The sequence below is a fragment of the Companilactobacillus paralimentarius genome (assembly GCF_963227125.1).
Lineage (GTDB): Bacteria > Bacillota > Bacilli > Lactobacillales > Lactobacillaceae > Companilactobacillus > Companilactobacillus paralimentarius.
The window spans coordinates 2,018,503-2,076,173 of sequence record NZ_OY724131.1; the positions used below are offsets into that span (position 1 = coordinate 2,018,503).

62 protein-coding genes, 1 other RNA gene, 1 riboswitch and 1 other annotated feature (2 of these 65 only partly in view) are annotated in these 57,671 nt (G+C 35.6%); of the genes, 12 read left to right on the forward strand and 51 right to left on the reverse strand.

Annotated elements, in window-relative coordinates; translation table 11 throughout:
• Nucleotides 1–345 carry the 3' portion of a lysostaphin resistance A-like protein gene (locus ACI6PB_RS09870; RefSeq protein ID WP_404278132.1) on the forward strand. Its footprint begins 282 nt before the window's first position, so only the last 345 of its 627 coding nucleotides appear in the window; its start codon lies off the left edge, out of view; its stop codon occupies nucleotides 343–345.
• Nucleotides 346–431: 86 nt separating this feature from the next.
• Here ACI6PB_RS09870 and ACI6PB_RS09875 read toward each other — a convergent pair whose 3' ends face one another.
• From ACI6PB_RS09875 to ACI6PB_RS09885, 3 genes are all read right to left on the reverse strand, one after another.
• The gene (locus ACI6PB_RS09875; RefSeq protein ID WP_404278134.1) at nucleotides 432–1,712 is read right to left on the reverse strand and encodes a cation:dicarboxylate symporter family transporter; all 1,281 of its coding nucleotides are present in this window, start codon (nucleotides 1,710–1,712) and stop codon (nucleotides 432–434) included.
• A gap of 234 nt (nucleotides 1,713–1,946) precedes the next feature.
• Nucleotides 1,947–2,915, reverse strand: a complete 969-nt coding sequence (gene manA, locus ACI6PB_RS09880; protein WP_404327372.1) for a mannose-6-phosphate isomerase, class I — start codon at nucleotides 2,913–2,915, stop codon at nucleotides 1,947–1,949.
• Between the two features lie 19 nt (nucleotides 2,916–2,934).
• Nucleotides 2,935–3,585, reverse strand: coding sequence for a redox-sensing transcriptional repressor Rex (locus tag ACI6PB_RS09885; protein ID WP_025085101.1), 651 nt, complete (start codon nucleotides 3,583–3,585; stop codon nucleotides 2,935–2,937).
• A gap of 136 nt (nucleotides 3,586–3,721) precedes the next feature.
• Here ACI6PB_RS09885 and ACI6PB_RS09890 point away from each other — a divergent pair, with 136 nt between their 5' ends.
• Nucleotides 3,722–5,632 (forward strand): ABC-F family ATP-binding cassette domain-containing protein, encoded by a 1,911-nt coding sequence (locus tag ACI6PB_RS09890; protein ID WP_404327373.1) that lies wholly within the window; start codon nucleotides 3,722–3,724, stop codon nucleotides 5,630–5,632.
• A gap of 53 nt (nucleotides 5,633–5,685) precedes the next feature.
• The gene (locus ACI6PB_RS09895; protein ID WP_082603694.1) at nucleotides 5,686–6,645 is read left to right on the forward strand and encodes a DUF368 domain-containing protein; all 960 of its coding nucleotides are present in this window, start codon (nucleotides 5,686–5,688) and stop codon (nucleotides 6,643–6,645) included.
• A gap of 53 nt (nucleotides 6,646–6,698) precedes the next feature.
• Here ACI6PB_RS09895 and ACI6PB_RS09900 read toward each other — a convergent pair whose 3' ends face one another.
• From ACI6PB_RS09900 to ACI6PB_RS10075, 36 genes are all read right to left on the reverse strand, one after another.
• A complete protein-coding gene (locus ACI6PB_RS09900; protein WP_404327374.1) occupies nucleotides 6,699–9,143 on the reverse strand; it encodes a hypothetical protein in 2,445 nt (814 codons plus the stop codon).
• 192 nt (nucleotides 9,144–9,335) lie between these two features.
• The gene (locus ACI6PB_RS09905) at nucleotides 9,336–10,028 is read right to left on the reverse strand and encodes a hypothetical protein (RefSeq protein ID WP_025085103.1); all 693 of its coding nucleotides are present in this window, start codon (nucleotides 10,026–10,028) and stop codon (nucleotides 9,336–9,338) included.
• 96 nt (nucleotides 10,029–10,124) lie between these two features.
• Complete coding sequence (locus tag ACI6PB_RS09910; RefSeq protein WP_056955655.1) at nucleotides 10,125–11,123, reverse strand: IS30 family transposase; 999 nt, start codon at nucleotides 11,121–11,123, stop codon at nucleotides 10,125–10,127.
• Nucleotides 11,124–11,282: 159 nt separating this feature from the next.
• Complete coding sequence (gene tsaD / locus ACI6PB_RS09915; RefSeq protein ID WP_056955753.1) at nucleotides 11,283–12,305, reverse strand: tRNA (adenosine(37)-N6)-threonylcarbamoyltransferase complex transferase subunit TsaD; 1,023 nt, start codon at nucleotides 12,303–12,305, stop codon at nucleotides 11,283–11,285.
• Nucleotides 12,306–12,316: 11 nt separating this feature from the next.
• Nucleotides 12,317–12,859, reverse strand: coding sequence for a ribosomal protein S18-alanine N-acetyltransferase (rimI, locus tag ACI6PB_RS09920; protein ID WP_025085104.1), 543 nt, complete (start codon nucleotides 12,857–12,859; stop codon nucleotides 12,317–12,319).
• Complete coding sequence (tsaB, locus tag ACI6PB_RS09925) at nucleotides 12,834–13,559, reverse strand: tRNA (adenosine(37)-N6)-threonylcarbamoyltransferase complex dimerization subunit type 1 TsaB (RefSeq protein ID WP_025085105.1); 726 nt, start codon at nucleotides 13,557–13,559, stop codon at nucleotides 12,834–12,836. Before tsaB ends, rimI begins: the two co-directional genes overlap by 26 nt.
• Nucleotides 13,560–13,621: 62 nt before the next feature.
• Nucleotides 13,622–14,146 (reverse strand): folate family ECF transporter S component, encoded by a 525-nt coding sequence (locus ACI6PB_RS09930; RefSeq protein ID WP_056955754.1) that lies wholly within the window; start codon nucleotides 14,144–14,146, stop codon nucleotides 13,622–13,624.
• 52 nt (nucleotides 14,147–14,198) lie between these two features.
• Nucleotides 14,199–14,295: riboswitch (THF riboswitch) on the reverse strand.
• A 479-nt stretch (nucleotides 14,296–14,774) separates the two neighbouring features.
• Nucleotides 14,775–15,518: an acyl-[acyl-carrier-protein] thioesterase gene (locus tag ACI6PB_RS09935; protein WP_025085106.1), complete on the reverse strand. Its 744-nt coding sequence runs from the start codon at nucleotides 15,516–15,518 to the stop codon at nucleotides 14,775–14,777.
• Nucleotides 15,518–16,390 (reverse strand): 16S rRNA (cytidine(1402)-2'-O)-methyltransferase, encoded by an 873-nt coding sequence (rsmI, locus tag ACI6PB_RS09940; protein ID WP_404278149.1) that lies wholly within the window; start codon nucleotides 16,388–16,390, stop codon nucleotides 15,518–15,520. Before rsmI ends, ACI6PB_RS09935 begins: the two co-directional genes overlap by 1 nt.
• An 18-nt stretch (nucleotides 16,391–16,408) precedes the next feature.
• On the reverse strand, nucleotides 16,409–16,771 hold the full coding sequence (locus tag ACI6PB_RS09945) for a DNA replication initiation control protein YabA (RefSeq protein ID WP_025085108.1): 363 nt from the start codon (nucleotides 16,769–16,771) through the stop codon (nucleotides 16,409–16,411).
• Between the two features lie 11 nt (nucleotides 16,772–16,782).
• The gene (locus ACI6PB_RS09950; RefSeq protein WP_025085109.1) at nucleotides 16,783–17,736 is read right to left on the reverse strand and encodes a DNA polymerase III subunit delta'; all 954 of its coding nucleotides are present in this window, start codon (nucleotides 17,734–17,736) and stop codon (nucleotides 16,783–16,785) included.
• Nucleotides 17,737–17,738: 2 nt separating this feature from the next.
• Nucleotides 17,739–18,065 carry a cyclic-di-AMP receptor gene (locus tag ACI6PB_RS09955; RefSeq protein ID WP_404327375.1) on the reverse strand — a complete coding sequence of 109 codons (327 nt, stop codon included), beginning with the start codon at nucleotides 18,063–18,065 and terminating at the stop codon, nucleotides 17,739–17,741.
• A gap of 2 nt (nucleotides 18,066–18,067) precedes the next feature.
• Nucleotides 18,068–18,718, reverse strand: coding sequence for a dTMP kinase (gene tmk, locus ACI6PB_RS09960; RefSeq protein ID WP_054642524.1), 651 nt, complete (start codon nucleotides 18,716–18,718; stop codon nucleotides 18,068–18,070).
• Nucleotides 18,719–19,028: 310 nt separating this feature from the next.
• The gene (locus tag ACI6PB_RS09965; RefSeq protein ID WP_025085112.1) at nucleotides 19,029–19,316 is read right to left on the reverse strand and encodes a YaaL family protein; all 288 of its coding nucleotides are present in this window, start codon (nucleotides 19,314–19,316) and stop codon (nucleotides 19,029–19,031) included.
• A 1-nt stretch (nucleotide 19,317) separates the two neighbouring features.
• Nucleotides 19,318–19,917 carry a recombination mediator RecR gene (gene recR, locus ACI6PB_RS09970; RefSeq protein WP_404327376.1) on the reverse strand — a complete coding sequence of 200 codons (600 nt, stop codon included), beginning with the start codon at nucleotides 19,915–19,917 and terminating at the stop codon, nucleotides 19,318–19,320.
• On the reverse strand, nucleotides 19,917–20,225 hold the full coding sequence (locus ACI6PB_RS09975; RefSeq protein WP_025085114.1) for a YbaB/EbfC family nucleoid-associated protein: 309 nt from the start codon (nucleotides 20,223–20,225) through the stop codon (nucleotides 19,917–19,919). The genes recR and ACI6PB_RS09975 overlap by 1 nt, the downstream gene beginning before the upstream one ends.
• A 33-nt stretch (nucleotides 20,226–20,258) precedes the next feature.
• Entirely contained in the window at nucleotides 20,259–21,983 is a 1,725-nt protein-coding gene (gene dnaX, locus ACI6PB_RS09980) for a DNA polymerase III subunit gamma/tau (protein ID WP_025085115.1), read from the reverse strand.
• A gap of 128 nt (nucleotides 21,984–22,111) precedes the next feature.
• Nucleotides 22,112–22,208: signal recognition particle sRNA small type (ffs, locus tag ACI6PB_RS09985), an RNA gene on the reverse strand.
• 38 nt (nucleotides 22,209–22,246) lie between these two features.
• The gene (locus ACI6PB_RS09990; protein ID WP_025085243.1) at nucleotides 22,247–22,723 is read right to left on the reverse strand and encodes a nucleoside deaminase; all 477 of its coding nucleotides are present in this window, start codon (nucleotides 22,721–22,723) and stop codon (nucleotides 22,247–22,249) included.
• Between the two features lies 1 nt (nucleotide 22,724).
• Nucleotides 22,725–23,039 carry a hypothetical protein gene (locus tag ACI6PB_RS09995; RefSeq protein ID WP_025085244.1) on the reverse strand — a complete coding sequence of 105 codons (315 nt, stop codon included), beginning with the start codon at nucleotides 23,037–23,039 and terminating at the stop codon, nucleotides 22,725–22,727.
• A gap of 44 nt (nucleotides 23,040–23,083) precedes the next feature.
• A complete protein-coding gene (locus ACI6PB_RS10000; RefSeq protein ID WP_025085245.1) occupies nucleotides 23,084–23,686 on the reverse strand; it encodes a class I SAM-dependent methyltransferase in 603 nt (200 codons plus the stop codon).
• Nucleotides 23,687–23,758: 72 nt separating this feature from the next.
• On the reverse strand, nucleotides 23,759–24,127 hold the full coding sequence (gene rplL, locus ACI6PB_RS10005; protein ID WP_025085246.1) for a 50S ribosomal protein L7/L12: 369 nt from the start codon (nucleotides 24,125–24,127) through the stop codon (nucleotides 23,759–23,761).
• A gap of 38 nt (nucleotides 24,128–24,165) precedes the next feature.
• Nucleotides 24,166–24,672, reverse strand: coding sequence for a 50S ribosomal protein L10 (gene rplJ, locus ACI6PB_RS10010; protein ID WP_025085247.1), 507 nt, complete (start codon nucleotides 24,670–24,672; stop codon nucleotides 24,166–24,168).
• A 48-nt stretch (nucleotides 24,673–24,720) separates the two neighbouring features.
• Nucleotides 24,721–24,840: a sequence feature (ribosomal protein L10 leader region), on the reverse strand.
• 30 nt (nucleotides 24,841–24,870) lie between these two features.
• Nucleotides 24,871–25,551: a 50S ribosomal protein L1 gene (rplA, locus tag ACI6PB_RS10015; protein WP_025085248.1), complete on the reverse strand. Its 681-nt coding sequence runs from the start codon at nucleotides 25,549–25,551 to the stop codon at nucleotides 24,871–24,873.
• Nucleotides 25,552–25,654: 103 nt separating this feature from the next.
• Nucleotides 25,655–26,077, reverse strand: a complete 423-nt coding sequence (rplK, locus tag ACI6PB_RS10020) for a 50S ribosomal protein L11 (protein ID WP_025085249.1) — start codon at nucleotides 26,075–26,077, stop codon at nucleotides 25,655–25,657.
• Nucleotides 26,078–26,196: 119 nt separating this feature from the next.
• On the reverse strand, nucleotides 26,197–26,745 hold the full coding sequence (nusG, locus tag ACI6PB_RS10025; RefSeq protein WP_054642516.1) for a transcription termination/antitermination protein NusG: 549 nt from the start codon (nucleotides 26,743–26,745) through the stop codon (nucleotides 26,197–26,199).
• Nucleotides 26,746–26,839: 94 nt separating this feature from the next.
• Entirely contained in the window at nucleotides 26,840–27,025 is a 186-nt protein-coding gene (gene secE / locus ACI6PB_RS10030; protein WP_025085250.1) for a preprotein translocase subunit SecE, read from the reverse strand.
• Between the two features lie 14 nt (nucleotides 27,026–27,039).
• Nucleotides 27,040–27,189: a 50S ribosomal protein L33 gene (gene rpmG, locus ACI6PB_RS10035; RefSeq protein WP_075887434.1), complete on the reverse strand. Its 150-nt coding sequence runs from the start codon at nucleotides 27,187–27,189 to the stop codon at nucleotides 27,040–27,042.
• 81 nt (nucleotides 27,190–27,270) lie between these two features.
• On the reverse strand, nucleotides 27,271–27,834 hold the full coding sequence (locus ACI6PB_RS10040) for a sigma-70 family RNA polymerase sigma factor (protein ID WP_025085251.1): 564 nt from the start codon (nucleotides 27,832–27,834) through the stop codon (nucleotides 27,271–27,273).
• A gap of 180 nt (nucleotides 27,835–28,014) precedes the next feature.
• Nucleotides 28,015–28,803, reverse strand: a complete 789-nt coding sequence (gene rlmB / locus ACI6PB_RS10045; RefSeq protein ID WP_056955888.1) for a 23S rRNA (guanosine(2251)-2'-O)-methyltransferase RlmB — start codon at nucleotides 28,801–28,803, stop codon at nucleotides 28,015–28,017.
• Nucleotides 28,784–29,197 (reverse strand): Mini-ribonuclease 3, encoded by a 414-nt coding sequence (locus tag ACI6PB_RS10050; RefSeq protein WP_054642513.1) that lies wholly within the window; start codon nucleotides 29,195–29,197, stop codon nucleotides 28,784–28,786. Before ACI6PB_RS10050 ends, rlmB begins: the two co-directional genes overlap by 20 nt.
• Nucleotides 29,190–30,593 carry a cysteine--tRNA ligase gene (gene cysS / locus ACI6PB_RS10055; RefSeq protein WP_404327377.1) on the reverse strand — a complete coding sequence of 468 codons (1,404 nt, stop codon included), beginning with the start codon at nucleotides 30,591–30,593 and terminating at the stop codon, nucleotides 29,190–29,192. The genes ACI6PB_RS10050 and cysS overlap by 8 nt, the downstream gene beginning before the upstream one ends.
• Before the next feature lie 93 nt (nucleotides 30,594–30,686).
• Entirely contained in the window at nucleotides 30,687–32,183 is a 1,497-nt protein-coding gene (gene gltX / locus ACI6PB_RS10060; RefSeq protein WP_025085253.1) for a glutamate--tRNA ligase, read from the reverse strand.
• Nucleotides 32,164–33,447: a PIN/TRAM domain-containing protein gene (locus ACI6PB_RS10065; RefSeq protein ID WP_404327378.1), complete on the reverse strand. Its 1,284-nt coding sequence runs from the start codon at nucleotides 33,445–33,447 to the stop codon at nucleotides 32,164–32,166. Before ACI6PB_RS10065 ends, gltX begins: the two co-directional genes overlap by 20 nt.
• A gap of 13 nt (nucleotides 33,448–33,460) precedes the next feature.
• Nucleotides 33,461–34,834, reverse strand: a complete 1,374-nt coding sequence (radA, locus tag ACI6PB_RS10070; RefSeq protein ID WP_309511215.1) for a DNA repair protein RadA — start codon at nucleotides 34,832–34,834, stop codon at nucleotides 33,461–33,463.
• Nucleotides 34,835–34,853: 19 nt separating this feature from the next.
• Entirely contained in the window at nucleotides 34,854–35,396 is a 543-nt protein-coding gene (locus tag ACI6PB_RS10075) for a dUTP diphosphatase (RefSeq protein ID WP_025085256.1), read from the reverse strand.
• A gap of 130 nt (nucleotides 35,397–35,526) precedes the next feature.
• Between ACI6PB_RS10075 and ACI6PB_RS10080 the strand changes: the two genes are divergently transcribed.
• The 6 genes from ACI6PB_RS10080 (at nucleotide 35,527) to ACI6PB_RS10105 (ending at nucleotide 43,623) form a co-directional block, all read left to right on the forward strand.
• Nucleotides 35,527–35,829 (forward strand): GNAT family N-acetyltransferase, encoded by a 303-nt coding sequence (locus ACI6PB_RS10080; RefSeq protein ID WP_025085257.1) that lies wholly within the window; start codon nucleotides 35,527–35,529, stop codon nucleotides 35,827–35,829.
• A complete protein-coding gene (rpiA, locus tag ACI6PB_RS10085; RefSeq protein WP_404278159.1) occupies nucleotides 35,829–36,518 on the forward strand; it encodes a ribose-5-phosphate isomerase RpiA in 690 nt (229 codons plus the stop codon). Before ACI6PB_RS10080 ends, rpiA begins: the two co-directional genes overlap by 1 nt.
• 16 nt (nucleotides 36,519–36,534) lie before the next feature.
• Nucleotides 36,535–37,878, forward strand: a complete 1,344-nt coding sequence (locus ACI6PB_RS10090) for an aminopeptidase C (RefSeq protein WP_025085259.1) — start codon at nucleotides 36,535–36,537, stop codon at nucleotides 37,876–37,878.
• 441 nt (nucleotides 37,879–38,319) lie between these two features.
• Complete coding sequence (locus ACI6PB_RS10095) at nucleotides 38,320–40,743, forward strand: Xaa-Pro dipeptidyl-peptidase (RefSeq protein ID WP_025085260.1); 2,424 nt, start codon at nucleotides 38,320–38,322, stop codon at nucleotides 40,741–40,743.
• Between the two features lie 122 nt (nucleotides 40,744–40,865).
• The gene (locus ACI6PB_RS10100; RefSeq protein ID WP_025085261.1) at nucleotides 40,866–42,953 is read left to right on the forward strand and encodes a KUP/HAK/KT family potassium transporter; all 2,088 of its coding nucleotides are present in this window, start codon (nucleotides 40,866–40,868) and stop codon (nucleotides 42,951–42,953) included.
• A 382-nt stretch (nucleotides 42,954–43,335) separates the two neighbouring features.
• Nucleotides 43,336–43,623 carry a hypothetical protein gene (locus tag ACI6PB_RS10105; protein ID WP_404327379.1) on the forward strand — a complete coding sequence of 96 codons (288 nt, stop codon included), beginning with the start codon at nucleotides 43,336–43,338 and terminating at the stop codon, nucleotides 43,621–43,623.
• Nucleotides 43,624–43,875: 252 nt separating this feature from the next.
• Here ACI6PB_RS10105 and ACI6PB_RS10110 read toward each other — a convergent pair whose 3' ends face one another.
• From ACI6PB_RS10110 to ACI6PB_RS10130, 5 genes are all read right to left on the reverse strand, one after another.
• Nucleotides 43,876–44,673, reverse strand: coding sequence for a Cof-type HAD-IIB family hydrolase (locus tag ACI6PB_RS10110; RefSeq protein ID WP_025085263.1), 798 nt, complete (start codon nucleotides 44,671–44,673; stop codon nucleotides 43,876–43,878).
• 64 nt (nucleotides 44,674–44,737) lie between these two features.
• Nucleotides 44,738–45,595, reverse strand: a complete 858-nt coding sequence (locus ACI6PB_RS10115; protein WP_404327380.1) for a GRP family sugar transporter — start codon at nucleotides 45,593–45,595, stop codon at nucleotides 44,738–44,740.
• 331 nt (nucleotides 45,596–45,926) lie between these two features.
• Complete coding sequence (locus ACI6PB_RS10120; protein ID WP_025085265.1) at nucleotides 45,927–46,601, reverse strand: 2,3-diphosphoglycerate-dependent phosphoglycerate mutase; 675 nt, start codon at nucleotides 46,599–46,601, stop codon at nucleotides 45,927–45,929.
• A gap of 65 nt (nucleotides 46,602–46,666) precedes the next feature.
• The gene (locus ACI6PB_RS10125; RefSeq protein WP_404327381.1) at nucleotides 46,667–47,545 is read right to left on the reverse strand and encodes a cation diffusion facilitator family transporter; all 879 of its coding nucleotides are present in this window, start codon (nucleotides 47,543–47,545) and stop codon (nucleotides 46,667–46,669) included.
• A gap of 124 nt (nucleotides 47,546–47,669) precedes the next feature.
• Nucleotides 47,670–47,882, reverse strand: coding sequence for a hypothetical protein (locus ACI6PB_RS10130; RefSeq protein WP_225868701.1), 213 nt, complete (start codon nucleotides 47,880–47,882; stop codon nucleotides 47,670–47,672).
• Between the two features lie 205 nt (nucleotides 47,883–48,087).
• On the opposite strand from ACI6PB_RS10130, the gene ACI6PB_RS10135 reads away from it, so the two are divergent.
• A complete protein-coding gene (locus ACI6PB_RS10135; RefSeq protein WP_404351067.1) occupies nucleotides 48,088–48,849 on the forward strand; it encodes a DUF5067 domain-containing protein in 762 nt (253 codons plus the stop codon).
• 167 nt (nucleotides 48,850–49,016) lie between these two features.
• Here ACI6PB_RS10135 and ACI6PB_RS10140 read toward each other — a convergent pair whose 3' ends face one another.
• The 6 genes from ACI6PB_RS10140 to ACI6PB_RS10165 all read right to left on the reverse strand — a co-directional run bounded on the left by ACI6PB_RS10140 (nucleotide 49,017) and on the right by ACI6PB_RS10165 (nucleotide 53,927).
• Nucleotides 49,017–49,760 (reverse strand): CPBP family intramembrane glutamic endopeptidase, encoded by a 744-nt coding sequence (locus ACI6PB_RS10140; RefSeq protein WP_025086324.1) that lies wholly within the window; start codon nucleotides 49,758–49,760, stop codon nucleotides 49,017–49,019.
• Nucleotides 49,761–49,946: 186 nt separating this feature from the next.
• Nucleotides 49,947–50,483 (reverse strand): hypothetical protein, encoded by a 537-nt coding sequence (locus ACI6PB_RS10145; RefSeq protein WP_025086325.1) that lies wholly within the window; start codon nucleotides 50,481–50,483, stop codon nucleotides 49,947–49,949.
• A gap of 140 nt (nucleotides 50,484–50,623) precedes the next feature.
• Nucleotides 50,624–50,995 carry a DUF956 family protein gene (locus tag ACI6PB_RS10150; RefSeq protein WP_054642494.1) on the reverse strand — a complete coding sequence of 124 codons (372 nt, stop codon included), beginning with the start codon at nucleotides 50,993–50,995 and terminating at the stop codon, nucleotides 50,624–50,626.
• A 157-nt stretch (nucleotides 50,996–51,152) separates the two neighbouring features.
• Nucleotides 51,153–52,064, reverse strand: coding sequence for a PTS system mannose/fructose/sorbose family transporter subunit IID (locus tag ACI6PB_RS10155; protein WP_025086327.1), 912 nt, complete (start codon nucleotides 52,062–52,064; stop codon nucleotides 51,153–51,155).
• A 19-nt stretch (nucleotides 52,065–52,083) separates the two neighbouring features.
• A complete protein-coding gene (locus ACI6PB_RS10160) occupies nucleotides 52,084–52,902 on the reverse strand; it encodes a PTS mannose/fructose/sorbose transporter subunit IIC (RefSeq protein ID WP_025086328.1) in 819 nt (272 codons plus the stop codon).
• A gap of 50 nt (nucleotides 52,903–52,952) precedes the next feature.
• Nucleotides 52,953–53,927, reverse strand: coding sequence for a PTS sugar transporter subunit IIB (locus ACI6PB_RS10165; protein WP_025086417.1), 975 nt, complete (start codon nucleotides 53,925–53,927; stop codon nucleotides 52,953–52,955).
• 637 nt (nucleotides 53,928–54,564) lie between these two features.
• Here ACI6PB_RS10165 and ACI6PB_RS10170 point away from each other — a divergent pair.
• Complete coding sequence (locus ACI6PB_RS10170) at nucleotides 54,565–55,599, forward strand: IS30 family transposase (protein ID WP_059075255.1); 1,035 nt, start codon at nucleotides 54,565–54,567, stop codon at nucleotides 55,597–55,599.
• A gap of 45 nt (nucleotides 55,600–55,644) precedes the next feature.
• On the opposite strand, the gene ACI6PB_RS10175 is transcribed toward ACI6PB_RS10170, so the two are convergent.
• A complete protein-coding gene (locus ACI6PB_RS10175) occupies nucleotides 55,645–56,409 on the reverse strand; it encodes a response regulator transcription factor (protein ID WP_056955877.1) in 765 nt (254 codons plus the stop codon).
• Between the two features lie 380 nt (nucleotides 56,410–56,789).
• Here ACI6PB_RS10175 and ACI6PB_RS10180 point away from each other — a divergent pair, with 380 nt between their 5' ends.
• Nucleotides 56,790–57,671, forward strand: partial view of a phosphate ABC transporter substrate-binding protein PstS family protein gene (locus ACI6PB_RS10180; protein ID WP_404278188.1) — the 5' portion only. 27 nt of this gene lie beyond the right edge of the window; the window shows 882 of its 909 coding nt (coding positions 1–882); it begins with the start codon at nucleotides 56,790–56,792; its stop codon lies beyond the right edge, outside the window.

The following is a 57,671-nucleotide window of genomic DNA, read 5'->3' on the forward strand; positions in this document are numbered from 1 at the left end:
ATTTTCCATACTAGTACCCATTCACAAAACACTATGCAATTGTTATTGATGGTCAAAGCTTATCCATACTACTTCTTGTACGTATTGATCTGTGCGCCTATCATGGAAGAAATCGTCTTTAGACGCATCTTCTTCGCTAATATGATCAAGCCAACTAACATCTATATTGCTGCTATCATTTCAGCATTGTTATTTGCCTTCATGCATCAAGATACCAGATTCATCGTTTATGTAGCCATGGGGCTTTGGTTCTCATTTGTTTATTACAAATCAAAAAACATTTATGCCAGTGCTGGTAGCCACATTCTGATGAATGCCATTGTTTTAACTTTAAGTATGCGTTAATTAAAATTATGAATATACTGAAAAAACAGCCCATCGATTGATAGGCTGTTTCTTTGTGTTTAAATCATTTTTTACTACGCGGATTATTATTCCCCACGCTTGTAGGATGCAACGTACTTTTCCCGTTTATCCTCATCAAATTCTTTTTCACTCTTAGCGATAATAATTGTTGCTAGAGAGTTACCGACGACGTTAACGGCGGTACGTCCCATATCTACGAGACGGTCGATACCGGCAATGAAGGTCAAACCTTGCATTGGCACACCAATGGTTGATACCGTGGCTAAGAGTACAACAAACGATGCTCCAGGTACCCCGGCCATCCCCTTAGATGTTAACATCAATACGACCACAAGGGTAATTTGTTGTCCTAAACTTAAGTGAATATTATAGGCTTGTGCTAAAAATAGTGCAGCTAATGATTGATAGATAGCTGAGCCATCCAAATTAAAAGTATATCCAGTTGGAATAACGAAACTGACAATACCTTTAGAGGCACCATACTTTTGCATCTTTTCCATCATTTTAGGAAGAGCTGCTTCTGAACTGGCAGTTGTAAAAGCTAAAGTTACTTCATTTTCAATAATTCTGAATAATTCATAGAAACGAACATGGAACAAATGTCCAACTCCAGCCATAACGACAAAGACGAAAAATGCCATGGTTGCATAAGCAATCAGAATGAACAATGCCAATGGTTTCAAAGAGTTAAAGCCCATTTCACCAACAGTAACACCGATCAAAGCACAAACACCAATAGGAGCTAAACGCATAACCCAGTTAGTAACTTTGAACATAACGTTGGCAACAGCATTTAAAGTATCAGTAATAATCTGACCTTGTTTGCCAATAGAAGCTGTTCCCAATCCGAATAGGACTGAGAAGAAGATGATTGGTAACATATCACCCTTACCTAATGATTCAAAAATATTAGTTGGGATAATGCTCATCAAGATTGACCAAATACCCGAATGTTTGGCAGTTTTGGCAGTAGCTGTGTATTGACTAATATCCGAACCTTTTAGACTATGTACATCGATAAAGGTACCGGGATGTGTAACATTAGCGACAATAATACCAATAATAATCGCTAATGTTGTCATTATTTCAAAATAAATTAAAGTCTTTAATCCAATTCGGCCTAACTTCTTAATATCACCCATATTGGCGATACCAACTGTTAAACAAGAGATAACAATCGGTAACACAATCATCTGAATCATTGAGATAAACATTGTACCAATGTTCTGCATTACCTGAATAGCAGCTTTATTTTGATAAAAGACCTGACCAAGGATAATACCTAAAATCAAACCAATAATAATTTGCCAGCCTAAACTGACTCGAAAAAATCGTCGTTTTTGCACTTTAAAGTCCCCTTTGAAATCAACATAGTTTTAATTATAGAAGACTTTTTGTAAAAAATGAAATTGATAACGGTTTCAAATTAGAATATTTTTCATTTAATTCATTTTCACGAACAATAATTAGTGTCAATCGTAAAATAGTTCTATTTTTGCTTAATTCAGCCAATAAAAAAAACAGAACATACGGTTTTTTCAAATCGATATTCTGCATTTTTTACGTTATTTAATATTTATCTAATCTTCGCCTGATTCTGAAGCAATAATATCCAAATCGCCAGAAAGTGTCCATGAATCAACAGTTGCTGGAACAATTAAATGAATACCCTTGCTCAAATCATAGTCTTTTCCATCAACAGTAATCTTACCTTGACCATTAATTACAGAAATCAAAGTATACTTACCGATTTGATGATGTAATTTGACTGGTTCTTTAATTTCCCAGTGATAAACTGAGAAGAATGGTGATACAGGTGGTTGAACAAATGTTGTAAACTTGTTCTTACCCTCTTCTTTTGATTCAATGTTTAATTGTGGGTCTTTATGAGGAACTGTAATCGTATCCTCTGACTGCTTGATGTGAAGGTCACGCTTCTTACCTGTAGACTTCTCAACACGGTCGTAGTCATACAAACGATATGTTGTATCACTACTTTGTTGTGTCTCTAGAGCCATAATACCCTTGTTCAAGGCGTGAACAGTACCACTTGGTACGTAGTAGAAGTCACCAGTTTTAACTGGAACTTTTCTCAATAGATGATCCCAGTCACCTGATTCAATCATCTTATCAAGTTCAGCTTTATTTTTAGCATTGTGACCATAGATCAAGTATGAACCTGGTTCCGCATCAATAATGTACCAGCATTCTGTCTTACCTAATTCATGCTCATGCTCTGCTGCATATTCGTTATCAGGGTGAACTTGAACAGATAGGCTAGCTTCAGCATCCAAAATCTTTGTTAAAAGTGGGAAAACTTTTCCCTTAGGATTACCAAATAGTTCACCGTGATTTTTCCAAAGATCATCAACATATTGACCAGCAAATTCGCCATTTTCAACTTGTGATCTACCATGTGGATGACCTGAAATAGCCCAGCATTCACCAATAGTGCCATCTGGAATATTGTAACCAAATTTAGTTTCTAGCTTTCTTCCACCCCAAATTTTTTCGTGGAATACAGGCTTTAAGAACAATGGTTCACTCATAATACTTTCCCCCAAAAAATTATTCTTGCTCTTCCTTCATTGACTTATCACGATCTAAGAAGAAAATCAAAGTCTGCAATTCATTAGCCAAATCAACATAATGAACGCGGATACTACTTGGAACGTTGATAATTACCGGTGTAAAGTTTAGAATTCCTCTAACTCCAGCATCAGACAATAAATCAGCTGTTGTTTGAGCTGCGTTTGAAGAAACTGTCAAGATACAGACATCAATTTGTTGCAAATGAAGCTGTTCCTTCAATTCAGATATATCATAAACAGGAACGCCACTCTTAACTGTACCGACAATTTCCTTATTAATATCAAAAGCTGCCGCAATTCGAACATTATTAGTCCGAGAAAAGTTATAATTTAGTAAGGCGTTACCTAAATTACCTACACCGACTAAAGCTACGTTAGTACGCTTGTCTTGATTTAAGAGTTTTTTAAAGAAAGCTACTAAATCGTTTACATCGTAGCCATAACCGCGTTTTCCAAGTGCTCCTAGATATGAGAAGTCACGTCTTATTGTAGCACTATCTATCTTGACCCCTTCTGATAATTCTCCAGAAGAGATCTTTTTTGTACCTTCATCTTTTAAAAATTGAAAATACCGATAATAAATTGGTAAACGCTTTATTGTTGCGTTTGGAACTGTTGTTTTTGTCATAATTTACCACCATATGTGTGTCATTTCACTAACATTTATAGTAAATAAAAATCAACAAAAACGCAACACGTTAAACCTATAAAGACATAATTTATTAAATAATGCTAAAATTGTGAATACATAAAGGAGTTTGAAATTGATTTTATTACAAGCACAAAACATTACAAAAAATTTTGGTACTAAGAAGCTGTTCTCTAATGTCAGCTTCGAAGTACAGGATAATAGCAGGATTGGTCTAGTCGGCCGAAATGGTGTCGGCAAATCAACTATGCTCAAAATTATTTCCGATCAGGAAAGTTATAATAGTGGAAATATTGCTCTAAAAAAGGATACAAATATCGGTTACCTTGCTCAGGATTCCGGTTTAAATAGTGAAAATAAAATTTTTGACGAGATGGAACATGTTTTTGACTATCTAAAAGAACAAGAAAAAAAGATGCATGTCTTAGAAGAAAAACTTGCTGACCCCAATATTCAAGACTACGACAACATCTTGAAACAATACGATCAATTACAAAATACATTCCGTCAAGAAAATGGTTACGGTTATCAATCAGAAATCCGTAGTGTTCTCAAAGGATTTGGATTTGATGAAGATGTTTGGCAAGCTCAAATATCAACCCTTTCTGGTGGTGAGCGTTCACGTTTAGCTATGGCTAAAATGCTATTGGAACATCATGATATTTTACTTTTGGATGAACCAACAAACCATTTGGACATCAATACAGTGGAATGGCTTGAAGGTTATCTCAAAAATTATCGTGGGGCGCTAGTCATCGTATCCCATGATCAATACTTTTTAGACAAAGCTGTTACTGAAATTGTTGAGATCAACCATCACTCTTCAACACACTACTCTGGTAACTATACTTTCTACTTGCAAGAAAAGAAAAAGAATCAAGAAGTAGCTTGGAAACATTATGAAGAACAACAGGCTGAAATCAAAAAGACCGAAGAATACATTCAAAAGAATATTGTCCGTGCTTCTACCACTAAGATGGCCCAAAGTCGTCGTAAAAAGCTTGAACACATGGATGTCTTAGATCGTCCTGATAGTGACCAAGGTTCCGTTCACTTTAAATTTCAAATTGATAAAGAAAGTGGAAACGACGTATTGCTAGTCAAAGATGCCGCTATCGGTTATGAGAATCACATCATGTCCGAACCAATCAATCTAGATGTCAAGAAAGGAGAACGTGTCGGTATCATTGGACCTAACGGTATCGGTAAATCAACTTTTCTAAAATCTATCTTGGGACAAATTCCAATGATCAAGGGAACAACTCAGTTTGGTGCTAATGTTGAAGTTGGTTACTATGACCAGAATTTGAAAAATCTTGATCCTAAAAAAGATGTTCTCCATGAAATCTGGGATATCTACCCTCGCTTAGACGAGCAAGTAATTCGTAATATGTTGGGAGCCTTTCTCTTCAGTGGTGACGATGTACTCAAACCTGTTGCCGGTCTATCTGGTGGTGAAAAGGCTCGATTAACTCTGACGAAACTAGCTATGGAACACGATAATTTCTTAATCATGGACGAACCTACTAACCACTTGGATATTGACAGCAAGGAAGTTCTTGAAGATGCCTTGAAGAATTTTGAAGGAACTGTTCTTTTCGTTTCCCATGATCGTTACCTTTTGAATACTTTAGCTGATCGTATCGTTGATATTGGTGAACACGGTAGCAAGATTTATCTTGGTGACTACGATTATTACGTGGAAAAAACAACTGATCATCCAACTGAAGAAACACAAACAACTGCTAATGTCAGTGAAAAGAAAGTTCAGTATCAACAGTCCAAGGAACAACAAAAACAAGAACGTAAATTACGTCGTCAAGTTGAAGACTTAGAGAAACAGATTGCTGAACTGGAAGATAAAAATACCGCTATTCAAAAAGAAATGACTAAAGATGAAAATCTGACTTCTTATAGCAAGTTAGCCGATCTTCAAAAGGAACTCGACGAAAATAAACAACAACAGGACAAAGTTGAAGAAGAATGGACTGAAAAATCTATTGAACTAGAAGACTTTACCGACTAGAAAGTAAAACAAAACATTGTCCAACTCTTAGACCAGTGCAGTGATCATCAAATATGATCGCCACACTGGTTTTTTTGGATAAAAAACTGGTTTCAACATTTTTGTTGCCCACATTCTTTAAATTTGATAACTTAATTCATAAAGAATATTTCCAAAGGAGCATAACAATAAAACAAGAAAATTTCTTAATCAGATTCTTTAAGGGTGTCATTATCGCTTTAGGCTTCATTTTACCAGGAGTTTCCGGTGGTGTTTTAGCCGCTATCATGGGGATCTACGAACGAATGTTGAGTTTTATGGCCCACATTCGTCAGAATTTTAAACGCGACTTCCTCTACTTCTTACCCATCGGAATTGGTGGTATTGTCGGAATCGGTATTTTGTCTAAACCTCTTGATTATCTTTTGCAAAATTACCAAGTGATCGTCCTTTGGGGGTTTGCCGGAACAATTATCGGAACTCTACCGACCTTGTTTAAAGAGTCGACATCCCAAACATCTCGAGATAAATATGACCTTACTTGGTTCTTAGCCAGTTTTGTTGGTGGAGGAGTTTTCCTCTTCTTCATGAGTGAAATATTCGGAACTATTCCCGCCAACTTCTTCGGTTTCGTTATCGCAGGTATCTTAATTGCACTGGGAGTCTTGGTACCCGGATTAAGTCCTTCAAATTTATTGATTATTTTAGGACTCTATACACCAATGCTAAAAGGTTTTAAAACTTTTGATCCACTAGTCTTTATTCCCATTGCCATCGGTGGTGTAATCTCATTACTGACATTCTCCAAAGCTATGGAAAAATTGATTCAGCAACATCATTCAAGGGTTTATCACTTCATTTTGGGTATCGTCCTAGCCAGTACGGTTCTGATTCTGATTCCTAATCCATATACAAATGATGGTATTTCTTATATTGGCACAACTGGCCCTGATATTATCTTAAGTTTGGTTTTCTTCGTTATCGGTTGCGTATTAGCACTCTGGATGAGTAGTTTAGAAGAACGTTACAAATAAAATTACGAAAAAAATACTGCCAATAGACTTTTAAAATCTATCGGCAGTATTTTTTATATTGTTTCACTCAGTGTCCATTCAATTTTGCCCGTATAATCGCCTGCAAGGTTAGGAAATTCATTCTTCAATAGAATACCGTCCTCTTCACTCCAAGCGTCTGTAACGTCCGTATTTTGGCTTTCACCACTATTAACAGTATCCTGTTGGGCAATTAATGTATCATCATTCAAAGATTTTGCATTCAAATCCTTATCAATGAAGTACAGTGGTTCAGAATAGCTACTATCTTCTTTATTAAACAGACCTGTTGATTGGGCTGATAATTTCCATTTAGTTCCCGTGCTATTTACATCAATATCCCAATTTCCCGAACGTTTGACGTATTCACCTATCTTGGAACCAGCATTAATTGTTTGAAAACGATAATTATCAACTTCTAATTGTAAATTCTTTTTTGGCTTAATCTTAACTTTATATTCCAAAGTGTTAGAAATACGATCCTTGGAATCTGATAATTTCAACTTGAATGTATAAGTCTTATCAGCTTCCAAACCATTTAACGTATAAGGAATGTCATAAGTTCCTGTCTTAACACCCTTATCAACTTGAATGTCACCCTTTTGTACACCAGAAAGTTTGTTGCCATCTTGGTCATAAACTTCCAAATTACTTAATAGCTCTTCACCATCAAAAGTTGACCCTTTCAAATAAGAAATATTACCTTGAAAATGAGCTTCATCACCCAAATTTAATTCCTGTGACAATGAATTAGTATTCTCAATATGTAAAACTTCATTATCAATTACAAAATCAGGACTCATCGTATCACCAGTATAATTATCGGCCTGATAACTAGTATTGACTCCTGACACACTAGTTGTTATTGGCGTGGAACTTTCTGGTCCCTTAACAGTTCCATAAACTTCAATATTAGAATTATCTCCAATTGCATTCATTGATGGAATCGTCACATCAAATCCTTTTACAGTCTTATAACTTGGTGGATCAGTCTCATACTTACCTGGAATCGTTATCGTGACATCCTTTAAATCGGACTTATTAATTTCTTGCGTTTTAGTAGTGCCATCTTCATCTTGATAGGTCATTTTACCAATGACACCATTTGCATCACCATTGTATTCAACATTCTCTGGCAATCCAACTGTAGCTTTGATTTCACCTGACTCAGAAATACCACCACTATAGGCCAATTTCTGTTCTAATTTAATTTCATCACCATCACTAGTTGATAATTCTTTAGTGCTGCCTAAAGTCTTACTACTATTTTTTGTGACATCAGTTATCTGTGAAGTTCCCTTCATATCAACAATCGAAGGCATTTTTTCAATAACCATATCCAAGTCATCAATTGATGACTCTGGAGAACCTGTTGAAGCAGTAAATCCCCAACGAACCTTCTTATCATCACTAGTGCCTATCAATTTAGAGATATCGATACTGAAAGTTTTACTATCCTGAGCTGTTTGCATTTTATCAGTACCATCAGGAAACTTATCATTAATCAAATATGATAAACGGGCTGTAGTTCCCGTTGTAGGTGGTGTATAAGTAATTTTAAGATGGCGCCAACCATTACGTGGATCTTGTGTTTCTGAATTAGCGACTTCAAGGCCATCATAACCTGTGAAATAAGAATTATTCTGCACTGGTCCACGATGTGTTATGTTGTAGAAATAATTGTTTAGAATAAGACTATAACTATTCTCCATATAAGTAGCGGTATCACCTGGATAATTCCAAGCAATATGACCAGTTTTCAATTGATTCATAACAATATTACCAGGATTAGACATTGAAAATTTGTCATAGTCTAGATAATCATTAACAGAATTTGAAAATGATCCTGCTGTTTTGTTCACATAATGATCAAATTCAATGGCTACACTTTTTTGAATTCCGTCAGAAGCACCAGAAAGTTTTGTTGTAGTAGTTTTGTTATCTGGAGTTCCGCCACCCCAAACACCCAAGGTCTCACTCGCAGTTGGAACACCATTACTACGAGAAATTGCTTGATCACCTAAATCATCATTTTGAAGCACAAAAGCAAAACCATCATAACCATCGACTTTGCTTCCTCCATAGAACCAAACCGAAATTTCTTGTGGTTTACTCAAATCAAAATAGTTATAAGTTTTATTACCATTACTATCTTTAACAGTTCCCCAAAAAGAACCAATTTGCTTTTTCTGCGTACTTGACCCATCTAACAATTGAATAATGTCAGTTGAATCATTATTAGAATCACCCGCACGAATTATTTTACTAGAACTTTTAAAAGCCGTGGTATCGTTAGTTTTTGTATTCGTATAGTATTCTGGAGCCGTAACGAAATCATTTAGCTTCATACCTTTAGGTGCATGCTCATATACACTAGTTCTATCTGGAACTGAATAAGCTTGGGCCATGGTAGGCTTAAACAATTGAATGAACGGCAAAAGAAATATAATCAAATAAAGAAATCCTATACGTTTCTTCATAAGATCAACCTCCTTGTCAAACATCGACATCTTATATTTTATAAATATTATATAAGGTTATATCACTTTTTATATATCATATTTGGCAAATTTTATTATCGAATTTTAATTTTTATTAAAAGGCATAAAAAAATCAGATTAAAGTAAAAAATAAGTTATCAATCCAATTAATTTTGAATTGATAACTTATTTTTATTTTTGTAAATACTTATTCTTTATTTTATAAGAAGTTTCATCGATAGCTCTAATTGCATCCGAGTATTTGCTCTCAAAGGCCAAGGCTGTTTTCAGCCCATTATTTTTAAAACCCAACAGTTTTTGATAATGCAATACTTCTTTTTGAGTAAACTCAGTTCCCGACATCAATCCTAAGATAGGGAATTGTTGCGTCTCCTGGGCTACAAAATGCATAATATTGCAAAAATCAATCTCATCAGTCATTGAATTATTAACTGCATATTGATTCAATGCTCTATCCTTAATTTGAAAATCACTGACATGTTCCATGCCACTTTGCCACGATAGATCCCAGACCTTACTTTCAAGATCATATTTAACGCGATACCAAGACTCATCTTCCATTGTAGCAAACACATCATGGTCTGATTCAAAGACTAACACTAAATAATTGTAGATCTTATAGTCCGAAGAAACAGATAAATTGGTAAATGGAATAAACAGATGGTCAATATCGATTCCTGCATCGAGCATCTTCAATCTCTCAATAATATGCATTTTTAAATCAGTAGAAGTTTCATTCTCAGCTGGATCAAATTCAAAACTGGGAATTTCAAAAGTACCATTGTTAGTAGCCTTCGTATAAATCCCATCTGTCCTCTTATCATACTTCAACAGCACGTATGAAATAACCGTTCTATTTTCCATCAATTACACCTCTCATCTTTTTTACCACAATTTTCTAAATTTATTAATCCTTTTTTAGAAATAATTAGTATTATTTGCAATTTGTATGACGAATTGTCAAATCAAGCGCAACTTTGTCCCGAAGAAAACTTCAAATGGACTCTTCCAGCCTAAGACCTTACGTGGTCGGTGATTTAAATCCCTGACAAACTTGTCGATATCTTGGTCAGTCAGTTGGTCTAGGTCGGTTCCTTTGGGGAAATACTCACGGATAAGTCCGTTGGTATTCTCATTGGTTCCCCGCTGCTGAGGCGCATGAGGATCTGGGAAATAGACTGGGATACTTAGCTCTTGACTAACTTCGCGGTATCCTGCGAATTCAGTTCCACGATCCGGCGTAAGCGTCCGAACTTGTTTGGGCGTCACAGTATGCAAGAGGTCAATCATCGCTTGTGTGACGTTCTTCGCGTTTACTTTGGGAACCCGCTGGGATAATAAATACCGAGATTTGCGGTCCACCAAGGTTACCAGGGCCGAACGCCCGGTTTTACCGCGAACGGTATCACCTTCCCAATGACCAAACCGGCTTCGATTCTCACATGAAACAGGTCGTTCATGAACGGAAGGGACGTCGTTAAATCGTCCTCGACGTTCCTTAATGGTTCCCTTGACCTTTCGGGTTTTACCACGGTGACGGAGCTTACGGGCAAAGCCACGAGCCCCGTGATTCTTACATTTGATGCCTAAATTATCGCGTTCAATCCCACGATAAATGGTGTTATAACTGACATGCCATTCACTGTTTTCGTGGACTAAACGACCGGAAATTTGTTCTGGGGACCACTGACGTTTAACAATACAGTGAAGGACAAAATCCCGTAACTTCAAATCAGTTAGAAGCTTAGGACGGCGGCTTTTTAGCCGCCGTCCCTGATAGTTCTCTTGGGCTTTGACGGCCGAGTATACCTTACGACCACCATTGCGCTTGATTTCGCGCGATACGGTGGTTTTAGAACACCCAATTTTCTCCGCAATAACTTGATAGGTATCGTTTAAAGTGATGCCCAACAGTATGCATTCTCGGTCTTTTAAGGTAAGATGGTTGTACGGATTCATAGCCTAGGATCTCCTTTAGATGATTGTTGTGGTGACTTCATTTTACAGGACTCAGGCTATGAGTTCTTTTTTATTTTCTTCTTACTCGTTGCACTTCAATTGTAAATTCGTCATATAAAAAAACCTCTAATAGTTGAAATTCAACTTAGAGGTATCATTTTATTCCATATCAAAATCTAAACTAGGATCAGCATTCAAATCTAATTTAGCAAAATCACCTTTATCATATTGAATCTGAGCCATCGCACCGATCATGGCAGCATTGTCACCACAAAGTCTTAATGGTGGGAAAACTAATTCCATATCCATATGACGTTTTTCGATTTCTTCAGCCAAACGTTTACGTAGACCTTGGTTTGCGGAGACACCTCCACCAACAATCAATTGCTTAACGGGATGTTGCTTCAATGCCCTAAATGTCTTGTTGCTCAAAATATCCAATACGGCTCCTTGGAAACTAGCAGCTAAATCATCTTTATTCAACTGTTCATGAACTTGATCAGCATGATGAACACGATTGATAAAGGCACTCTTCAATCCACTGAAACTGAAGTCCAAATTATCTTCTTGTACCATTGCTCTTGGAAAATTGAAAGTATCCTTACCCTTAGCAGCCATTTGATCAACTTTTTTACCAGCTGGATAGTTAATTCCCAAAATACGGCCGATTTTATCATAAGCTTCACCAACAGCATCATCCCTCGTATCGCCAAGGGTGTGGAAAACTCCAGGAGCTGTAACTAAAACAATCTCCGTATGTCCACCAGAAACTAACAAGGACATAAATGGATATTGTAAATCAGTCACAAAGTTAGCTGAATAAATATGTCCGGCTAAATGATTAACTTTAATCAAAGGTAAATTGTGTGCAAACGCCACTGTTTTAGCGGCCATGATTCCGATCAACAATGAACCGACTAAACCGGGACCATAAGTCACAGCCACAGCATCAAGATCACTATAACCAACTTTAGCTTCATCCAAAGCCATATTGATACAACGAGTTACTTCTTCGACATGATGACGACTAGCAACTTCTGGCACTACTCCACCGAAACGCTGGTGACTCTTTATTTGTGTTGCAATAATATTTGATAAAATTTCTTTACCATTCTTAATAATAGCGACGGAAGTTTCATCACAACTACTTTCAAATGACATTATTAACGTATCTTTTTCCACAATGTTCTCCCCTACAAATCAACCATCATTTCTAAAGCATCGTGATGATTTCTAAAATAATACTTTTTATGCACTGTTTTCACCTTAAAACCAAAGGCTTCATATAAGGCAATCGCAGCATCATTAGTTACATCGACCTCTAATGACATTTTCTCAAAACCACGTTTGCGACAATAATCAAAAGCCTGATTTAACAATAAATGTCCAACACCTAAGTTCTGATAATCACTGTTAACTGCTAAATTAGTAATATGCGACTCTGATTTGTCACTTAATGAAATGCCAATAAAAGCTACAACACCGGTCTCATTAACCAATGACAAATAGAGCGCATTCTTATTGCCAATTTCCATTTCCACGATATCAATTGGCCATGGTACCGGAATTGGATAAATTGTTTCTTGAATTCGCATATATTCAATCGAATCATCTGGAATTGCCTTTCGTAGGGTAAATTCCTGTCCGTCGATTGTCACTAATTGTTTTTCAAAATCAAATTTTTCCTTCTTATTACCAGATAAGATATTTTTAAATTTCTTCAACATAGGAAACATTTTTGTCTTCCTTATTACCTTTAGCGTACCAATCGTGTTCCGCCTGAGTTAAACGCAAGTAGGTCGGGATAAAGTTATCAATATCCTTAACAGGTTTGGTTGTCTCTGCAATTTTAGCCAATTTACCAGCAGCCGGCAATGAATTTTCACTCATAATTATTGTTGCTTCAGGAAATTGTTTTTGGATTAATTCTTGTAACCTAGGCGTAGCGTTAATAAACTCTAATTCATTAGGTTCATATTGTTTTAATGTTTCAAATAGATTGGCCATTGAAGTGTGATGATCTGCAATAACAGTTAATAATCTGCCATCACGATTTGTTACATAAACACCAGCAAAAGCATTATCATTTCTGGCATCCATTAGAGGAACTAAAAGATGCTTTTTGTCACCATTTGCAGCCAAGAGTTTCAAACTAGAAACTCCCACTAATTTTTTGTTCAAAGTGTCAGCTAATGTCTTAGCTACTGTCACAGCAATTCTTACACCTGTGTAAGAACCTGGACCTTTGGCAACAGCAATTAGATCAATATCATTTACTGTAAGTCCTGCTTCTTGCAAACCATCTTGAATATCAGGTAGCAAAGAAACACTATGTGTCTTCTTTTCAGTTGACTCTATATGCGCCAAAACCTTGCCATCCACTACTACGGCAACAGATAACGGTTTATTCGATGTGTCAAACGCTAATATTTTCATAATTATCCCTCATTCTTAATAGAATTATTTTAACACATAATTTTAAACAAAAAAAAATCGACCTATCGGCCGATTCTATTAAATTTTGAATTATCTATCCATCTTAATACGATGAAGAGAAGTCCAGTTTGATAAACCAGACTAAATGCCTCTTTCGCAAGTCTCGGTATTAACAATGTAACATAAGGTATATTAGTCATCATGTGAATCCACAAAGTATTAAGCCCTGTATTTACAATCACTGTAATTAACAAAACTGTAATAAATGTTCTCAGGATCGTAACCTTATGATTGTACAACATATATCCATAAATCACTCCAGATACTAGGGCGGTTAAAGTAAAACCCCAAAAGAAACTGCCTCCCGTCGCCATAATTGTATGACTGATAATATCTGCTAGAACATTGGCAATTCCAGCCTTCACAGGACCAAAGTAATATCCCAATAATCCAACGGCAATGAAGCTAAAGCCTACCTGTAACATGTTGCTACCAATCGACAACTTTGACAATACCATTTGCAATGCTATTAGCAAAGCCATCCACGTAATTCCTTGAACACTAACGACTTTCGTTCTACTGTTCATAATCGACATCTCCCAACGGAGCTGCCACAGAATATAAAAGAGACATATATAAAGTGGCGAATGCGGAAACAAGATCGCGAGAAAACTCTCTTCGTCCGATGTTCACATTCCGTTCCATCAGCACTTAACGCCTTGAATCCTACCCCAAATATTTTTGAATACTTAAATATGGTAGCACAATAAAATAACTATACAAGTAATTGGTTTTGGGATAAGGTTTTGCTAAGGATGTCGCCCTCCGCAACAAGCACTATTGCTCTGGAACGCTGTGGACGCTGATTTGAGCCAATTGAAGTTCACAATTGTCTCAAATACAAGTCTTATACTAAGCGACAAATCGCTAAGTATAATTTCACGGCTGAGACCAATAGCACTTGTTACTCCGGGCTGAATAGTAATTCTATTTTGTATTTTTCTTTCTAAATTTTTAGGCAAAAATAAACAGTATCTATTCAAAATTCCACACGACTGTAAAATTCTAAATAGATACTGTTTTTAATTAACGGAACTATATAATAAAAATCATTTTCTCGTCGATATTAAAATCCGCAAAATAAAAAATCAGAACACTATCTAATCCTTGTGGAGGATGGCATCAAATGCTAACTAAACTAAAGAACCACTATCCCTATTTATCTTCCCATCCCAATTGAGCAATAACATTCAATGTATCGCCATTCTTTATCCAATGAGTTGATGTGTGGTTTTCCGAATCTACCTTAGCAAATGACAATGGTTCACTTTCCAAATTAAGTTCTTTTTCATACTTAATGTCCATACTCTTCAAATGATGACTGGCAATATAATCCGTATCTAATGTATCTACCATCCAGTCAAAATAGTAAGAGTTATTAACATGTTTATTAACATCGATATTGTAGTAACCGATATGTTGTGGTTGTTTGAAATCATAATCTTCGGGTACACGTAAACGAGCAAATCTCTGAATTCGATTAACCTCTTCAGCCCCAAATTTATTTTCCAAACGATCTGCAGCACTGACGATTTTACGCTCCTTAATATCAATCAAAACAAAAGCACTTTGGGCTTTGACCATAACATTACCGTCCATATCTTCAACCCAGAAATCACGATAGAAAAAGTACTTATTATAACTTGTTGCTTGTGTAGTAACTTTTAATTTTTGTCCTAAATGTGGCATTTGATTGATATCCATATGATATTGAACAACTACCCATCCTAAGCCATTGTTCATAACCATCTCTGTACTATCAGCATCAGCTTGGTGTAATTGTTTTTCGGAAGTTAGTAGCATAATGTCAATCAAGGCTGATAAACGGATATCACCTGTAAAATTGACAAAATAATATGGTACTTCTACTTCCATTGAATATGTTTCTCTGTCTGTCACTATTCTTCCTCTCCAATTCCATGATAAAGGTTATACACCGTTTGTTTCTTCAAACCATTGTCAGCGGCTACTTCTTTGATAGCCTTATTAGGTTTCTTACCGTGGTCTATCAAGTTATCCACTGCCGCCACTAAATCAGCGTCTGAACTAGTTTCCATTTGATCAGCCGGTTTTCCTGCAATTATTAAAACATACTCACCCTTAGGATCATTTTCTTCATAATATTGGGCGACATCTTGTAAACTACCACGTAAAAAAGCTTCGTGAATCTTAGTCAATTCACGAGCCAAAGTTATCTGTCGCTCTGGACCAAACTTGGCAATTAAATCTTGAATCGTCTTCTTCACTCGATATGGCGATTCATAAACAATTGTTGTTTCATTACGATTAGCCAAATCCACTAAAGCTTCTGTTCTTTCTTTTCCCTTACGAGGTAAAAAGCCAAAGAAATAAAATGGCTGTGGTTCTATACCAGAAGCTATTAGAGCCGTTATTGAAGCCGTAGCACCTGGTAGTGGGACTACTGGAATTTCTTCCTTAATAGCAGCTTTAACTAGCTCTTTACCCGGATCACTGATCGATGGAGCTCCAGCATCACTAACCTGTGCGATTTTTAGACCTGAATTCATTTTTTCAATTAATTCGGGAATCCTTTGAGCAGTATTATGTTCATGAAAACTTATTAATTCTGTTGGTATTTCAAAATGATTTAATAAATTTTTAGTATTACGTGTATCCTCAGCTGCGACTAGATCTGCTTCCTTCAAAGTGTTAACAGCTCGAAAAGTCATGTCTTCTAAATTACCAATGGGCGTTGGCACTAAAAAAAGGCAGCCCTTCGAATTATCAACAAAACTCTTTTGTTCCTTCATTCAAATAGCTCCCCTTACTTAAATCTTTTTAACTTTTTTGTTCTTTTTCCAGTTAGTTCCATATAAAACGTTCATGCAGAAAAGACATTCTTCGTCATTATCACGGTGTGAACCGTAATATTGTTGGCAAACATGAAATCCCTTGCGATATAGTTTTTCCAAATTCAATCGCGAACCAGATAACGTGTTACCATTAAAATCCTTTTCCTCGTAACCAACCTTTTCTAAATGTTTGCGAAGATTTTGGTTTTCCAACTTAATCTCTTCGTTCTTTTCCAAAGTATCGGATAGTTCCTCTTTTAGCAAAGAAACTTTTTTACTTATATCATTTAGTTGATTTGTGATTGTTTCAAATTCATCATATAAATCTTTCTCTGCCATGATTTCACCTACTAATCCACAAATTTTAATGACAAATCTTCTAAAATTGCTTGAAACGATACATTACTTTTCCACATTTGTTCAGCTGTGAATAAGTCATCAGACATCCCTACAACTTTTTTGATTCCTTTATTTGAGAGTAAATCTTCTGTCGTTAATGTTGATTTTTCTAAATTGTACCTAATTGATAATATATCACTAAACATTTGATTCAACATGTCGAAAACCAAATGTTGCTGATTTTTATTCTCTACTAAAGGCATGATATCAGTCTGAATATCGATAAAACTATTTATTTTTTGTTTATTGATTTCTTTTAACCAATTCGTGATTGCAATCAATAGTGATTGGTATTTATCAGCTGTAATACTTTCCAAATATTTAATATCGGTGACTTTCAAGGCATCCTCGGCTTGTTCTTTTTTAAAGCCTTCATTAATTAAACTTTCAATTTCATCTTCATTACTTTTATTCGATAAATGAAATATTTGGACACGTGATTGAATTGTTGGCAAAAGTTGTTTTGCAGAATCAGCCAGTAAAATAATCATCAGATTACCCTCTGGTTCTTCAATCGTTTTTAACAAGTTATTACTGGCCGCATTGGTCATCTTCTCAGCCTCATCGATGATCAAAATTCGTCTTTTACCTTGCGTTGCCGTCATATTAGCTTCTTTTTTAAAGAATTTAATATCATCGACTCCGATACTCTGCTTCTCGGTTTCCACCTCTAAAACATCTGGATTATCCCCAAGGGCAATTGTACGACATTTTTGGCAAGTTTGATCAGGAGCGCCGTTTTGAAGATTCTCGCAAAATTGACTCTGGGCTAACCAAATAGCCATTTGCTGTCTAACCTTGGAAGAAGCACTGTCAATCAAATAAGCGTGCGACAACATATTGGAAGAAATAATTTTTTGAAATTCTTGAACAACTTTAGGCTGCTCAGTTTGTAAATTTTCCATTTCTAGAATCTCACGAATTTATCAACTGGTAAAATGAAACAAGTAGCACCGCCGACTTGAACTTCAATAGGTTCAGCCAAACTAGAAGCAGCTTCTGGCATTAAGAATGTTGGTGTAACGTATTGAGAACGTGTATGACAATTCTTCTTAATGATTGCTAAGGCCTCATCAACCTTCTCTTCTTCAACACCGATAATAAAGGTACAATTACCAGCCTTCAAGAAACCACCAGTAGATGGTAATTGAGTGGCTCTAAAACCACCTTTAACAAGCTTTTCTTGTAGTTGTTGACTATCTTTATCTTGAATGATGGCTAAAATTAATTTCATAGTTATTCTCCTTTAGTAAAAATATTAGGAAATCTTTGCACAATAATTTCAACAGCATCCTGAACTACTTTATCAGGTGCTTGAGCTGCATCAACCGTCTTGATACGTTCACTGTTATCCCTAACAACTTCTTTGTAAGAATCATAGACACGTTCGTGGAAACTCATAGCAGCTTTTTCTAAACGATCCATCTGTCCAGCATGATCTTTTTTGATTCGAGCTAATCCTACATCGGGAGTCACGTCAAAGTAAATTGTTAAATCTGGCAAATGTCCCTCAATCGCAAAGTTATTAATATCAGCGACCTCTTTAGTACCGATCTGGCGTCCACCGCCTTGATAAGCAATTGAACTGTCCACAAATCTATCACTCAACATAATTTTACCTTCAGCTAAGGTTGGTAAAATTACATCAATTAAGTGTTGACGTCTAGCTGCTGCATACAATAATGCTTCTGTTCTGGCATCCATCTCTTCATCATGAATATCCAAAATGATTTTTCTGATTTTTTCAGAAATTTGACTACCACCAGGCTCTCTTGATAAGACAATTTCCTTATCAGTTTTGGCCTGCAACAGTGGCATAATTTTTTTCAGAGCTGTCGTTTTACCAGCTCCATCTGGTCCTTCAAACGAAATAAATATTCCTGGCATATAATATCTCTCCTAGATGATTACTACTATTTTACTTGAAATTGGAAATAAATGAAACTTCCTAAGATATTATTCTAAGAGAATGACAACTGAAGTATACAGTTCTCCACAACAAGTTCGATTGGTCTGGACTGAATCCATTCTATTTAATCATCTAATTTTCTAATATTTAAAGTAAAAAAATAACAGTATCTATTTAGAAACTCCATACGTATATTTTATACGCACTAACGGAATTCTAAATAGATACTGTTTTTTAATTTTCGAATTAACTGAAACTAAGCAAGCGGACGACGGCATGCCATCTGTATTACCAGTGTTTTTCAGCACGGCTAGGTTGCTTCAAAAATGTATCCTCATCTCCGAAAATAATATTTGTCGTAGCCTTAGCTTTAGCTTTTCTTCTTCTTGCTTCTAGATACAAAAATTGATACTTCAATTGATCGAGTTTTAACTTGATTCTTGTCGTATCATCGATATCAACTGAATTATTCATCATTCTCTGTGTATTACCGATTCTTTGTTGAATCTGATGAATATTATCTAAGAGGCGATCATCTTCCATTTTTTGGACAGATATCTTTTTTCTACCAAACATGTTAAATCTCCCTGCGACCTAGAACCGCACTCTTCAAAGTCATTTCATCCGCATATTCAATATCAGATCCAACAGCTAATCCATGTGCTAATCTAGTTACTTTTATTCCTGCTGGCTTAACTAATTTGGCTAAATATTGAGCAGTTGCTTCTCCTTCTGGCGTCGCATTAGTTGCAATAATTAATTCTTTAACATTCTGATTAGTCTTTAAGCGATTCAGCAACAACTTAATATTCAAATCTTCTGGGCCAACTCCATCGACTGGCGATAAGACCCCTCCTAGAACGTGATACAGACCGTTATAACCATTCATATCATCCAAAGACATAATATCTTTAGCTTGTTCAACGACTAAAATAACTGACTGATCACGACTCTTATCACTACATATATTACAAATATCCTCAGTAGTAATATTTCCACAAATTCTACAACTCTTTAAATCTGTCTTTGCGGAAATTAAATTATCGGCAAACTCTTGTACTTGGTCTTTATCCATTCCAAGTGTAAAGAATACCATTCTGGTTGCAGTTTTGCGACCAATTCCTGGTAGCATCATATAGCTATCAATTAATTTAGATATTGGTTCTGGATATTTCATTACATCAACCCGTTTGTGTATTTACCTAATTTAGCTTCTTTATCATTATCAACAGCTTCGAAGGCATTATTCAAAGCATCGATCAACATATCTTGCAAAGTGTCTGGATCATCTGGATCAATAATCTTTTCACTGATTGTCATATCAGCAATTTTCTTATCACCAGTTACCTTAACTGTGACAAAATCATCAACTGACTTACCTGTATATTCTGTTTTGTTAAGTTCTTCAGTTGTTGCTTGAACTTCTTTTTGCATCTTTTGGGCTTGGCGCATAATGTTAGCCATGTTTCCACCCATTCCACCCATATTTGGCATACCTTTACTCATAAATAATTCCTCCTAGTCATTTTTTATATCAACTATATCGTCACCAAACAATTTTACAGCTTCATCAACGGTGGGATCAGTTTTCTTTTTTGGTTCTTGCTTTGATTCTACATTGCCTTGATTGTTTAAATCAATATTATTGTCAATATATTCTTTACGAATCTTTGGCCAGTCAGCTTTAGGAACTAAAACAATTTGAGAATCCTTCTTCATCAGACGACTGACATTGTTCTCTAATTCTTTTAAAAATTCTGAATCATCTTGAGCCTGTTCAAACCACATCTCATAATCAAAGGCTACAACAACTCCTTCAGATGACGCAGCCACAGGTTCGGCGACCTTCATCATAGCACGTTGAGTTATTGAAAGCATACTCATTAAATCGGGCCAAATTTCTTTGGCAGCCATTAGATCTTTTTTAGTGGCACTACCCAAAACTTTATAGATAGCCGTCTTATTTAACCGAGCATTAGTATTAGCTCGACGCCGAGTCTTCTTAGGCTCAGTTTTTTTAACCACAGTTCCAGTTGAAAGATCCTTTACTTCATTTTGTAAATGTGAAACTTCATCTCTCAACTTATCTAATTCAGCACTGCCAACCTGATTATCACTAGTTTCATTGGTTGCTGCCGGTGCTGTACTTTGTTGAACAATCTTTGGCTCACTGATTTTAACGGTCAAGATTTCCATATAAATATCAGTTTGATTCGAATTTTTCAAATTCTTTTGCGTTGCACTGACTTGATCAACTATATAAAACAGGCGTGAATTGTCAAACTTATCTGAAATAGCTAATAACTCATCAGTCATCACTGACTTATCCATTTTACTAGATAAATCTGAATCCGAATTATACAAAATCAGATTTCGACAAACACGAATAATCATTTCCGTAAAACGTAATGCTGAACGTCCACTAGCTAAAATCTGATACAGATTAGTTAAAGCTTCAGCTGGATTATTTTCAGCAATAGCTGTCATATAGGAAACAATCTGTTCATTACTCAAAGCACCCGTTACTTCTTGGGCATTCTTCAAGGTTAATTCATCATCACCATATGACAAAGCCTGATCCAAAATACTCAAAGCATCACGCATTCCACCCTCAGCGGAAGCAGCGATAATATTTAAAGCTTCTTCATCATATTTGATATTCTTATCATTTAAAATAAATTCCATTCGTTTCAAAATATCCTGACGTGAAATACGACGGAAATTGAAACTCTGTGTTCTAGAAATAATTGTTGCAGGAATCTTTTGTGGTTCGGTTGTAGCCAAAATGAACATGACATTAGCTGGTGGTTCTTCCAAAGTCTTCAATAAAGCATTGAAGGCACCTTGTGAAAGCATATGAACTTCATCAATAATGTAAACTTTAAACTTGGCTTCGGTTGGTGCGTATTTTACTTTGTCTCTAATATCACGGATCTCTTCAACACCGTTGTTAGAAGCCGCATCAATTTCAATTACATCATTCAGACGGTTCTCATTTGCAGCTTTACAAATTTCACATTCATTGCACGGTTCGCCATCATGTGGATTAAGACAATTCACCGCTTTGGCTAAAATTTTGGCACAGGATGTCTTACCAGTACCACGTGGACCACTGAACAAATACGCATGACTGGTCATCTGACTAGCAACCGCATTGCGTAGTGTCTGAGTAATAACATCTTGGCCGATTACATCAGAAAAAGTTTGGGGACGCCAAACTCGATAAAGTGCTTGATATGCCATTTTATCTCCTTTAAAAATCTAATATATAAATTTTACCACAAGATTTTTGACAAATACTGCTTGGTAAAAAATTACATCATATTTCAAAATAACCACAAAAAAACTCCTAACCAAATTGGTTAGGAGGCTTATATGCATAACAAAAGGCACATGACACACCCTGCTTAGTGCTGCTTCCTTCCGGATCTGACACAGTTCACAAGAGCATCATTGCCCTAAGGCCTTGCGGCAATAACTATCATACTATAAATAATAGTTTTTTTCTACTTTTTGCGGCGAATTTCTCTAAAGAAATTTCTTAAAAGATCTCCAGCTTCTTGTTCTTTAACACCACTGAGAACCTCTGGTTGATGATTGTACCTTGTCTCCGCCAACAAGTTATTAATTGAACCAACTGAACCAGCCTTAGGATCACTGGCACCAAAAATAACCTCTTCGATCCGACTATTGATAATAGCACCAGCGCACATTGGACATGGTTCCAAAGTCACAAATAAGCTCGTGTGCTCCAAACGCCAACTGCCTACTTTTGCACAGGCTGCTTCGATTGCAATAATCTCCGCATGTTTGATAGCATTCTGAGTTTCCTCACGTTCATTTGAACCTACTGAAATCACCTCACCAGTTTGATTATCAACGATAATACAACCAATCGGAACCTCTTTACGTTCACCGGCTTTTTTAGCTTCATTCAATGCTAGATCCATGTAATTATCTATTTTTTCTTCTGAAAATATCATATTAATTGAGTAATTGAGTCACTTTCTTTTCCAAATATTCTGGAATTGCTGGTGATTTCAACTTTAATTGATCTCTTTGTCTTTGAATTGAATCTAATATTTCAACCAATTCTTTGACTTGTTCATCTGATAAAGTCCCAACAAATTCCAGTAGTTTTTCGTTGCCATGCAGATATTTATCAACCAAGGACTCTAATTTCTTACGGTCTTGTTTGACAGCCTTATCTTTCATAAAATGATTCAATTTACGTACTGCAAAAAATGATCCCGCTGAAACGGCGGATAATATCGTCAAAATAATTAATTTCTTCTTCATATGTAAACGCCTCCAACACAAAATATACCATATTGAGCAAAAATTTAAATCAATTTACTTTTTAAAATATAATAACCTTTATCTCGAACAACAATTTCAACATTGCCAAAAGTCTTCTCCATCAACTTCTTAGCTGATGGTGCACCTTGCTTCTTTTGTAAAACGATCCAAAGCTCACCACTATTCAACAAGTAGTTCTTAGACTCCTCCAAAATTGCGGTAACAACATTCTTACCCGCACGAACTGGTGGATTCGAAACAATCAATGCATATTTTTTATCGACATCTTTATAGACATCTGATTCAAAAATATCTACGTTTTCGATACTATTGTTAGCCGCATTTTGTTTAGCTAAGTCTAAGGCTCTAAGATTAACGTCAACCATTGTAACTTGACGAGACTTTTGTTCTTTAGCCAAAGCTAAGCCAATAGGTCCATATCCACAACCAACATCCAAAATATCACCTTCAGGAATACTTTGAAAATCAATTGCTTCAATTAAAACTCTTGAACCATAGTCAATTGTTTGACGTGAAAAAACTCCACTATCAGAAATAAATTTAAGATTATGGTTTCTAAGCGTAAAATCGAACTTTTTTAATTCATGTTCTAGATCTGGTGTATTATCAAAATACTGATTAGCCATAATTTTCCCCTTTCTCTATTTGAGGGTAAAAAAAAATCCTCTTACGAGGATTAATTTTATCATTAAAGTGAATTACTTCAATGTAACTGTTGCACCAACAGCTTCTAGCTTTGTCTTCATTTCGTCAGCGTCAGCCTTAGCAACGCCTTCCTTGATAACCTTAGGAGCACCATCAACAAGGTCCTTTGAGTCCTTCAAGCCAAGTCCTGTGATACCACGAACTTCCTTGATAACCTTAACCTTTTCTTGACCTGCTTCTGTAAGTTCAACGTCGAATGAGTCCTTTTCTGCAGCAGCGTCGCCACCAGCAGCACCGGCAGCAGCAACTGGAGCAGCAGCCTTAACATCGAATTCTTCTTCGATAGCCTTAACAAGGTCGTTTAGTTCTAGAATTGAAGCATCTTTTAAATCATCGATAATCTTTTGTGTATCTAAAGCCATTATTGTATCCTCCAAATATTATGAGTTTTTTTTATTAATTATGCTTCTTGTCCAGCGTCTTCTTTATCTGCAACGGCCTTAACAACCATAGCGAAGTCACGAACAGGAGCTTGTAATACAGATACCAACATTGATAGCATACCATCTCTGTCTGGTAATGTTGCAAGTTCTTGAATTTGATCAAGAGTTGCGGCTTTACCTTCAATGATTCCACCCTTAATTTCAACGGCGTCAACATCTTTAGCAAATTTAGCAGCGATCTTAGCAGGTCCAACAGGATCTTCTTCAGAGTAAGCAATAGCTGTAGGTCCAACGAAGAACTTCTCTAGACCTTCAACACCAGCTTTTTCAGCTGCACGTCTCAAGATTGTATTCTTAACAACTTGCATAGTAGCATTTTGTTCACGTAATTCAGCACGCATTTCTGTTGCTTGTTCAACAGTTAGACCTAAGTAGTCAACAACGATGACTGACTTTGCGCCTGTAAGTTGCTTAGCAATTTCATCAACTTGTGCTTGTTTTTGTGCTAATACTTCTTGCTTCATTATTACGTTTCACCTCCACAATTTTTTAGTTAATATCTACAAATTTCGGCTTAAAAAATAAAATCTCTGTGCCCAAGGGACACAGAGATTAAGTGAAATAATCTTCTGGCCTCGGCAGGATATTAAGACTTTCATCACCTGAGTCTTCGGTAGAAATCAACTATACTAATTTATCATTATTTTGGTTATTAGTCAACATTAAGCGTTAATCTTTAGACCAGGTCCAAATGTAGATGTCAAGTTAACACTTGTTACATAATTACCTTTAAGTGATGCAGGACGAGCTTTAACGATTGCACCATAAAATGCATCGAAGTTAGCTGCAATCTTGTCTGTATCAAATGACAGCTTACCAATTGGTGCGTGGATAAGACCATTTGAATCAACACGGTATGTAACTTGTCCGGCTTTAATATCATTAACAGCCTTTGTAACATCCATTGTAACTGTACCTGTCTTAGGGTTTGGCATCAAACCTTTAGGTCCAAGAACACGACCTAAACGACCAACTTTAGCCATCATAGGTGGTGTAGCAACGGCAACATCAAAGTCTAACCAGCCGTCTTGGATCTTTTCAACAAGGTCATCTGAACCAACAACATCAGCACCGGCTGCTTCTGCATCCTTTGCTTGTTGGCCTTCAGCGAAAACGATAACCTTTTGTGTCTTACCAGTACCATTAGGTAGTACTAGAGCGCCACGAATTTGTTGATCAGCTTGCTTAGGATCTACATCCAAATTAATTGCAACTTCAACAGTTGCGTCAAATTTAGCGTAGTTAACCTTCTTAAGTAAGTCAACAGCTTCTGTAGCAGAGTATTTCTTGTCTTTATCGACTTGTTTCATTGCTTCTAAATATTTTTTTCCATGCTTAGCCATGCTAAGTTCCTCCTTGCTTTGTGGTCTTTCGGAGAATCAAATTTTCTCCTCCCACTTGTTAAGAATGCTTTCACATCCCTGTAAACTGCTTAAATCTAGTCTTTTACTTTACTTCAAAGCCCATACTTCTTGCAGTACCAGCAACCATACGCATTGCAGATTCAACATTTGCAGCGTTTAGGTCTTTCATCTTGGTTTCAGCAATTTCGCGAACTTGGTCTTCAGTAACTGTGGCAACCTTATTTGTGTTAGGTTCGCCAGAGCCCTTTTCAACGCCAGCAGCTTTCTTCAATAGAACTGCAGCTGGTGGTGTCTTAGTAACGAAATCGAATGAACGGTCTTCATATACTGAGATAACAACAGGGATAATCATACCCTTTTGATCTTGTGTACGTGCATTGAAGTCTTTTGTAAAGGCAACAATGTTAATACCAGCTTGTCCTAAAGCAGGACCAACTGGAGGAGCTGGAGTAGCCTGTCCAGCAGGGATTTGTAATTTTACTACGTTAGCAACTTTTTTAGCCACGGTGCATACCTCCTTGTTCCGTGATGTGGTCATGATGAGAATCTAAATTTTCTCTCCCACATGTATGTGTCAAAAACATACCGTTTTATAGTAGCACGGTCTACTCGTCTTATCAATAACTATTTTTGTTTTTCAACTGATGTAAAGTCAACTTCAGCTGAAGTCATACGACCAAACATATCAACATCAACTTTAAGTTTTCTGTGTTCATCATCAATTTCAGTAATTTTACCGGTTGTATCTGAGAAAGCACCGTCAGTGATCTTAACTGTTTCACCAACTTCAAAGTCAGATGGTTGGTTTTGTGCGCTCATACCAAATTGACTTAAGATGTTATCAATTTCTTCAGGTAATAGTGGTGCAGGTTTACTACCAGAACCGTGACTGCCGACAAATCCAGTAACACCTGGTGTATTACGAACGATGAACCATGATTCATCAGACATAACCATTTCTACTAAAACGTAGCCAGGGAAAGTTTTTTCCATTTCTTTCTTTTCTTTACCGTTTTTCATTTTTGTTTCTTCTTCTTCAGGAACAACTGCACGGAAAATGTAATCTTCCATACCCATTGATTGGGCACGTGATTCTAGATTTTCCTTAACTTTATTTTCATATCCTGAATAGGTATGTAGAACATACCATTGTTTTTCGCCAGCTTCAGCCATAATTTCCTCCAAAATTCAAAATAAAAAAACTCCGAACCAAGTCGAAGTTTTTTCCGTTAATTCCATAATAGCAAATTTTTTGCGTACTTACAATCTATTTACCCATTACGAAATGTTGCAATAATGTAATTAGACCCCAATCAACTAATGCAAAGAAGATTGCATACATCAATGAAGTACCAATAACGGTCCATGTATCACGTCTATTTTCTTTGAATGTAGGCCAAACAACTAATTTCATTTCATCTTTGACGCTACCAAAAAATTTAAATAGTTTCATGTAATCCTCCAGAGTTATCTTGTTTCTTTATGTAGTGTATGTTTACCACAATGCTTACAGAACTTTTTAACTTCTAGACGTTCTGTTCTATTTGGGTTCTCAGTAATTGTGTAGTTACGTGAGCCACAAACAGTACAAGCAAGGGCGACTTTTCTTAATCCCATGTTTATCTCCAAAACTAATTTGTTTTAATCTTATTAATTGTAAACTCTGGAAGTAGTTTTGTCCATTGCAATCTCACATGACTATAGTTTCTGATCACGTTTTATCTTCTTTTTGCATCGGTTAGCAGCCTGTACAATCTGCTTTATATCACAACGAGCTTCAGTACAAGCCTCATGCAGTGAGACTTTCCCTAATAAAAATTGGAAAGCCACCAATTCTATACCACTCATTTTAGTAATAATTTTTTCCAGTTGATTAGAAACGTCAATACTATCATTGTCTTCAGCAACTTTATCATCGAATTTACCCTTATCAAGCAACTTATCATATGACTCTGTTCCTTGATTAGCTTTACGTTTGATAGCATTTTCGCGCCTGATAATATCTATAATATGATTCTGAAATTTTAATTTAAAAAAACTGCCGAACTTGGAACCACTATTTCCATCAAATAATTTACAAGTTTGATAACACACTAAAAAGGCTTCCTGATACCAATCATTACGATCATAACCATCAATGAAATACTTAATATACATATTATCGATCATTGGTCGATATCTTCTGACCAGTCTATCTAATGCTATCGAGTCATCTTTCTCTCTAATCAATTCAATCCATTGGTTTTCTTGTTCAACTTTCATTTCACTTTTTTACGAATAATAATTTTGTAATTTAAAAGTACCACCCACTCAAAGTAAATTTAAGCGAACACTTGTTTACAATAATTTAAATGTGCATATGAAAAATCATTTTATGAATAATTTTAAAATCTTTAATAAAAAAATTCTAAGCAAGAATTTATCTCACTTAGAATTATCCAATTAAACATTACGTGAAGCAAAAGCTTGGTACAACAGGATACCTGTTGCAACTGAGGCGTTCAAACTTTGGACATGTCCAACCATCGGAATATTCAAAGTTTGATCAGCTTGTTTCAACACTAATGGTGAAATACCTTTACCTTCGTTACCAATAATTAGAGCAACTGCTCCTTTGGCGTTCCAGTTACGATAGTTGTCACCTTCCATAGCTGTACCAAAGACCCAAACGTTACGTTTCTTTAGATCTTTGATGGTATTAACTAAATTAGTTACACGAACGACTGGCACGTGTTCAATGGCACCTGTTGATGTCTTAGCAACCGTTGAAGTTAAACCGGTTGAACGATGCTTAGGAACAATAATTCCATCCACACCGACGGCATCAGCCGTACGCATGATTGAACCTAGATTATGGGGATCTTCAATTTTATCCAAAATCAAAATGAATGGATCAGTACCCTTTTTTTCGGCGCTCTTGAAGATATCCTCCATTTCAGCGTATTGATAGGGAGCCACATAAGCAGCCATCCCTTGATGATTACCACCGTTACTAATATCATCTAACTTATTCTTAGGTACTTCTTGAACAATCAAACGATCACGTTTAGCTAACTTGATAGCTTCAGCGATATGTTCACTAGAAAGTCCCTTTTGAACCAAAACTTTGTTAACACGTTGATCAGCTGTAGCGGACTTCAATAATTCAATTACTGAATGTACACCATAAACTAATTCGTTTTCTTCTAAATTATTACTACTGTTGTTGCGTTTATTCGAATTTTCTGTCATCTGCTTCACCCACTTCTACTTCATTTATGCACCATTGTGCTAATTCTACAACTCGGTCTTTGTTGCCGGTAATATCTAAATAACCAAAAAGTGCTTCAAAACCTGTAGACATATGATAAGTGACGACACTTGTATTCTTAGCTTTAGTATATTTTTTAGCATTACGTCCGTTTTTATAAATTCTGATTTCTTCATCAGAAAGAATTCCCTTATCCATCATCAAAGTAATCAATGATGCTTGAGCTTTAGCGGAAACGTAGTGTTTGGCTTGTTTTTGTAGTTCATTAACTTTGGTAATATTTTTACCTAAAAGATGTTCACGAATAAAGACTTCGTAGACCGCATCTCCTAAATATGCCAAAGTTACTCCATTAAATTGTTTAACATCAGTCATTAATATGCCACCGTGTTCCTTGTGGTGTATCTTCAAGGATTACACCCATTTCTTTTAATTGATCACGTAATTTATCACTTGTCGCAAAATCTTTATCTGCACGAGCTTGGTCACGTTGATCGACCATTTCTTGAATTTCTTTGGAAAGGTCTTTTTGTTCATCCAATTTGATCCCTAAGATACTTGTCAATTCAGTCAAAGTCTTAAGAATCAATTCGACACTAGTCTTCGCTACCTCGTCTTGAGCGGAATAGTTATTAGCTAAACTAACTAGATTAAAGATTTCTGTCAAACCATTTTGAACATTGAAATCATCGTTCATTGCTGCTTTGAAATCAGCCACAATTTGTTCAACCTTTGCTTGAATATCATCAGTCTCATCAGTAGCACCATCAAGTCGGAACTTCAAGTTATTGTAAGCCGTCTTGATTTTCTCAAGATTATCAGCTGCCTTTTGTAAGTTCTTTTCTGAGTATTCAAGTGGACGACGATAATGTGTTGATGACAAGAAGAAACGCAATACTTGTGGATTAGTCTTTTGAACAAGATCGTGCACTGTTACAAAGTTACCGAGTGACTTACTCATCTTTTCGTTATTCTCAACAGTGACAAAACCATTATGCATCCAGTAGTTAACAAATTTCTGACCAGTTTTAGCTTCACTTTGGGCAATTTCATTTTCATGATGAGGGAACTCCAAATCTTGGCCACCACCATGAATATCAAAAGTATCACCTAAGTACTTAGTCGACATAACTGAACATTCAATATGCCAACCTGGACGGCCTTCTCCCCATGGAGAATCCCACTTAATCTCATTTGGCTTAGCTTTCTTCCACAAAACGAAATCAATTGGATCTTGTTTCTTGTCGAATTCAGTTTCACCAATATGTTCACTAGCACCTTCAACTAATTGGTCGATGTTTTGATCAGACAATTCACCATAATGCTGGAACTTTCTAGCACGATAGAAAACATCCCCATCAGATTCATAGGCATAACCCTTATCGATTAAAGCTTTGACAAAATCAATAATCTCTTGAATATTATCTGTAGCTCTCGGATTGATAGTGGCTTTTTGAACATTGATAGCTGCAATATCTTCATAGAAGGCTTTGATAAAACGGTCCGCTACTTCAGGTACAGTAATACCTTCACGATTGGCCTCTTTGATCATCTTATCGTCAACATCTGTAAAATTAGAAACAAATTTTACCTTGTAACCTAAAAATTCTAAATAACGACGAACTGTATCAAAAGCCACGATTGAGCGAGCATTTCCAATGTGGATATAGTTATACACCGTTGGTCCACAGACATACATTTTTACTTCATTAGGTGTTAATGGTTTAAATTCTTCTTTTTGGCGTGTTAATGTGTTGAATATTTTTAACATAATCTTCACCTATATAAAAAAGGGGTTGAGGCAAAACTAAGTTTTCCTTCAACCTCTTTTTGTTTTATTTATTTTGTATCTTAAAACCCTTGCCTATTTCATTTCAGCCAATGTCTTATCGATATTTGCTAAGGCTTGTTTCTTACCAAATAATTCGATTGTTTCAGCAATTGCTGGACCATGCATTGTTCTTGTAGTTGCAATTCTTGCTGGCATGTATAGTTTTCTACCCTTAACACCAGTATCAGCTCTAACTGATTGAATAGCATCCATAATTTGGGCAGCTGTGAAACGAGGTAATTTTTCTAGCTTACCTTTCAAATCTTCAATAGCTGTCTTTGCATCATCATCTTCTAATTCTTTTTGCTCGTCATCTGTTAGATGTTCTGGTTGATTGAAGAAGACATCTGCCAAATCAATGATTTGTTGTGTATAACTCATTTGTGGCATGTATAGTTCTGTTAAATGTCTTACCCATTGAATTTCATCTGTAGTTGGATCTTCTGAAACTCGTTTGGCTTCAACCAAGTTAGCTAGTACTAAGTCAGTGATCTCACTAACATCAGCGTGCTTAACGTATTGGTTGTTGACCCATTCTAGTTTCTTTTGATCAAACTTAGCTGGTGATTTGCTTAGACGATGTTCATCAAAGATCTTGATAAATTGTTTACGTGTAAATAATTCATCTTCACCAACTGGTGACCAACCTAATAGAGCAATAAAGTTAAACATAGCTTCTGGTAAGTAACCTAATTCACGATATTGTTCGATGAATTGGAGAATTGATTCATCACGTTTACTTAATTTCTTACCAGTTTCAGTATTAATGATCAATGTCATATGGCCAAACTTAGGTGCTTCCCAGCCTAATGCTTCATAAATCATCAATTGTTTTGGTGTATTGGCAACATGGTCATCACCACGAAGAACATGACTGATTTCCATCAAATGGTCATCAATAACAACGGCAAAGTTGTATGTAGGCATACCATCACGTTTTTGGATAACCCAATCGCCACCGATAGTATCTGAACCGATTGAAACTTTACCCTTTACGATATCGTCCCATTCGTAGTTCTTACCAACTGGTACGTGGAAACGAACAACTGGTTGTAAACCAGCATCTTCAGCTTCTTTGATCTTGGCTGCCTTTTCTTCTTCAGACATACCTTCGAATTCGTATTCGTAATGAGGCATTTGACCATGAGCTTCTTGGTCTTCACGCATCTTTGTTAGTTGTTCTTCAGTCAGATATGATTTGTAAGCCAAGCCTTTTTCTAGCAATTCATCAATATATTTTTGATAAATTTCTTTTCTTTCTGATTGGCGATAAGGACCATAGTCTCCACCAACATCTGGACCTTCATCCCAATCAACGCCAAGCCATTTAAGGTTTTCTAATTGACTCTTTGTACCACCTTTAACGTTACGTTTTGTATCTGTATCCTCGATACGAATTACAAAAGTACCTTTGTGACTACGTGCGAATAGGTAGTTAAAGATAGCTGTTCTAGCGTTCCCAATATGTAAGTGACCTGTTGGACTTGGTGCATATCTTACACGAATTTTATTATCTGACTTTTTTGCCATTTCTTTGTTCTCCCCTTTTACTTCTTGAGTTATTTCTATTTGAATTCTTATTACCATTATTATTGCGGTTATTACGTTTGTTACCACCGTTGTTATTATGGTTATTTGAATTCTCTTTAGAATCGCTCTTTTCTTGGATACCATGTATTGAATGCTTAGGTTTTGCAAATATCATCTTACCAGCGTCAGTTTGCAATGCACTAGTTACAACGACTTCAACATCTTTGCCAATGAAGTATTTACCTTCTTCAACAACGACCATTGTACCGTCTTCTAGGTATGCGACACCTTGCTCTCTTTCAGTACCCTCTTTTATAACTTTAACAGTCATCGTTTCTCCTGGCAAAACCATAGGTTTCAAAACTTTGGCTAATTCGTTAATGTTAAGTACTTGAACATTCTGAAATTCACTTACCTTACTTAAATTATAATCATTTGTGATGACAGCACCACCGATTTCTTTAGCTAATTTAAGTAATTTCATATCCACTTCTGGAATATTATCATAATCGCGTGTTGTAGTTGTGTAGTTGATACCTTTATCCATTTTCATTTCATTTAAAATATCAAGTCCACGACGACCACGTTCACGTTTTTGATTATCGCTGGAATCTGAGATCAATTGCAACTCATGTACAACGAAATCAGGAATCATCAACTTACCTTCCAAAAAACCAGTGTGTGCTAATTGATGAATTCGTCCATCAATAACAACCGATGTATCCAAAATTTTGTATGGATAGTAATCTTTTTTAGCTGAACGACGTGTAACTTCACCTTCTGAAGCTAAAGCTTCATTCTTTTCAGCTGCCGCTGGTGCAACTTTAGTATTACGTTTTGTGATTGAGAAATTGCTCCAATCATTTCGACGACTTGTTCCCATTCTGAAACCGATCCAACCAAAGACGATCATTAAGATGACGGGAATAACATTTGAAAACATGTTACTCATCATATAGAAAGGTATGGAAATGATATTGGCTAATACTAAACCACCAATTAAGAATCCAGCACCATAAATGATCCACCCTGGTGAACGAGAATTCAAATACTTCTCAATTCTTTGATTTAATTCCAAAATTGGTTTAACAAACAAGAATGACAAGAAATAAAATACAATACATCCAATAAGTCCATCAAAATAACCGTTATTAACAAAAGCAATTCCTGCTAAACCTGAAATTTCCCATAAACTTGGTAAAACGGTAATTCCGACGGCGATACCAAGTAATGCAAAAATTATATTTACTACGATCTTTCGCATATATGCCTCCTATTTAAAATATTTTGTTCATCGCATCAGTTACGGTACTGACACCAACAATTTGAATCTTATTATCTTTAGACCAATCTCCCATATTATTCTTGGGAATAAAAATACGCTTGAAACCTAATTTTTCTGCTTCATTTACTCGTTGATCAATTCGATTAACACGACGAATTTCACCGGTCAATCCAACTTCACCTACAAAACAATCAGTTCCTGGGATACCCATATTTTTATAACTGGAGGCAATTGACATCGCTAAAGCAAGATCAATTGCTGGTTCATCTAATTTAACGCCACCAGTTGATTTCAAATAAGCATCCTGATTTTGGAGCATCAAATTACCACGTTTTTCTAGAACGGCCATAATCACTGATACTCGGTTATGATCCAATCCCGTGGCGGTTCTTTTGGCATTACCAAAAATTGTAGGAGTGATCAAAGATTGGATTTCAACCAAAATTGGTCGAGTTCCTTCCATTGAAACTACTACCGCTGAACCATTGGCATCCGCTAAACGTTCCTCTAAGAAAATTTCTGATGGATTAGATACTTCCACCAGACCCTTAGTCCGCATTTCAAAAATACCAATTTCATTCGTTGAACCAAAACGGTTCTTAACAGAACGTAAGATTCGATAACTATGGTGTGTGTCCCCTTCAAAGTATAGAACAGTATCCACCATGTGTTCCAATATTTTTGGACCAGCAATGGCGCCACCTTTAGTTACATGTCCAACGACGAAAACAGTAATGTTGTCCTGCTTAGCAATATTCATCAATTCAGCTGTAACTTCTCTGATTTGAGAAATACTCCCCACGGCAGAAGTAATTTCTGGTTCATCCATTGTTTGCACAGAATCAATGATTAAGTAATCCGGATGCATTTCGTTGATTGTTTGACGGATATAACTCATATCTGTCTGAGGGTACAGATATAGATCTTTACCCGAAATACCCAAACGATCAGCTCGCATCTTGATCTGTGAAGCACTCTCTTCACCAGAAACATATAACACTTTACCACCAGTATTCGCTAGTTGTCCTGAAACTTGTGTTAACAAAGTTGACTTACCAATACCGGGATCACCACCAATCAAAATCAAAGAACCGGGCACGATACCGCCCCCGAGAACTCGATTCAATTCAGATAAATCTGTCTTAACACGAGGTTCCTTTTCAAAGGAAACATTATCGATACTAACTGGTTTGGACTCTAAATCACTAACCCGACGGCTAGGAGTTGCTTTAGCTTTAACAGATTCAGGATGATCTACTTCCTCAACCATCTGATTCCAAGCACCACAGTTAGGACAACGTCCTAAATATCTAGGTGAGACGTAGCCACAATTTTGACATACGAATTTTGTTTTAGCTTTTGCCAATAAAATAGTTCCTTTCTTATTATATTCCTGAAGAACCAAATCCTCCATTGCGTTTCTTCAATCCGCCTTCATCCCCATCAGTTGTTAAATAATTGATGAAGATACCTTGGGCTAATCGTTCACCCTTTTTAACTTTGTAATCTACAGGGAAAAAGTTGATCAATTGAACGAATAATTCTCCCTCATTACTTTCATTATTATAGTAATCAGCGTCTACTACACCAATACCATTAGGAATAGCTAAGCCACGTTTTAAAGGATTACTGGAACGACTAGCAATGATCAATACTTCATCTTCTTGCATATAAGCCTTAACCCCAGTTGGTACTAGTACTGGTTTAATTGATTTTTGAACTTCAGCCAATTTGTCATTATCCATTTTACCTTTATTTAAAATGAACTTTAAAACATTAAAGAAACCAAATTTCCAAATTGAAGGAACCACAAAGTCTTCAGCACTTTCAATGTCATAACCGGCAGCATTTTTAGTTTGACGAACTGGTAAATTAATTCCCTTACCTTCGTATTTTTTCACAATCTCGAATCCACGTTTTTTAGTCAAATTGAAAACTCCTTAAGCATTAGATAACTAAAATAATAGCATTTTAGCCCATATAAAACTATTGATTACACTGACTTTCTTCTTATAATAGAGTAATATTAAAATAAATAATTCAGCAGGAGGTAATTTTATGGAATTAAATCATGAAGATGGACGTTTTTATCTTGAAGACAATGGCAAAACAATTGGTGAATTAACCTATTCTAAGGTTGAAGATAATATTATTTCACTTGATTACACTTACGTTGACGAGGCTTATCGTGGTCAAGGTCTAGCTGGTAAACTCTTCAATGCAGTTGTCGACTTTTCTGACCTTAAGGGATTAAAGATTGTTCCCGTTTGTGAATACGCTAAAGCCGCTTTTGAAAACAGACCAGAAATCAGATTTTTATTAACTGAGAATTACCAAAAGCTCTTAAAGGGGGAAAAATAGTGAATCAAGATGAATTAAAGAAAGCAGTCGGTATTAAATCTGTCGATTACTTCAAAAGTGATATGGTAGTCGGCCTTGGTACTGGCTCAACCGTTTATTATATGATTGAAGAACTTGGACGTAGATACCAAGCTGGCGAGATCAAGAATATCGTTGCCGTAACTACTTCTTCACGTTCTGAAAAACAAGCTAAAGAATTAGGCATCCCAACTAAAGATTTAAACGAGGTTGATCATATCGACCTTACTATCGATGGTGCTGACCAAATCGATAAAAACGGTCAAGGTATCAAAGGTGGCGGTGGTGCTCACCTACTTGAAAAAATGGTTGCTACAAACTCCACTCGTAATATTTGGATTGTTGATCAATCAAAGATGGCTGACACATTGGGTAGTTTCCCATTGCCCACTGAAGTAATTCCATTTGGTTGTGAAAAGACCTTTACTGATCTTGAAAAAGAAGGATTGAATCCTCAATTCCGTCTCAATGAAGATGGCAGTCGTTTCCTTACACATAACAAGAATTACATCATTGATCTAAAAATTGGTGAAATCAAACATCCACATTTGTTGGCAGATTGGTTAGATCACCAAGTTGGAATAGTTGCACACGGACTATTTCTTGATATAGTTAATACTATTATCGTCGGTTATGAGGATGGACCTAAAGTAATCGACAATATCAGATAAAAAAGGAGAATTTTGTATGACAAAAGAAATCACATCATCAGACTTAGATAAATTTCAAACTGCATTTGACAATACACCAGGTTCTTCAGCTATCAAAAACGCTGTTGCTAACAATGGTTTATTCAAATCAAGTGAAACTATTGCTTCTAAAGTAGCAATGGACCCCACTTTCTCAGTTGAATTGGATACAGGTTCAGTTGCGGATCAAAAGCAATCTGGACTTTGCTGGGTATTCGCCGCATTGAACACAATGAGACACCCACTTCAAAACAACTTCAAGATCAAGGGCTTCGAATTATCACAAGGATACATGCTTTTCTGGGATAAACTCGAAAAATCAAATTACTTCTTTGAAAATGTTATCAACACTGCTGCTCTTCCAACTGGCGACCGTAAAGTTGACTTTCTTATGACAACACCTCAACAAGATGGTGGTCAATGGGATATGGTTATGGCTCTTGTTCAAAAATATGGTGTCGTTCCAAAGAGTGTTATGCCAGATACATTCAGTCGTACAAACTCCTCTGAATTAAACAACGTTCTCAATAAAAAATTACGTAAAGATGCTATCATTCTTCGTGACTTTGTTAATAACAACAAGTCTGAAGAAGATATCGAACGTAAAAAGAATGAATTACTAAGCGAAATTTACAAACTTCTAGTTTACACAGTTGGTGTTCCACCTACTAAATTTGACTGGGCTTACCGTGATGACGATAAGAATTACCATAAAGAAACTGGTATCACACCTCAAGAATTCTTCAAGAAGTACGTTGGCTGGGATCTAGACAGTTATATCTCAACTATCAACGCACCAACAGCTGATAAACCTTACAACCACGTTTATACAGTTGAAATGCTAGGTAACGTCGTTGGTGGTCGCCAAGTTCGTCACTTAAATCTTGAAATCAATGACTTCAAGAAATTAGCTGTTAAACAATTACAATCTGGTGAATCAGTTTGGTTCGGTAGTGATGTTGGTCAAAGTTCTGATCGTAAGATTGGCATCATGGATACAAATATCTACGACCTTGAAGGCTTACTAAATACTGACCTTAAGATGACTAAGGCAGAACGTCTTGATTACATCGAAAGTATGATGACACATGCTATGGTACTTACAGGTGTTGATTTGGATGAAAATGGTAACCCACTTAAGTGGAAAGTTGAAAACTCATGGGGTGAAAAAGTTGGTAACAAAGGATACTTTGTTATGAGCGACTCATGGTTCGATGAATATGTTTATCAATTAGTTATCAACAAGAAATTCTTAAGCGATGACCTTAAGAATACTTTTGAAACAGAATCAAAAGAACCAAAGGTTCTAGCTCCTTGGGATCCAATGGGTGCTTTAGCTTAATTAAAATTTAAATCAAAAGAACGGCTTCCATTAAGTATTCAAGATATATTCTTTACTTGAATCTCTTAATAGAGGCCGTTTTTATTTTACTAAACTAATCATTTTACAAAATTACGTATTAAACATACCTACCTCAAGAAAAATAATTAAAATATTTAGTCTGGAATAAGAATTGGAATGTGTTCAGTTATGAAATTGTTGTTGATGGCTTTGTCGCTTACAATAAGGCTAATCTTGGAGATCCATAATTTTGCCGAAGGTGAAATTATTAGCTTCAAGTCATACCCATAGTGTTCTAACACATTTCCAATTTTTGCGGAAGACGGCCATTCAACCAGGCTTAAAAATTGTCTGTCTTGACACGTCTATGCTATTGAATTATTCGTAAATTTACTATAGAGTGCTCTATAATGAAATTAATATTTGTGAAGGGGTGTCAGTATGAAAAACAATCAATTTGCGATTCGTCCAACTCTATTTGGCGATCAGATTACAGAATTAAAAGAAATTGGTTTTTTAGATAAAGATAATAGTAACGAAAATGATCCTATTAAATTATGGAAGAGTTTCTTGAGTAAGACTTTTATTGAGGCTAAAACTTCCTCTAATTTTGAAGAAAAATTACATACTTATATGGCAACTCCAGATCAAAATTTAAGTGAGTACCTCGATTCATCGATCAAAGTTTCTGTACAAACATTTTATAATGTTGCATTACAGTTATTAAAATTTAACCCAGATGTCGATTTTTCATTTAAGGATCCACTAAAAGCAATGGAAAAAATCCAATTGCCAATTGCTGACCATCAAGGAAACAATTTTTCCCCTGATGAATTAAAGTCAGCTTGGTACTGGCTTTTGGCTACCCATAATAAAGACGGCCAAACTTATATTGATTCGTTGGCTGCCAAAGGCTATTTCACTCCATTCTACGGTAAAGTATCAAAGCCTATGCTTTTCAACGGTAAAACACTTCCTGTCTTTGATCCGCACAAATTAATCCGTGAAGTCGTCTACGTTGAATCGCCTCAAGACAGTGATCATGATGGCAAACGTGATCTATTGAAGGCTGAAATCTTACGTCCTTATGAAACTGAAAATGGTCTCAAAGTACCAGTCCTTTACACTGCTAGCCCCTATAACCAAGGTACTAACGATGAAACCGGTGAAAAACTAACTCACAATGTAAATGTACCATTAAAACATAAGATTCCTAATGATCTGAATTACGAAGATATCGAATATCACGAATCATCTGATTCTCTACCTTTAGCTCGTAATATTAATGGTGAAACAAAAAAAGCTGAGGAAACTTTCTCCAGAGAAAGTTCTTATACTTTAAATGACTACTTCCTAGCTCGTGGTTTTGCAGTTATTTACATGGCTGGTATTGGTACAAAGGATTCTGACGGATTAAGAACCACTGGTGATCCCGAAGAAACCATTTCTACTATTTCCATTATCAAATGGCTAACTGGTGACTTACCTGCCTTTACTAACAGAACCGATAATATTGAAATTAAAGCCTGGTGGTCAAACAAAAAAGTCGCTATGACAGGACGTTCTTACCTAGGAACTTTGGCAACTGCCGCTGCTACTACTGGTGTTAAGGGATTAAAAACTGTTATCAGTGAGGCTGCTATCTCAAACTGGTACGACTACTATCGTGATGGCGGTTTGGTGATCGCACCCGGTGGATTCCCTGGTGAAGACGCCGATGTTTTAGCCGAAGAAACCTTCAGTCGTCGTTTACAACCTGGTGACTTTAATGAAATCAAAGGCAAATGGAATCAAAAGATTGAAGAAATCCAAAAAGGTGAAGATCGTGATACTGGTGACTATAATACTTTCTGGGATGCTAGAAATTATCATAAGAACTTCAAAAATATTACAGCCGATGTTTTTATGGTTCACGGACTAAATGACTGGAATGTTAAGCCTCGCAATGTCGAAAGATTATGGAATGGAATTAAGCATAACGGTGTTACGCAAAAAATCATTCTTCACCAAGGACAGCATATCTACATCAATGCCTTCCGTTCCATTGACTATAGTGACATTATTAACTTATGGTTGACACATGAACTCTTGGGCATCGACAATCAAGCTAAAGAAATCATTCCTGATGTTATTGTTCAAGACAATGTTGAACCAGAGACTTGGACAGCACATTCTGATTGGGCAAATTCTGATGATAAAGAGATCAAATATAACTTATCGAGTGATAAATTAACTACCGATAGTGTTACTTCTGATTCCGAGTCATTTGTTGATCAATTACCTGAAACAGATTTTGAATCTTACCGTGATGACAACGTTACATGGGAACAAGATCTTATTCATGGTAATGACAAATTGGCTCACAACCAATTAACATTCAAGACTGCTCCTTTAACAAAGGAATTATTGTTAGATGGCAAAATTAACGTTAATTTGAAAGTCGCTTCAAGTGAGAATCTGGGCATGCTAAGTTTTCAAATAATCGACTATGGTAAAACTAAACGCTTCAATGTTTCACCTACTCTTTTAGCAAAAAATAGTTTAGCTGGAACCTATGATTGGCGTGAGGATGATCTACGTGAATTTACTCTGGGTAAAGAATCTTCGGCCAAGATGATTACAAAGGGTCACATTAATCTACAAAATCGTGAAAATAACTATAAAATTAATGAATTAAACCCCAACATCTTCTACAATATAAACGTTGAACTTCAACCAACTTTTTACAAGTTACAGACTGGTCATCAATTAGGGTTAATCATTTACGCAACTGACTTTGGAATGACAGTTCGTGGAAATCAAAATATTAAATATACAGTTCAATTAGACCAATCTTCATTGTCTGTTCCTTTGCATGAGGACTAATCTAAGAGTGTTATTTTATTTAATTATATAGGGAATATAACTAGACCAAAATAAGTAGTTTCATACCCTAATACTTAATGTTACAATTGCCGTTGAACTGTTTATTTTTGGAGATTATTTATATGGAAAAGACACAACTGAATTCATTGAAAAATAACCCCCATTCAAAGATGAGCATTGCTGGATTCTTGATTGCTTTGGGAATCGTTTATGGGGATATTGGTACATCTCCCCTCTATGTTATGCACTCTTTAATGGTTGGGAATGGTGGACTTGCAAAAATGTCCACTAATTTTATCTTAGGAAGTGTTTCTTTAATTTTTTGGACACTAACTTTGGTAACAACAATTAAATACGTATTGATTGCTTTACGTGCGGATAACAACGGTGAAGGTGGTATTTTTGCTCTTTACACGTTAGTTAGAAAACGTGCCAAGTGGTTGATCATTCCAGCTATGATTGGTGGGGCAACCTTCTTAGCTGATGGTATGATGACACCAGCTGTTACTGTTACAGCTGCGATTGAGGGTCTTAAGGGTATTAAGATCAACAATGCCGTGTTAATTAGTACTCAAAACCAAGTAATTATCGTTACACTAATTATTTTGTCGACTCTCTTCTTCATTCAGAGATTTGGTACTCAAATGATTGGTCGAGCCTTTGGTCCGATAATGTTGGTTTGGTTCTCATTCTTGGGTTTAGTGGGAATACTCAATATTTCTTCCGATTGGACTATTATTAGAGCCTTGAATCCTTACTATGCTATTGAACTATTGCGAAGTCCCGTTAACATTCGTGGTATTTTTATTTTAGGTAGTATCTTCTTGGCTACAACTGGTGCCGAAGCACTGTACTCAGATATGGGACACGTTGGTCGTCCTAATATTTATACAAGTTGGCCTTTCGTTAAAATTTGTTTGCTACTAAGTTACTTAGGTCAAGCTGCTTGGATTATCAGCGTTAGAGATAATCATACTTTGCAACAAATGGGTTCAGCTATGAATCCGTTCTATCAGTCTATTCCGGCTGATTTCAGACTCTTCGGAATTTTCTTATCAGCTATGGCTGCTATCATTGCTTCCCAAGCTTTGATATCTGGTTCATATACCCTAGTTTCTGAAGCTACTAAGTTAAGAATGTTCCCAAGATTAAAAACTTACTATCCAACTAATTTCAAGGGACAGTTATATATTCCAACGGTTAACTCAATTATCTGGGTTGTTTGTTTATTCATTGTTTTCTATTTCAAAACTTCAGAAAACATGTCTAACGCCTATGGTCTAGAAATTACTATTACTATGTTGATGACAACTATTCTATTACATCAATGGTTGTTGATGAAACGAGTTAACAGGTTATTCACAACTGTTATCATTAGTTTCTTCTTCGTGATTGAAAGTATCTTCTTCGTAACAAATAGTAGTAAGTTTATCCACGGTGCCTATATTACAATGTTCATTGCTGCCTTATTAATTGCTGTTATGTTCATTTGGAGATATGGTGAACGTCTCAAAGACGACAACACTTACCGTAGTCACTTTGCTTCCCTATTAGCTTTTAAACATCAATTAAATGATTTAAGAAAAGATCCAAGTTATCCACTCTATACAACTAACTTAGTCTATTTAACTAAGGTACATGACGGATATCGTATTAAAAAGAATATTCTTTATTCAATCCTTGATAAACGACCTAAGCGTGCTCAAGTCTATTGGTTCGTTACTGTTAACGTTACCGATGAGCCATATACTGCCGCATATAGTGTTGAAACTTTTGATACTGATTACATGATTAGCGTTCAATTGTATCTTGGATTTAGAGTTGATCAGAAGGTTAATGTTTATCTTCGTCAGGTTGTAAACGATATGATGTCAAACGGCGAGATTAAAGCTCAACCACAGAAATACACAACCATTCCTGACCGTGACGTTGGTGATTTCTCCTTTGTTATCATTAAAGAAGTATTATCACCAGATACTAAGATCAGTAATGTTAAAAAGAGTATCATCCACTTACGTTTACTCTTACAAAAATTTATTTCTCCAGCCAATTGGTTCGGTCTTTCATACAGTGATGTTATTGAAGAACGTGTTCCTTTGGTACTTGGGAAAGTTTCACTCAACCGTCTACGTTTAGTCAGAAAAGATCGTTCAGCCTTGAAAGATATCAAGATTGATGAAGAGATTGATGACGACGATGAAGATGAATAATTGAATTGATTAAAAGTCGCTATAGAATTCCTACTTTAGGATTCTATAGCGACTTTTTTTATGCTCAAAAAAAGATTGCCTACCATTAGACAATCCCTTTAGGGCAAATCATTCAATTATCCTACCGGACTATACCTCGAAAAAGATATAAATGTTCATCTACATCTTTTATACTGCTCATTATAAAACGCCTAAAGTAAACTACAATTATGAAGCATCCCCTTATACATCTTGTCTAAATTAGCCATTATCAATCACTTTAAATAGAGAATCTCTTTATAATCTCAGGTAATCAGAGATTAAAAAATAACTTCTAAAGAGAATACTTTGATTCTTATCAAAATAACTAAATTAAAAATAGCTAAATAAAGGGATGATCATTATGTTTACATATATTGAAATCATTGACAAAGATGCGCACAACTTTATGGGCTATGTCGATTACAAATTCAAGAATAATGTAATTTCAATGACCTTAGTTGGAGGAATGAGAAAACTTCATCGCATTAACATTCCATTATCAGATATCATTGACATCGTAGTTGAAGAATTTTATGGCACTAGTCGCATCAGTTTCATCTATAACACTCAAAAGTATATCTTTCTAAACTCTGGATATGGTGAAAATGAATATTTAATTAAACACCTAACTAAAACCATTAAAGCTTAATTACAGACAAGTGCTGGGACATAATATATTAAAATTAAAAGAACAACTTCCATTGAGTATTCAAGATATAAGTCACATACTTGAAACGCTTGATAGAAGTTGTTCTTTATTTAACATTTAAATTTTATAATAACTAATTGGCAAAACAGGATTCATATCTCCACGACTAGCTCACTCTCTCAATATAAGTAAATTTAAAGCTGTCTAAGAAGTTTTCTTCTATAATATAGAAGATTATATGAGAATCATTAATTATTTCTCTAAAAAGCTCTCAATTCCATATGCGACTCCATTGTCGTCATTACTCTTGGTTATATATTCGCCATACTGCTGAATTTCTAAGGGAGCATTAGCCATGACAATTGGCACACCAACATTTGTTAGCATGGGCAAGTCATTATGACCGTCTCCAAAAGCTGCCATTTCTTTTTTAATCAAATTTTCTGAATCCTGAATATATTTTATTCCTTTTGATTTCTGTGCTAAATCACTAGTTATCTCTAAATAATTATCGCCAGATCGTTTGATACTGACATTAGTAATTTTTAGATTTAAAAGCATTTGATTCAATTGTTCCATTAAATTTAAATCAAAAGTTATCATCATAATTTTATATAATTTAGTATCTACCAAATCAGCAAAATCAATCAATGTAGCCTTCTGTCCCGTTAATTTGGATTCATAATTGATGCCTTCATCAATTCTTTCAGTATACCAAGCGTTTAAGCCATAACAACTACAGCTGACGTCAGGAAATTTGTTTTGAATTACTTTTATTAATTTTCGAAAACTAGTCATATTTAGCGGTTTATCATCTAAAACTTTAAAACCACTATTTGTCTTCTTATAAATCAAACCACCATTAAATCCAATCTGAGGGTCAGTTAAATTCAATTTATCAATAGCGGCTGACATTTCCATTGGTGCTCGTGCTGAAACTAAAGTGAATGGAATCTTACTATTCTTTATCGCTGATACATTCACATCACTAACACTCCCCTCACTATTTAACAAAGTCCCATCCATATCCGAAAAAATATGCTTGATCATTTTACTCCTCCTTATAATTCTATTTTAGTGTAAAAAAAAACAACCTCTACGGATTGTTTTTAATTTATGCAAATGATGTTGCCACACTTCCGATAACAATTAATACAATGCCCAGAACTGTGAATTTCATTTCACGGCTACTTTTATTCTCATGTAAAATAAAGATTCCACAGAAAGTACTAATTACAACATTTAATTGTGTCCAGATAAATGCTGAAGTATTACCGTTTGCCTTAGCTGAAAAGATATAAGCAAACGCAGCGATACCCCAAGCAATTCCAGCAAAGATGTTTAAATAATGTTCCTTTTGTTTAAAGGCTTTGATATCTGTAAACAACGCATAGATAATTGCTCCAACCAAAATTCCTAACATTTCTGGTAAGAAGATAGCTGTACCGCTTTGACTTTTAACGATTGGCATGTTAGGAAATGAAGAATAGATCCAAAAACCTACAGTTGTACATAATAGAAAAATAGCATCCTTGATTTCTAACTTATTTCCTTCAGTACTATCAGTTACTGAAGTTAATAAAGCACCACTAACTACTATCAATAAAGCAATGACTCCAATTATTTTAGATTGTACTCCAGCCCAGTCTCCAAAAATCAACATTCCAATAATGGAATTACCTACCAATTGAAATACAGTTGACAGTGGGACTGTCCCTGAAACACCAATACGCTTGAATGAAATGAATTGTCCTATCTGTCCAATAGTCCATAAAGCACCACAGAGAACTGAGAACCAAAAAGCAGTCGTATTAACAGTTGGCTGTGTTATTAAGTAAGCGACAAACCCGACAATTGTCGCACCAGCACCAATTCCAAACATTTGGTTAGCAGGAGAACCACCAATTTTACCGGTGATGATTGGCATAAAGCCCCAACCTAACGCAGGTATTAGCGCAATTAAAATATTCATAAAAAACTCCCTCTAATTCGCAAAATATTAGTAATAATCTTTTTTTAAAGTGATAAATTTTTTGTATATTAAGGAACAATCTTGGTTTCTAATGATACATAAACTAAAACTTGCTTCGAACATTACTACTTTTTTATCCAGTTTGTCCACTTGGCATGAAACCAAATAAATATCTAGACCATTTAAATAGTGTACCTCATAATTTCAAAAAAGAAAGCATTTTCTTAAAAAAAGTTTTGACCTTGAGCTTACTAATATTTGCTACATTTATCACATACCATGACAACACTTTATAGTAATAAAAAGGACCAGCCTACGTACGACTAGTCTTTCATTTACTTTGACGATTTGAGGTTAGAATATTTAATTTTTTGTCAAATTCATAAATCAACGGTGTCCCATTAGCAACCTCAACCCCATCAATATCTTGGTCACTAATACCCTCGATATACTTAATCAAAGCTCGAATAGTACTTCCATGAGCCACGATCAATTGATCTTTACCATCTAATAATCTGGGTGCAACCTGATCAACGTAGTAAGGAACGATTCTTTGATAAGCATCATAGAGACTTTCTGCCAAAGGCATGATCCGAGCATCATAATACTTGTATGGACCTACATTAGGATCTGCATGGTCAAGTTTTGGGGGAACAGCATAAAAACTTCTTCTCCACAAATGAACTTGCTCAACGCCAAATTCTCTTCTTGTAGCATCTTTATTCTGACCTCGTAAGGCCCCGTAATGACGTTCATTTAAGCGCCAACTCTTTGTAATTGGCACATAATTAAGATTTAAATCATCCTGAATAATATATGCGGTAAGAATTGCCCGCTTTAAAACCGAAGTATGGACATGTTCAAATTCAAAGCCCTGTAATTTTTTAGCAGCTACGTGTGCTTGAATGATTCCTTCTTGAGTCAAGCCTACGTTATTCCAACCAGTATATTGATTTAATGCATTCGCTGTACTTTCACCGTGTCTTACCATAACAAGTTTTACCATATTATGACATTCCAACTTTCATTTATAGAATTACCTTCTAATCTTAGCACAAATCACTGTTCTTATTAATCTATCAACGAATTATCTATCCCACGATTGCATTCAGCTTGCAATGTAACATGCGTAATATTGAACTGTTCCTGCAACATTTTGTCGACTACATCGTAGAGTTTATCCAAGTCCTTCATATTGCAGTTTTTCTCAACATTAATATGAGCGTCCAACATAATATGATTCTCATCAATCATCCACAAATGAACATGATGGACCTTAACAATTTCTGGAACAGTCAAAATTGCCTGTTGAACAGCATCCAGATCAATCTTTGGACTGGCCTCCATAAGAATATTGACGGTCTCCGAAACAACGCTGTAGGCCTCTTTCAAAAGCCAAATGGCAATAACTATTGTTATAACTGGGTCTACCCAATTCCAATTAAATAGAATAACGAAAATTGATGCAACAAAAACACCCACTGATGAAAGTGTATCCGACAACATATGTAAAAACGTTGCTTTAATATTTAAGTTATGTTTAGAACCAGAAAACAAGACTAACATCGAAACAAAATTAACCAATAATCCAATTATTGAAACAATCATCATCAGTTGACCATTGATCTCTTGCGGCTGTGACAAGCGCTTGAAAGATTCAAAGACCATCATGACAGTGATAACCACCAAAATGATTGAATTAACAAAAGCTGCCAGAATCTCGGCTCTTTTATATCCAAAGGTCTTCTGAACATCATTTTTCTTACGTCCAATAACGTTGGCAACAAAGGAAATAATAATGGACAAAGAGTCTTCTAAGTTATGAAACGCATCCGAAATAAGTCCTAAACTACCTGAAAAAATTCCACCAATAAATTCTGTGATCGTAATTATGATATTTAGTGCGGTGACATAAAAGAAACGTCTACCTGTTACTTTTCCATGATCCATAACGTTGCCTCCCGCCCTTATCATACCAATGTTTTCTTAAAATATAAAAAATAGTGCTATATACAAAACGAAGCCAACTCTAATTCAGAATTGGCTTCGTTTATTATTATCTTTAATATATCCTTTACTTAGCTGTTAACTTAGCAACAACTTTAATGGGATGAGCGACATCAATAATATCAGAGAATCTATTTGTAATATAATCTCTCATACCGTCACGAGCTTCTTTCTTAGAAACATTGTGACAAACGCGCTTCTTTGCAACTTCTTGGCCCTCTTTGCTCAAGAAATTACAAGTTACTTCATAATCGCCATGATTTCTAAATAGCATCATCATTGCGACCCCCTTCTACAAAAATTAACATCTCATTAACATAGACCAGATATTTATACCACTTTTCAATAGTCGGTTCAACACTTTAATTTAAAATTCTTTTTTTAAAAAAGTAATGGCATTTTTTAGTAAATTAATTCATAGTAAACAATTATGATATTATGATTATAACTAGTAATTATCTATTCATCGGTTGGGGAGATGTATCATGAACAGGCACAATAATAACTCAAATAAAAATATGACACGTGAATCATTTCGGCGTAAACGCAAGCCCTTTTACAAAAGAAAGCCTTTTATTATTTCTTTGATTTTAATTATAATCTTAATAATTGGTCTACTTATTTTTTGGAAATCCACTTCTTCAAAAGACAATACTCATACTACTCAACCTTCTCATAAAATAGAAAAGGTTAAGCCTAAAAAAGAAACCAAGAAAAAAGTAACTAAAAAAAAGCATGTCAAAAAAGCCAAAAAACAGAAATCTGCAGATGAAATCACTGCAAAACAACAAGAAAATGACAATAAGCCCAAAAATGATCAACAAAAAAAGACAACTAATCAGATAAAAAATGCTGGGACTTATACTGATTTAACTTACGATACAGATTGGTATACCTTCGAAATTTCAAACGATGTCAAATTAGTCAAAGACAGTAATGGTGATGCAGCTTTATTGGTTAAATACAACTATACAAATAAAACTCAAAGTAATGAGATTCCACAAAGGGTTCAAAATACTGCTATCATGTTAAAACAAGATAATCAACAATTGACGGCTACCACTGCTAGTGGAGAGTACTCTACTATCGTTAACTCAAGTAATAACGGCTTAGTTCAACCAAACAAAAGCTTTGATGGTGCCCTCTTAGTAAAAGTAAAAGATACTGACTCAGAAGTTACAATGTACTTCAAGAATATTCAAACAAATGACTGGCTAGATACTACTCAACCATTAAAATTAAAATAAAATAAACAGCGTCTATTTAGAGACATAACGTAATACGTTAGCTCTAAATAGGCGCTGTTTTAAATTATTCGAAATAAGCAATAAAAAAAACATTATCTAGTCACGCTAGCAGCTTTATGGATACTCTAAATTTTTTCTTAACGGTTTATCATTGAAAAACAACTGGCCTAGAATAACTCTCTTTCTAACTTAAAGTCTTTTAGTTGAACATATGCTATAAACAAAGTAATTAGGAATAGAATACTAATTACATATAATGATGACATTGAGAACTGCATTTTGGCAGCCTCTGCCATTAATTTATTGGAGAACATCGGAAACATATCGCGTAAAGCATGTAGAAGAATGACTATCGAGAGATTTTTAGTCTTAACGTAAATCGTACCGAACAATAATCCAATCGCTGCAGCAAAGATTACTTGTCCAGAAACATATCCTATTGGCATGGATTTTAAGTTCATTGTATGGATCAGCCCAAACATAACGCTGGAACCAATAACTGCTCCTAAAACATTATTGTGAAATAATTTTAGAAATAAGCTCACTAAAAGTCCTCTGAAAATATATTCCTCTGCTAATCCAACCAAAAGACACAACACGATGATTCTCAATTTAATTGCTAAATCAGTTGCTGTCAATGTTGCAGAATCCAAAACTGCAATCAGAATTATAGCAGGCATCGCAGTATATAATTGTGCTGACCAATTTTTAGAGTTGAACCAATTGATTTTTTGTTGAAAAAAGAACTTGTTCAATAAGAAAGCTATAACAAATACTAAGATGTCGCTTAACATTTGCCAATAACTGCTGACTGTATGTTTCTTAACGACAAAAGCTAAGATAAACATGACAGCCGGAAAAATTAGACTGGCCACGATAATCTTTGCCAGGTTACTTTTTATAAATTTCATGGGCTCTCCTTAAAAGTTGTTATATTTTAATTATATAGAAAAAGTTCTTGACATGAAACGCGTTCGATAAACTATTCTTTAATCGTTGAGATACGAGTTACGCAAAACCTCATCTTTTGTTAAAAGCTCACCCTTCACGTATTTCACAACAAGCCAAAATATTTATTTGTTAAAAAAGCTCATCCGTCAGCGGGATGAGCTTTTTAGTATTGCTAGTATTTGATTAACTTTTTTATCGGTAACTGTTTCTCCCTTGTAGTTCCAAGAAAGATTTAAGGTCACTTGGCCTTGCCTAGTTTCAACGATTAACAGACGCTCCGAACGATTGATAGGTTGCTTCAGAGTGCCCCCAATAATGTTATGACTGTTCATTAAATTTACACCATCAATAATTGAAAAAGACTGAATCTCTGATAGTGGTATAAATTTATCTTGTTGTAAAAATGGTAGGTAAATTAATCTTACCTTTTTGTTCCAAGTTCCATCATCAACATAATATATTCCTTTAGTAGTGATTGTCCACCCGCCATAGAAATGTTTCAGCGACCATGGGTAAATCAACATACTATCGATTAAAAACCCTACTATGCCGCATAAAATCGACATCAACGGTTCATTGGGGAAGATCGAAATAACCACTACGCTCACTGCTATGCCAAAAAATATACTGCCTAACAGTGGTTTGAAACTGATTTTTTTAGCGAATCTCAATTCATTTTCCATATCAATCACCTTGACTGTTCATGACTACACTAAAGATAGAACTAATTGCCTGAATAATCCAAAAATAAGTTTCAAAAATAGACATTTCGTAACTCTTGGCATAAAAAAATAGTTTGATCTAATTGACCAAACTATCATTTTTATTTCTTAGGATTTCGTTTAAAGGCTCTGCGAACAACTTGAAAGAACGTTAAGGATTTTACAATATCCTCAGGCTTAACATAAACTCTAATTGCCCTTAAAACTCTCTTAGGATCTTTTGAGGAAAAAGTAAACATACCGTTCTTTTTTGTTTGAATAGCATAACGTGGAATCCATTTACCACCAAACATTACTGAAACGACGACTTGTTTAACTTCTGTCCATGGGATCTGAATATAGTTTGAAACATCACGGTCATCGTAAAATTCAAATCCTTTATCTCCGATCATGATTTTTCCATAATCAGTCAATCCTAAATGAGAAGTTCCTTGAATAACCAAATCCGACTTTGTATTTAATGATTGAACCATCTGACCGCTCCTTTGTTTTGTTAAAAATATTATACGGCGGAACTTATTTATTATCAAAAGTACGATAACTTTTGCTCTAATGAAAATGAGACATCAACTCAAAAACGAATTGATGTCTCATTTTTAATTAGTAAAACTTTTTGAAAGTCTCAAATTATTACATAACATGTAGAACGTGTAGAAGAACACCTACAACGAACAAGCCAAGAATAATAACGATTGGAGATACTTTCTTCTTTAGTAACCACATGCAGAACAATGTTAGAAGCAAAGCAGCTAAACCAGGGATCAATTGATCCAAGTTATCTTGCAATGTTGTTACTTTATGAGCAGTCAATGATAGACCAGCTTTTTGTTGAATCAATGCTTGTTTGATACCTTGTGCACCTGATGGAATCTTTGACCAGTCAATGTATGCACCCTTAGCCAACTTAACAGTTGAAACTGTTGGTGTAAACTTAACAACAACCCAACGGTTGATCAATGAACCTAGGATAAACATACCTAGAATTGAAGCACCCTTAGTAATGTCTTGTAGGACACCACCGGAAACGTCATCTGTAATCTTAGAACCGGCTTTGTAACCAAGCTCTTGTGTGTACCACATGAAGGCCATACGAATAGCATTCCATGCAACGAAGTAAATAATTGGTCCAAGAATATTACCAGTCATAGCCAATGAAGCAGCCAAAGCACCAATAATAGGCTTAACAGTGAACCAAAACACAGGATCACCAATACCAGCCAAAGGACCCATCATACCAACTTTAACACCTTGGATTGTAACATCATCGATAGCGGCACCGTTTGCACGTTCCTCTTCCAATGCCATTGTTACACCAAGAATAGGTGATGAAAGGTATGGATGACAATTAAAGAATTCCATGTGACGCTTTAAAGCAGCAGCACGATCTTCTTTTGTCTTATATAATTTTTTCAAAACTGGAATTAATGAATAAGTCCAGCCACCGTTTTGCATACGTTCGTAGTTCCATGAACCTTGGAGGAACGTTGAGCGCCACCAAACGGAGATTCTATCTTTTTTAGAAATTTTAACTTGATCTGCCATTTTTATGTGTTCTCCCCTCTTAATAGTTATCTATTATGTCGCCGACTGGATCACCGGTGTTGGAGCTACCTCCACCATCGTTTGAACCGCCATTGCCACCTGATTTAGATAATTTCAAGTAGATGAGCGCCATAGAAATACCGATAGTACCAAGACCAATAAGTGTTAGATCTGTAACTGTAGCAAGTACGAAACCAATAGCGAAGAATGGCCATACTTCACGACTAGCCATCATATTGATAACCATTGCGTAACCAACAGCAACAACCATACCACCACCGATTGACAAACCATCTGTCAACCAAGTAGGCATAGCATCTAGTAATGATCTAACGGGGCCAGCACCGATTGCAAGAATCAATGCAGCAGGAATAGCGATACGTAAACCTTGCATACAAATAGCAACATATTGCCAGAAATCAATTTTAGCAAAACTACCTTCTTCAGCAGCCTTATCCATAATATGAACAATACCAGTTGCCAATGTACGACATAGAATTGTTAGAAGTAGTCCGGCAACAGCCAAAGGAACAGCAATAGCAATAGCTGAACCAACACCCTTTTGTCCTTTACCACCAAGAACAAGAATAATAGCTGAAGCGACAGATGCCAAAGCGGCATCAGGTGCTACGGCAGCACCGATATTAGCCCAACCTAAGGCGATCATTTGTAGTGATCCACCAAGGATAAGACAAGGTAATAATTGACCTGTAACTAAGCCGATTAAAGTACATGCGATAACTGGTTGGTGAAAATGGAATTCATCCAAAATACCTTCCATACCAGCTAGGAATGATACCAAAACGACAAGAATAATCTGAATAGCATTTAATTGCATGATTATTAATCCTCCGTTTTATTTCTTATATAAATATAAAAATTAAATCCCTATTTATTTTTATTTAATTCTGCTTGGGCTTTCTTCATAATATTATCAAGATTGTCCTCAGAATCTGTTGGAACCTTACGAACATCAAACTTGATGCCTTGTGATTCCATCTTCTTGAATGTATCAATATCGTTTTGATCAAATGCCAAAACTTTATTAGGTTGAACTTTACCAACTGAGTGAGCCATTGAACCAACATTGATAGTCTTCAATGGAACTCCACCCTCGATAGCTTTTTCAACATCTTGTGGTGTTTCGAACAATAGTAATGCACGTTCGCCACCGAAATGTTTGTCATCCTTTGCGATCTTGATCATTTGATCAATTGGAATAACGTGAGCGTGAACACCAACTGGTGCAGCTTGCATAATCAATTGTTTACGCAAGTCATCCTTTGCAACATTATCTGAAACAACAATGATACGTGTTGGTGAAACTGATTTTGACCATGCAGTAGCAACTTGACCATGCAATAGACGTGAATCAATACGAGCCAAAACATATTTCAATGAACCAGGTTTACCACCTGAAACAGTTTGTTTAGGAGCAGCTTTAGGAGCAGCATCCTTAGGTTGTAGTGATTCTGGACGAACCTTTACACCATCTTTTGCTGTTTCAATAATGTGAGCAGCAATTTCATGTGCTGAGTTCATTGACATACGTGAAGCGTAGGCTTCAATTAACATAGGTAAGTTAAGACCTGCAACAATAGCCCACTTATCCTTATGTGCCTCGAACAAACCATTTACTTGGTTGAATGGTGTTCCACCCCAAAGGTCAACAAGGAACAAAACTTGTTCTTGGTCTTCCAATTTGGAAATAGCATCTTCCAATTTTGCCTTAAGGTCATCAGGCCCCATGCTTGGTTGCAATGTAACGGATTGAACATCTTTTTGTTCACCGAAAATCATTGATCCAGACATCTTAATGCCGTCGGCAAAGTCACCATGGCTTGCAATAATAATTCCAACCATGTTTCTTCCTCCTTATGTTTTATATAATTAAAACGCTTACTTCGACCACCCATTATGGTCGCCTAAAAAATAGAATAATATCCTAATAAACCGTTTTAATTGAGTTCACCCTTCATGTGAACCCTTACATAATATCATTTTTTCAGAAAAAAAAACAGTCCTTTTAAAAAAAAGTCTAGACCACAATCAAATTAAACTATCTTTGTGATTTTTGGAAATTTCTTTCTGTCCATTTGGCATATTAATCAGAACTGTTTTGACAATGTTTTTAATTTTTCCTTCTTTACTTAGCGATTTTATTTTTGTTATTTTTGTCCATTTTTATAGTTGTTTGTGATATTTGAAAGTAGATCATTATTTTCACTGGTTTTCAATTATAGTGTTGTTAAAGCCCTAAATAATGGTAATTGTCTGATATATTTGCATATAAATATATCTTTATAATAAGTTTTTTCACTTGTTACTTTTATGTGACACACCACCGTATCGCTTTTTACTATAATTCACCTCTGTAATTTTTTGGCGAATTTTATAATCAAGTTAGCCACTTTAGAAAAATGACAAAATAAAAACACCAAGACGTAAAAATCAGGTATCATTGGAGTTCTCACACAAACAATGAAAGAGGTTTTTCGTCTTGGTGCTAGAACAGAATATCATAAATCGTCCTAAAGGACATCATTTAACTGAAATTGAACGTGGAAAGATTGCTTCCTTTCATTCAATTGGCTACTCGAATCGCCAGATAGCTAAAGCTATCGGCGTTTCACCTCAGACTATTAATAATGAAATTAACAGAGGTACTGTTGAGCAGATCAAGAAAGTTAATGGTAAAGTTCAACACTTGAATTGCTACTTTCCTGACACTGCACATCAAAAGTATGTAAAGAACCGTAAGCTTTGCCATCGTCCTTCTAAATTCGACCAAGTCACAGCCTTTTTAGGCTTCTTTGTAAGCCAGTTCATAGATAATGGATGGTCACCTGATACGGCCGTTGGACGAGCTAAGAACGAAGAATTATTCTTAGTAGATGAAATGGTTTGTACTACTACACTTTACAAATATATTGATGAACAACGACTTGAAATCCGGAATATTGATCTGGTAGAAAAGTCAACTAGACCGACTAAGCAACATACTTCAAAAAAGCATAAGCGTCTACTTGGTCGTAGTATTGAGAAACGCCCTAAAAGTGTTGATAGCAGAGAATCCTTTGGGGACTTTGAGATAGACACGATTGTGGGCAAAAGAAATGGCCATGAGAGTGTCGTCTTAACGCTCATAGAGCGTAAGACACGCTTTGAAATAATGAGACTTATTGACGGTAGAGATGCCGACTCTGTAGATTATGCTATGAAAGAGATCATAAAGAACTATGGTGATCTTATCAATTCAATCACTGCAGACAATGGCCCTGAGTTCTCTAATCTATCATCTGATATGGCTGGCGTTGCGGATGTTTACTTCACACACCCATATACATCTTGTGAACGTGGAACAAATGAAGTACATAATCGAATGATACGTCGTGACTTGCCCAAAGGGCTGTCACTGGATACAGTCAGCCCAAAAGTAATAAGAGACATAGAATTTAAGCTCAACAATATGCCTAGAAAGTTATTGAACTATAAAACGCCACAAGAACTCTTTGCTAGTTCCTGTGGCGCTTAAAGACATATTTATAAACTTCAAATACTGATATCACTTGGATTCAATTTATTTTGTCCAAGTGGCTAACTTGTTATTGAAATTTTCGAATGGATATTGATTATCCAATACATATCCAAAGCCACGCACTGTTTTTATACAATTCTTGGTTTCAGATTTTTCTGCTAATTTATCTCTTAAATGACTGATGTGAATATCAACTGTTCGACTAGAGCCAGCTGAATCATAACCCCAGACTCCTTCTAATAATTGGTCTCTACTCAAAACCTTTCCGCGATGCTGAACTAGATACCAAAACAAACTGAATTCCTTTGGCGTTAGACCAATATCATAACCTCGATGTGTGACCCGATAATGCTTAAAATCAATCACAATATCGTTGTACTTAACTGTCTCAGTTCGATATTCCTGCTTTTTACTTTTCTTCAAATCATTGGTAATAGAAAAGCGATCATAAACCCAAAATAATTGCTTTACCTTGGCCACCAATTCAGGATATTCAAATGGTCTTGTAATAAAGCTATCTATATTAATATTGTAAAAAAGTGACCGTCTTTTCTTATCTTTGGCTGGTGCTAAAACTATTATTGGTCCTGAAATTTTGCTGCGTAGCGATTTTAGTATCTTCAAAGATTGACTCATGCTAGTGATCGATGAATCCCAAAGCAATCCAGCGACATCTTCATTTTCAACTAATTTTTCAACTTCATTTGGATCAGTTACATTCCTGATAAACCATCCCTGATTATTAAAATAACCATTGATCTCGATAAAAAGTGATAGCTTATTACTCAACAATACTAGCGGTTGCATCCTATCTCTACTTCCTTCCGGTCATTTAATATTGCAAGGGCTGAAACTTTACAATATTAAAAAGTTTAGAAAAGGTAAATTTTCTTAACAAAACTAACAACAGCCACTTAACATTTTGATTATAACAATGGAAATTAGGTAGGTCATTTACAAAGTCCAATTCATCCATTGTATTTGAATATATGTATTTACAATTATTGTTATATTAAGTGAAACTCTTGAATCCCTTGCAAAAGATAGTCTACTGGCTAAATGTATATTTTTTTAACAACTTTACATAAACTTTACATTAAATAAACATTATATATACACAGTCGCCTTATATTTATATTGTTCGATAAAGAAATTTACCAATACGACTTTGAATAGGGGTTTTAAGAATGAAAAAGAAAACTATCATTTCATTAGTATTAGGAGTTGCAGCTTTAATGCTAATCCTAACTGGCTGTGGAAATAGTGGCAGTAAAGATTCCTCAGCTGCATCAAAAGGCAACAGCAGCAATGAGACTTCAGGTAAGGTTACCGCTGTCGGTTCAACTGCTCTACAACCACTTGTTGAAAAAGCAGCAACAAATTTCCAAAAGAAGAATAGTAAAATCAACATCACTGTTCAAGGTGGAGGTTCTGGTACTGGATTAAGTCAAGTGCAAGACAAATCAGTAGAAATTGGTAACTCTGATATTTTTGCTGAAGAAAAACAAGGTATCGATTCTAAGAAACTTACTGATCATAAGGTTGCAGTTGTAGGTATGGCTCCAGTTGTTAACAAAGATGCTAACGTTAAGAACCTTACAATGGACCAAGTTAAAAAGATCTTTACTGGTAAGATCACCAACTGGAAAGAAGTCGGTGGTAAAGATGAAAAGATCACCGTTGTCAATCGTGCTAAAGGTAGTGGTACTCGTGCAACATTCGAAGCAGCTGTTTTAAAGGGTGCTGAAGCTGTTAAATCTCAAGAACAAGACTCAAATGGTACTGTTCAAAAGATTGTTGAAAGTACACCAGGTGCTGTAAGTTACCTAGCATTCTCATATATTAATGATAAGATCCAAGCTGTTTCAATCGACAATGTTAAGCCAACAGATGCCAACGTTGAAACAAACAAATGGAAGATCTGGTCATACGAACACATGTATACAAACGGAGCTGCTAAAGGTGCCGTTGCTAAATTCATAAATTACATGAATTCAGATGACGTTCAAAAATCATTAGTTAAAGATATGGGATATATCAGTATTCATAACATGAAAGTTCAAAAAGAT

Bases quoted from the DNA above. Each gene is read 5' to 3' on its own strand.
- rsmI (WP_404278149.1), bottom strand. From the start codon at position 16,390: ATGAAGGAACAAAAGAGTTTTGTTGATAATTCGAAGGGCTGCCTTTTT.
- ACI6PB_RS09965 (WP_025085112.1), bottom strand. From the start codon at position 19,316: ATGTTTGGTAGAAAAAAGATATCTGTCCAAAAAATGGAAGATGATCGC.
- cysS (WP_404327377.1), bottom strand. From the start codon at position 30,593: ATGTTAAAAATATTCAACACATTAACACGCCAAAAAGAAGAATTTAAA.
- ACI6PB_RS10065 (WP_404327378.1), bottom strand. From the start codon at position 33,447: ATGCGAAAGATCGTAGTAAATATAATTTTTGCATTACTTGGTATCGCC.
- ACI6PB_RS10090 (WP_025085259.1), top strand. From the start codon at position 36,535: ATGACAAAAGAAATCACATCATCAGACTTAGATAAATTTCAAACTGCA.
- ACI6PB_RS09945 (WP_025085108.1), bottom strand. From the start codon at position 16,771: ATGGCAGAGAAAGATTTATATGATGAATTTGAAACAATCACAAATCAA.
- ACI6PB_RS10040 (WP_025085251.1), bottom strand. From the start codon at position 27,834: ATGAAAGTTGAACAAGAAAACCAATGGATTGAATTGATTAGAGAGAAA.
- ACI6PB_RS10120 (WP_025085265.1), bottom strand. From the start codon at position 46,601: ATGGTAAAACTTGTTATGGTAAGACACGGTGAAAGTACAGCGAATGCA.
- rpmG (WP_075887434.1), bottom strand. From the start codon at position 27,189: ATGGGATTAAGAAAAGTCGCCCTTGCTTGTACTGTTTGTGGCTCACGT.
- ACI6PB_RS10000 (WP_025085245.1), bottom strand. From the start codon at position 23,686: ATGGCTAATCAGTATTTTGATAATACACCAGATCTAGAACATGAATTA.
- ACI6PB_RS09955 (WP_404327375.1), bottom strand. From the start codon at position 18,065: ATGAAATTAATTTTAGCCATCATTCAAGATAAAGATAGTCAACAACTA.
- ACI6PB_RS10140 (WP_025086324.1), bottom strand. From the start codon at position 49,760: ATGAAATTTATAAAAAGTAACCTGGCAAAGATTATCGTGGCCAGTCTA.
- ACI6PB_RS10130 (WP_225868701.1), bottom strand. From the start codon at position 47,882: ATGATGATGCTATTTAGAAATCATGGCGATTATGAAGTAACTTGTAAT.
- ACI6PB_RS09930 (WP_056955754.1), bottom strand. From the start codon at position 14,146: ATGAACAGTAGAACGAAAGTCGTTAGTGTTCAAGGAATTACGTGGATG.
- ACI6PB_RS10165 (WP_025086417.1), bottom strand. From the start codon at position 53,927: ATGGTTGGAATTATTATTGCAAGCCATGGTGACTTTGCCGACGGCATT.
- tsaB (WP_025085105.1), bottom strand. From the start codon at position 13,559: ATGAAAATATTAGCGTTTGACACATCGAATAAACCGTTATCTGTTGCC.
- rplL (WP_025085246.1), bottom strand. From the start codon at position 24,127: ATGGCTTTAGATACACAAAAGATTATCGATGATTTAAAAGATGCTTCA.
- rlmB (WP_056955888.1), bottom strand. From the start codon at position 28,803: ATGACAGAAAATTCGAATAAACGCAACAACAGTAGTAATAATTTAGAA.
- manA (WP_404327372.1), bottom strand. From the start codon at position 2,915: ATGAGTGAACCATTGTTCTTAAAGCCTGTATTCCACGAAAAAATTTGG.
- rplJ (WP_025085247.1), bottom strand. From the start codon at position 24,672: ATGAAGCAAGAAGTATTAGCACAAAAACAAGCACAAGTTGATGAAATT.
- ACI6PB_RS10080 (WP_025085257.1), top strand. From the start codon at position 35,527: ATGGAATTAAATCATGAAGATGGACGTTTTTATCTTGAAGACAATGGC.
- gltX (WP_025085253.1), bottom strand. From the start codon at position 32,183: ATGGCAAAAAAGTCAGATAATAAAATTCGTGTAAGATATGCACCAAGT.
- ACI6PB_RS10175 (WP_056955877.1), bottom strand. From the start codon at position 56,409: ATGCAACCGCTAGTATTGTTGAGTAATAAGCTATCACTTTTTATCGAG.
- rimI (WP_025085104.1), bottom strand. From the start codon at position 12,859: ATGTTTCCTATGTTGAAGAAATTTAAAAATATCTTATCTGGTAATAAG.
- ACI6PB_RS10125 (WP_404327381.1), bottom strand. From the start codon at position 47,545: ATGGATCATGGAAAAGTAACAGGTAGACGTTTCTTTTATGTCACCGCA.
- ACI6PB_RS09950 (WP_025085109.1), bottom strand. From the start codon at position 17,736: ATGGAAAATTTACAAACTGAGCAGCCTAAAGTTGTTCAAGAATTTCAA.
- ACI6PB_RS09905 (WP_025085103.1), bottom strand. From the start codon at position 10,028: ATGGAAAATAGAACGGTTATTTCATACGTGCTGTTGAAGTATGATAAG.
- ACI6PB_RS09990 (WP_025085243.1), bottom strand. From the start codon at position 22,723: ATGATATTTTCAGAAGAAAAAATAGATAATTACATGGATCTAGCATTG.
- secE (WP_025085250.1), bottom strand. From the start codon at position 27,025: ATGAAACTATTTAAATTTTTTGGTAGCGTCAAAGATGAAATGAAATTA.
- dnaX (WP_025085115.1), bottom strand. From the start codon at position 21,983: ATGGCATATCAAGCACTTTATCGAGTTTGGCGTCCCCAAACTTTTTCT.
- ACI6PB_RS10135 (WP_404351067.1), top strand. From the start codon at position 48,088: ATGAACAGGCACAATAATAACTCAAATAAAAATATGACACGTGAATCA.
- ACI6PB_RS09910 (WP_056955655.1), bottom strand. From the start codon at position 11,123: ATGAATCCGTACAACCATCTTACCTTAAAAGACCGAGAATGCATACTG.
- ACI6PB_RS10105 (WP_404327379.1), top strand. From the start codon at position 43,336: ATGTTTACATATATTGAAATCATTGACAAAGATGCGCACAACTTTATG.
- ACI6PB_RS10115 (WP_404327380.1), bottom strand. From the start codon at position 45,595: ATGAATATTTTAATTGCGCTAATACCTGCGTTAGGTTGGGGCTTTATG.
- rplA (WP_025085248.1), bottom strand. From the start codon at position 25,551: ATGGCTAAGCATGGAAAAAAATATTTAGAAGCAATGAAACAAGTCGAT.
- ACI6PB_RS10150 (WP_054642494.1), bottom strand. From the start codon at position 50,995: ATGGTTCAATCATTAAATACAAAGTCGGATTTGGTTATTCAAGGAACT.
- nusG (WP_054642516.1), bottom strand. From the start codon at position 26,745: ATGGCTGAAGCTGGCGAAAAACAATGGTATGTTCTACATACCTATTCA.
- ACI6PB_RS10155 (WP_025086327.1), bottom strand. From the start codon at position 52,064: ATGGCAGATCAAGTTAAAATTTCTAAAAAAGATAGAATCTCCGTTTGG.
- ACI6PB_RS09900 (WP_404327374.1), bottom strand. From the start codon at position 9,143: ATGAAGAAACGTATAGGATTTCTTTATTTGATTATATTTCTTTTGCCG.
- ACI6PB_RS10110 (WP_025085263.1), bottom strand. From the start codon at position 44,673: ATGATCAAGCATATTTTTTCGGATATGGATGGGACTTTGTTAAATAGT.
- ACI6PB_RS09975 (WP_025085114.1), bottom strand. From the start codon at position 20,225: ATGGGTGGAATGGGTGGAAACATGGCTAACATTATGCGCCAAGCCCAA.
- ACI6PB_RS09885 (WP_025085101.1), bottom strand. From the start codon at position 3,585: ATGACAAAAACAACAGTTCCAAACGCAACAATAAAGCGTTTACCAATT.
- recR (WP_404327376.1), bottom strand. From the start codon at position 19,917: ATGAAATATCCAGAACCAATATCTAAATTAATTGATAGCTATATGATG.
- ACI6PB_RS10050 (WP_054642513.1), bottom strand. From the start codon at position 29,197: ATGACTGATGTTAAACAATTTAATGGAGTAACTTTGGCATATTTAGGA.
- ACI6PB_RS10160 (WP_025086328.1), bottom strand. From the start codon at position 52,902: ATGCAATTAAATGCTATTCAGATTATTCTTGTCGTTTTGGTATCATTC.
- ACI6PB_RS10145 (WP_025086325.1), bottom strand. From the start codon at position 50,483: ATGGAAAATGAATTGAGATTCGCTAAAAAAATCAGTTTCAAACCACTG.
- ACI6PB_RS09895 (WP_082603694.1), top strand. From the start codon at position 5,686: ATGATCGCCACACTGGTTTTTTTGGATAAAAAACTGGTTTCAACATTT.
- ACI6PB_RS10100 (WP_025085261.1), top strand. From the start codon at position 40,866: ATGGAAAAGACACAACTGAATTCATTGAAAAATAACCCCCATTCAAAG.
- tmk (WP_054642524.1), bottom strand. From the start codon at position 18,718: ATGCCAGGAATATTTATTTCGTTTGAAGGACCAGATGGAGCTGGTAAA.
- ACI6PB_RS10095 (WP_025085260.1), top strand. From the start codon at position 38,320: ATGAAAAACAATCAATTTGCGATTCGTCCAACTCTATTTGGCGATCAG.
- ACI6PB_RS09995 (WP_025085244.1), bottom strand. From the start codon at position 23,039: ATGAAGAAGAAATTAATTATTTTGACGATATTATCCGCCGTTTCAGCG.